The organism is Hydrogenophaga sp. (assembly GCF_035481345.1).
Classification (GTDB): Bacteria; Pseudomonadota; Gammaproteobacteria; order Burkholderiales; family Burkholderiaceae_C; genus Hydrogenophaga.
On the sequence record NZ_DATIGV010000218.1, the window covers coordinates 1 to 56284 of the forward strand.

General features: G+C 70.3%; 48 protein-coding genes (1 of these 48 cut by a window edge). 14 read left to right on the plus strand and 34 right to left on the minus strand.

What is annotated here, in order from left to right; translation table 11 throughout:
* Positions 1–19: 19 nt before the first annotated feature.
* The 3 genes from VLG41_RS22510 to VLG41_RS22520 all read left to right on the plus strand — a co-directional run bounded on the left by VLG41_RS22510 (position 20) and on the right by VLG41_RS22520 (position 3197).
* The gene (locus tag VLG41_RS22510; RefSeq protein WP_325351670.1) at positions 20–811 is read left to right on the plus strand and encodes a 3',5'-cyclic-nucleotide phosphodiesterase; all 792 of its coding nucleotides are present in this window, start codon (positions 20–22) and stop codon (positions 809–811) included.
* A gap of 189 nt (positions 812–1000) precedes the next feature.
* The gene (locus VLG41_RS22515; RefSeq protein ID WP_325351613.1) at positions 1001–1432 is read left to right on the plus strand and encodes a pilin; all 432 of its coding nucleotides are present in this window, start codon (positions 1001–1003) and stop codon (positions 1430–1432) included.
* Positions 1433–1499: 67 nt separating this feature from the next.
* Entirely contained in the window at positions 1500–3197 is a 1698-nt protein-coding gene (locus VLG41_RS22520) for a PglL family O-oligosaccharyltransferase (protein WP_325351614.1), read from the plus strand.
* On the opposite strand, the gene moaC is transcribed toward VLG41_RS22520, so the two are convergent.
* Positions 3178–3708 carry a cyclic pyranopterin monophosphate synthase MoaC gene (gene moaC / locus VLG41_RS22525; protein ID WP_325351615.1) on the minus strand — a complete coding sequence of 177 codons (531 nt, stop codon included), beginning with the start codon at positions 3706–3708 and terminating at the stop codon, positions 3178–3180. The genes VLG41_RS22520 and moaC overlap by 20 nt on opposite strands.
* 86 nt (positions 3709–3794) lie before the next feature.
* Between moaC and VLG41_RS22530 the strand changes: the two genes are divergently transcribed.
* On the plus strand, positions 3795–5417 hold the full coding sequence (locus tag VLG41_RS22530) for a M48 family metalloprotease (protein WP_325351616.1): 1623 nt from the start codon (positions 3795–3797) through the stop codon (positions 5415–5417).
* A gap of 70 nt (positions 5418–5487) precedes the next feature.
* Here the strand turns inward: VLG41_RS22530 and VLG41_RS22535 are convergent, their stop codons facing one another.
* Both VLG41_RS22535 and VLG41_RS22540 read right to left on the minus strand, forming a co-directional pair.
* Complete coding sequence (locus VLG41_RS22535; RefSeq protein WP_325351617.1) at positions 5488–5838, minus strand: phage holin family protein; 351 nt, start codon at positions 5836–5838, stop codon at positions 5488–5490.
* A gap of 7 nt (positions 5839–5845) precedes the next feature.
* Complete coding sequence (locus tag VLG41_RS22540; protein WP_325351618.1) at positions 5846–6556, minus strand: TerC family protein; 711 nt, start codon at positions 6554–6556, stop codon at positions 5846–5848.
* 301 nt (positions 6557–6857) lie between these two features.
* Between VLG41_RS22540 and VLG41_RS22545 the strand changes: the two genes are divergently transcribed.
* Positions 6858–7262, plus strand: coding sequence for a DUF3717 domain-containing protein (locus VLG41_RS22545; protein WP_325351619.1), 405 nt, complete (start codon positions 6858–6860; stop codon positions 7260–7262).
* A 61-nt stretch (positions 7263–7323) separates the two neighbouring features.
* On the opposite strand, the gene purB is transcribed toward VLG41_RS22545, so the two are convergent.
* Positions 7324–8739, minus strand: coding sequence for an adenylosuccinate lyase (gene purB / locus VLG41_RS22550; protein ID WP_325351620.1), 1416 nt, complete (start codon positions 8737–8739; stop codon positions 7324–7326).
* A 112-nt stretch (positions 8740–8851) separates the two neighbouring features.
* On the opposite strand from purB, the gene VLG41_RS22555 reads away from it, so the two are divergent.
* On the plus strand, positions 8852–9469 hold the full coding sequence (locus tag VLG41_RS22555; protein WP_325351621.1) for a glutathione S-transferase N-terminal domain-containing protein: 618 nt from the start codon (positions 8852–8854) through the stop codon (positions 9467–9469).
* Positions 9470–9544: 75 nt separating this feature from the next.
* On the opposite strand, the gene VLG41_RS22560 is transcribed toward VLG41_RS22555, so the two are convergent.
* Positions 9545–10900, minus strand: coding sequence for an NAD(P)/FAD-dependent oxidoreductase (locus VLG41_RS22560; protein WP_325351622.1), 1356 nt, complete (start codon positions 10898–10900; stop codon positions 9545–9547).
* A gap of 329 nt (positions 10901–11229) precedes the next feature.
* Between VLG41_RS22560 and VLG41_RS22565 the strand changes: the two genes are divergently transcribed.
* A complete protein-coding gene (locus VLG41_RS22565; protein ID WP_325351623.1) occupies positions 11230–12069 on the plus strand; it encodes a ferritin-like domain-containing protein in 840 nt (279 codons plus the stop codon).
* An 18-nt stretch (positions 12070–12087) separates the two neighbouring features.
* On the opposite strand, the gene VLG41_RS22570 is transcribed toward VLG41_RS22565, so the two are convergent.
* Both VLG41_RS22570 and glnE read right to left on the minus strand, forming a co-directional pair.
* Positions 12088–12690, minus strand: coding sequence for a rhomboid family intramembrane serine protease (locus VLG41_RS22570; protein ID WP_325351624.1), 603 nt, complete (start codon positions 12688–12690; stop codon positions 12088–12090).
* Positions 12691–12701: 11 nt separating this feature from the next.
* Positions 12702–15500, minus strand: a complete 2799-nt coding sequence (gene glnE, locus VLG41_RS22575; protein WP_325351625.1) for a bifunctional [glutamate--ammonia ligase]-adenylyl-L-tyrosine phosphorylase/[glutamate--ammonia-ligase] adenylyltransferase — start codon at positions 15498–15500, stop codon at positions 12702–12704.
* Positions 15501–15514: 14 nt separating this feature from the next.
* Here glnE and VLG41_RS22580 point away from each other — a divergent pair, with 14 nt between their 5' ends.
* The 4 genes from VLG41_RS22580 to VLG41_RS22595 all read left to right on the plus strand — a co-directional run bounded on the left by VLG41_RS22580 (position 15515) and on the right by VLG41_RS22595 (position 23277).
* Positions 15515–19660, plus strand: a complete 4146-nt coding sequence (locus tag VLG41_RS22580) for a YhdP family protein (RefSeq protein WP_325351626.1) — start codon at positions 15515–15517, stop codon at positions 19658–19660.
* Between the two features lie 87 nt (positions 19661–19747).
* Complete coding sequence (locus tag VLG41_RS22585) at positions 19748–20557, plus strand: carbon-nitrogen hydrolase family protein (RefSeq protein WP_325351627.1); 810 nt, start codon at positions 19748–19750, stop codon at positions 20555–20557.
* A 16-nt stretch (positions 20558–20573) separates the two neighbouring features.
* Entirely contained in the window at positions 20574–22640 is a 2067-nt protein-coding gene (locus VLG41_RS22590) for a two-component system sensor histidine kinase NtrB (protein WP_325351628.1), read from the plus strand.
* Positions 22641–22647: 7 nt separating this feature from the next.
* A complete protein-coding gene (locus VLG41_RS22595; RefSeq protein ID WP_325351629.1) occupies positions 22648–23277 on the plus strand; it encodes a response regulator transcription factor in 630 nt (209 codons plus the stop codon).
* A gap of 17 nt (positions 23278–23294) precedes the next feature.
* On the opposite strand, the gene VLG41_RS22600 is transcribed toward VLG41_RS22595, so the two are convergent.
* Entirely contained in the window at positions 23295–23450 is a 156-nt protein-coding gene (locus VLG41_RS22600; protein ID WP_325351630.1) for a hypothetical protein, read from the minus strand.
* On the opposite strand from VLG41_RS22600, the gene VLG41_RS22605 reads away from it, so the two are divergent.
* Complete coding sequence (locus VLG41_RS22605; RefSeq protein ID WP_325351631.1) at positions 23383–24615, plus strand: murein transglycosylase A; 1233 nt, start codon at positions 23383–23385, stop codon at positions 24613–24615. The genes VLG41_RS22600 and VLG41_RS22605 overlap by 68 nt on opposite strands.
* Positions 24616–24634: 19 nt before the next feature.
* On the opposite strand, the gene VLG41_RS22610 is transcribed toward VLG41_RS22605, so the two are convergent.
* The 19 genes from VLG41_RS22610 to wbaP form a co-directional block, all read right to left on the minus strand.
* A complete protein-coding gene (locus VLG41_RS22610) occupies positions 24635–25435 on the minus strand; it encodes a tyrosine-protein phosphatase (protein WP_325351632.1) in 801 nt (266 codons plus the stop codon).
* Positions 25432–26157, minus strand: a complete 726-nt coding sequence (locus VLG41_RS22615) for a J domain-containing protein (protein ID WP_325351633.1) — start codon at positions 26155–26157, stop codon at positions 25432–25434. The genes VLG41_RS22610 and VLG41_RS22615 overlap by 4 nt, the downstream gene beginning before the upstream one ends.
* Positions 26158–26175: 18 nt before the next feature.
* Positions 26176–28614, minus strand: a complete 2439-nt coding sequence (locus VLG41_RS22620; RefSeq protein ID WP_325351634.1) for a GumC family protein — start codon at positions 28612–28614, stop codon at positions 26176–26178.
* A 15-nt stretch (positions 28615–28629) separates the two neighbouring features.
* Positions 28630–29355, minus strand: a complete 726-nt coding sequence (locus VLG41_RS22625) for a polysaccharide biosynthesis/export family protein (protein ID WP_325351635.1) — start codon at positions 29353–29355, stop codon at positions 28630–28632.
* The gene (locus tag VLG41_RS22630) at positions 29352–30638 is read right to left on the minus strand and encodes a glycosyltransferase WbuB (protein WP_325351636.1); all 1287 of its coding nucleotides are present in this window, start codon (positions 30636–30638) and stop codon (positions 29352–29354) included. Before VLG41_RS22630 ends, VLG41_RS22625 begins: the two co-directional genes overlap by 4 nt.
* Complete coding sequence (locus VLG41_RS22635; RefSeq protein ID WP_325351637.1) at positions 30635–31507, minus strand: hypothetical protein; 873 nt, start codon at positions 31505–31507, stop codon at positions 30635–30637. Before VLG41_RS22635 ends, VLG41_RS22630 begins: the two co-directional genes overlap by 4 nt.
* A gap of 20 nt (positions 31508–31527) precedes the next feature.
* Positions 31528–32499 (minus strand): glycosyltransferase family 2 protein, encoded by a 972-nt coding sequence (locus VLG41_RS22640; protein ID WP_325351638.1) that lies wholly within the window; start codon positions 32497–32499, stop codon positions 31528–31530.
* A gap of 12 nt (positions 32500–32511) precedes the next feature.
* Entirely contained in the window at positions 32512–33468 is a 957-nt protein-coding gene (locus VLG41_RS22645) for a nitroreductase family protein (RefSeq protein WP_325351639.1), read from the minus strand.
* Positions 33465–34046: a putative colanic acid biosynthesis acetyltransferase gene (locus tag VLG41_RS22650; protein WP_325351640.1), complete on the minus strand. Its 582-nt coding sequence runs from the start codon at positions 34044–34046 to the stop codon at positions 33465–33467. The genes VLG41_RS22645 and VLG41_RS22650 overlap by 4 nt, the downstream gene beginning before the upstream one ends.
* Positions 34043–35257: a polysaccharide pyruvyl transferase family protein gene (locus tag VLG41_RS22655; protein ID WP_325351641.1), complete on the minus strand. Its 1215-nt coding sequence runs from the start codon at positions 35255–35257 to the stop codon at positions 34043–34045. The genes VLG41_RS22650 and VLG41_RS22655 overlap by 4 nt, the downstream gene beginning before the upstream one ends.
* Positions 35254–36369, minus strand: a complete 1116-nt coding sequence (locus VLG41_RS22660; protein ID WP_325351642.1) for an acyltransferase — start codon at positions 36367–36369, stop codon at positions 35254–35256. The genes VLG41_RS22655 and VLG41_RS22660 overlap by 4 nt, the downstream gene beginning before the upstream one ends.
* A 127-nt stretch (positions 36370–36496) precedes the next feature.
* Positions 36497–37636 carry a glycosyltransferase gene (locus tag VLG41_RS22665; protein WP_325351643.1) on the minus strand — a complete coding sequence of 380 codons (1140 nt, stop codon included), beginning with the start codon at positions 37634–37636 and terminating at the stop codon, positions 36497–36499.
* The gene (locus VLG41_RS22670; protein WP_325351644.1) at positions 37633–38931 is read right to left on the minus strand and encodes a hypothetical protein; all 1299 of its coding nucleotides are present in this window, start codon (positions 38929–38931) and stop codon (positions 37633–37635) included. The genes VLG41_RS22665 and VLG41_RS22670 overlap by 4 nt, the downstream gene beginning before the upstream one ends.
* Positions 38928–39863 (minus strand): aldo/keto reductase, encoded by a 936-nt coding sequence (locus tag VLG41_RS22675; RefSeq protein ID WP_325351645.1) that lies wholly within the window; start codon positions 39861–39863, stop codon positions 38928–38930. The genes VLG41_RS22670 and VLG41_RS22675 overlap by 4 nt, the downstream gene beginning before the upstream one ends.
* Positions 39836–41446, minus strand: coding sequence for a GMC family oxidoreductase (locus tag VLG41_RS22680; protein ID WP_325351646.1), 1611 nt, complete (start codon positions 41444–41446; stop codon positions 39836–39838). Before VLG41_RS22680 ends, VLG41_RS22675 begins: the two co-directional genes overlap by 28 nt.
* Positions 41443–42759 (minus strand): lipopolysaccharide biosynthesis protein, encoded by a 1317-nt coding sequence (locus tag VLG41_RS22685; RefSeq protein ID WP_325351647.1) that lies wholly within the window; start codon positions 42757–42759, stop codon positions 41443–41445. Before VLG41_RS22685 ends, VLG41_RS22680 begins: the two co-directional genes overlap by 4 nt.
* Before the next feature lie 10 nt (positions 42760–42769).
* Entirely contained in the window at positions 42770–43918 is a 1149-nt protein-coding gene (gene gmd, locus VLG41_RS22690; protein WP_325351648.1) for a GDP-mannose 4,6-dehydratase, read from the minus strand.
* Positions 43915–44916, minus strand: a complete 1002-nt coding sequence (gene fcl / locus VLG41_RS22695) for a GDP-L-fucose synthase (RefSeq protein ID WP_325351649.1) — start codon at positions 44914–44916, stop codon at positions 43915–43917. The genes gmd and fcl overlap by 4 nt, the downstream gene beginning before the upstream one ends.
* The gene (wbaP, locus tag VLG41_RS22700; RefSeq protein WP_325351650.1) at positions 44916–46511 is read right to left on the minus strand and encodes an undecaprenyl-phosphate galactose phosphotransferase WbaP; all 1596 of its coding nucleotides are present in this window, start codon (positions 46509–46511) and stop codon (positions 44916–44918) included. Before wbaP ends, fcl begins: the two co-directional genes overlap by 1 nt.
* A gap of 345 nt (positions 46512–46856) precedes the next feature.
* Between wbaP and VLG41_RS22705 the strand changes: the two genes are divergently transcribed.
* Positions 46857–47846, plus strand: a complete 990-nt coding sequence (locus VLG41_RS22705) for a helix-turn-helix domain-containing protein (protein WP_325351651.1) — start codon at positions 46857–46859, stop codon at positions 47844–47846.
* A gap of 261 nt (positions 47847–48107) precedes the next feature.
* Here the strand turns inward: VLG41_RS22705 and VLG41_RS22710 are convergent, their stop codons facing one another.
* The 7 genes from VLG41_RS22710 to VLG41_RS22740 form a co-directional block, all read right to left on the minus strand.
* The gene (locus VLG41_RS22710) at positions 48108–48578 is read right to left on the minus strand and encodes a hypothetical protein (protein WP_325351652.1); all 471 of its coding nucleotides are present in this window, start codon (positions 48576–48578) and stop codon (positions 48108–48110) included.
* A 99-nt stretch (positions 48579–48677) separates the two neighbouring features.
* The gene (locus VLG41_RS22715) at positions 48678–50621 is read right to left on the minus strand and encodes a hypothetical protein (RefSeq protein WP_325351653.1); all 1944 of its coding nucleotides are present in this window, start codon (positions 50619–50621) and stop codon (positions 48678–48680) included.
* On the minus strand, positions 50618–51427 hold the full coding sequence (locus VLG41_RS22720; protein ID WP_325351654.1) for a hypothetical protein: 810 nt from the start codon (positions 51425–51427) through the stop codon (positions 50618–50620). Before VLG41_RS22720 ends, VLG41_RS22715 begins: the two co-directional genes overlap by 4 nt.
* A complete protein-coding gene (locus VLG41_RS22725) occupies positions 51417–51875 on the minus strand; it encodes a hypothetical protein (RefSeq protein ID WP_325351655.1) in 459 nt (152 codons plus the stop codon). The genes VLG41_RS22720 and VLG41_RS22725 overlap by 11 nt, the downstream gene beginning before the upstream one ends.
* Positions 51872–52501, minus strand: a complete 630-nt coding sequence (locus VLG41_RS22730) for a hypothetical protein (RefSeq protein ID WP_325351656.1) — start codon at positions 52499–52501, stop codon at positions 51872–51874. Before VLG41_RS22730 ends, VLG41_RS22725 begins: the two co-directional genes overlap by 4 nt.
* Before the next feature lie 106 nt (positions 52502–52607).
* Entirely contained in the window at positions 52608–53201 is a 594-nt protein-coding gene (locus VLG41_RS22735; RefSeq protein WP_325351657.1) for a hypothetical protein, read from the minus strand.
* A gap of 194 nt (positions 53202–53395) precedes the next feature.
* Complete coding sequence (locus VLG41_RS22740; protein ID WP_325351658.1) at positions 53396–53899, minus strand: Lrp/AsnC family transcriptional regulator; 504 nt, start codon at positions 53897–53899, stop codon at positions 53396–53398.
* A 182-nt stretch (positions 53900–54081) separates the two neighbouring features.
* Here VLG41_RS22740 and VLG41_RS22745 point away from each other — a divergent pair, with 182 nt between their 5' ends.
* On the plus strand, positions 54082–56284 hold the 5' portion of the coding sequence (locus VLG41_RS22745; RefSeq protein ID WP_325351659.1) for an indolepyruvate ferredoxin oxidoreductase family protein. The gene runs 1397 nt beyond the window's last position; 2203 of the gene's 3600 nt are visible here — the first part of the coding sequence; the start codon lies at positions 54082–54084; its stop codon lies beyond the right edge, outside the window.

Below are 56284 nucleotides of genomic sequence, written 5' to 3' on the forward strand. Positions count from 1 at the left end.
TGTTTTCCCGCCGCTGCCGATGAGGGTTCGCGTACTTGGATGTTCCGGCGCCATTGCCCAAGGCTGCCGGACCACCGCATTCCTGATCGACGACGACACGCTCATCGACGCCGGTACCGGCGTGGGGGATCTGAGCGTCGACGAGATGCAGCGCATCAACCACGTGCTGCTCACGCACGCACACCTCGATCATGTGGCTTCGCTGCCGCTCATGCTTGATGCGGTGGCCTCTCGACGGCTGGCGGATGGTCGACCCGCGCTGGCGGTGCACGCACTTCCCGGCACCATTGCCGCCTTGCGGACGCACATCTTCAATGACGTGATTTGGCCGGATTTTTCACGCATCCCGTCTGAGGCGGAGCCCCTGATGCGCTTCGTGCCGTTCGATGTCGGCGATGTCGTCAAAGTCAACGGCAAGTGTTTTGAGGCCCTGCCGGCCGTGCACACCGTCCCGGCGGTGGGCTTCGCGGTGGCTCGCGAGGGCGGTGGCGCGCACTGGGTGTTCAGCGGAGACACCGGTCGCAACCCGGCCTTTTGGAGCCGCATCAACCAGCTGGATGTGGCGCAACTCGTCATTGAAACGGCCTTTAGCGATCGCGAGGCCGACTTGGCGCACCGCAGCCAGCACCTGGCGCCGATGCTGCTGGCCGAGGAACTGCGCCACATCGCGCCGGGCAACCGCTACCCGATCCACATCACCCACACCAAGCCCGCGGAGACTGACCTGATCGCGGACGAGATCCGGCGAATGGGGCTCGATGCGCCGCACGACATCCGTTGGCTCAGCGCGGGGCAGGTGTTCGAGGTCTGACAAATTCTGTCGGCCTCGACGCGGGCGACAAAATTTGTTCCGTTTCGGATAGGTCAAAAGGCCGCGATTGGTCGTCCACTGGCCGGTCATCCACCCAGTCGGCGCGCTCATCTGTCACAGCCGGCTGGCACGCCATCTGCAGAAGGGGATGCGTCTCAACCCCAACCCCCCTTTCCGGAGGAGTTCTCAATGAAGCGTACGATTCAAAAAGGTTTCACCCTGATCGAACTGATGATCGTGGTAGCCATCATCGGCATTCTGGCGGCGGTGGCGCTGCCAGCGTATCAGGATTACACGACACGTGCCCGCGTGTCGGAGGTGATGCTCGCGGCTTCCGCTGCGCGCACTGCTGTCAGCGAAGCAGCTCAAACCACCGGCAGCATGCCCCCTTCGGCCAGCGCTGGTGACCTGTTCGACAGCCAAACGTCCACGTACGTGAATTCGGTGACGTATGCGCAAACTACCGCCTCCGTTGGTGTGGTCACCGCAACGGCTCAGGGCGACCCGGCCATCAACACCCGTACCATCACGCTGACCGGCACGATGGGTGGCAACGGACAAGTCACGTGGGTGTGCAGCGGCACTATTCTGTCCAAGCACCGTCCGGCCTCCTGCCGCTGATAGCTATCAACACTCAGTGATCGCGAAAAAGGGCCCCGGAGGGGCCTTTTTTTTTGAGACCCCGCAAATGCAAGCTGTAAAGAACCTTCCGATTTGGACGCCTCTAGCGTCGTTGGCGTTGGCTTTGGCTTGGCTATTGCCCAATGCGAGTCCGCCTTGGCTGGCATTCCACAAGGACGCCTGGATCGCCGGGGCAATTGGGGTGGTACTGGTTGTAATGGTTTGGAAAACTCGTCGGCAAGTTGATCTGCCTGCGACCGTCACGCCCCTTGTTTTCGTGTTGTTGATGTTGGCCGGACTCACCTTCGGCCAATGGGTGTTTGGGCAGATATTCTTTGTAGGCCATGCGTTGTTGGGCGCGGCCTATTTTCTGGCTGCTGCGCTCTCCGTGGCCTTGGCTCAACGCTGGGAAGCGGCAGAACCGCACGCGGTGGGTGACTTCTTTTTTGGGGCGATTCTCATTGCGGCGCTGGTCACCACAGGATTCATGCTTGTCCAATGGCTGCAGCTGTCCCAGTGGGAGGTGTGGATTCAGCCGGTGCCTATCGGAAGGAGGCCGTTCGGCAACCTAATTCAGCCCAATCACGCAGCGTCTGTGCTGGTTCTGGCCATGGTTTCTCTGCTTTGGTGGGCCTACAGGGGCAAGCTGGGCACGTCAGTGGGGCTGCTTGGGGCATCCTATCTGTCCGTGTTCGTCGCCATGACCGGTTCGCGAATTGGCCTGCTTTCCCTCTTCTCGGTGGTGGTTGCTACCCTGGTCATGGTCTTGCGATCACGGCAGTGTGGCTCCTGGAAATGGGTGTTGCTGACACAGATGGTGTTGATTCCACTGTGCGCTGTCTTGCTGAGCTGGGACTGGGGCCCGAACGTCTCGATGGGCACGGGGCCATCGGGGGCGCTGCAACGCGAACTCGCCGGCGCACGGCAGCAGGTGTATGTGGGTTACCTCAACGCCGTATTGAATCGGCTTTGGTTGGGTTATGGATTTGCCCAATCGGTGTCGGCACAGGCCTATTTGTGGGAGATCGGAATCGCGTTGCCTGGGCTTTTCACCTGGGCTCATAACGCCTTTCTCGATCTCGCGTTGTGGTTCGGGTTGCCCCTATCCATCCTCGCTGTAGTTGCGGTGGCCTTCACAGTGTGGCGATTGATGTCCGCGCCGCAAAGCACTGCTCGCTGGATTTACATGGCAGGTGTGCTGGTAATCTTTCTGCACGGCATGGTGGAGTTGCCACTGGCTTATGCGTACTTTCTGTTGCCAATTGCTCTGTTAACAGGAGCCGCACAAGCGGGAGCTCGCTTGCCGGGAGTAACGATTCCTCTCCCGGTGGTCATGGGTGCTCTCTTCTCCATGTGCTTGTATCTGGCGGTGCTCTGGTATGACTACCTTCGCGTCGAGCACGCCTTTAACATTTGGCGCTTCAAGCATAGCAATATCGGTACCTATCACCCCAAAGAAATCCCGAGTACGCTGGTCTTGGACCAGTTTGAAGCGTTGCTCACGGGGCTTAGAGCCGAAGGTGCCCTGGATCCAAGGGCTTTGCGTGGCTTTCAGGAGGCGGTGCTGCTGCATCCATCGGCGTCGGCCTTGCAGCAACTCGCGGAAGTGCAAGTCCGCAGTGGCCAAGTGCAGGCAGCCCAGCAAACGGCGGATCTCGCCTGGTTGTTGTCGCTGCCAGACGTTCGAAAAGCGTTGGCACGCCGTTGGCAATACCTCGCCAGCTTGAATCCGGCCTACACAGCAGTCACGTGGAGAGAGGACTGAGCGGGGCGGCGAAGAAATGCCCACTCTTGCCTCCCCTCTTCTCCCTCAACCTCACCCCCTCAACCACCATCCCCCTATCCACCGCCTTGCACATGTCATAAATCGTGAGCAAGGCCACCGCCGCCGCCGTCAGGGCCTCCATCTCCACCCCCGTCTGCGCCGTGCACTCCGCCGTCGCCGTGCACAACACGCTGCAATCGGCGGCTTCCACCGTCAACTCCACCGCCACCCGCGTCAGCGCGATCGGGTGGCACAGCGGAATGAGATCGCTGGTCTTCTTGGCGGCCATGATGCCGGCCAGCCGGGCCACCCCCAGTACGTCGCCCTTCTTTGCCGTGCCCGATTCGATCAACGCCAAGGTCGCCGGCTGCATCGTGATCCGTCCTTCGGCGATCGCGATACGGTGAGTGCTTGCTTTTGAGCCCACGTCCACCATGTGGGCCAGGCCCTGGGCATCGAAATGAGTGAGAGGATTGCCGGACGCCGCCGGAGAAGAAGGGGACTTGGACACGTTCTTGACGCCTGGTAACGCCGCTTCATGGCGGCTTTGCGCGTTCGCGCGGTGAACCGGTAAGGGGTTGGGGGCATCATACGGCCATGTTTTCGACCCCTGCGGGCCCCCGGCGGCCCCCGCGATTGGCGCTCTCGCTGCTGGCGCTCGCACTGGCCTGGCCCGCAAGCCTCGTTCATGCGCAGAACGATGCTGCCGCCCGCGCCGCCGCGCAGCGCCCGGGCGCGAACGCCCAAGGCAACCCGGGCGGCAACCTCGCGCTCCCCAGCCTCGGCGACGGCGAAGGCCTTACCGTGTCCGCGGAGCGCCGCCTCGGCGACCGCATTGCCCGCAGCATCTACCGCGACCCGGACTACCTCGACGACGCCATGCTCGTCGACTACCTGCAGCTCCTGTGGCAGCCTCTGCTGGCCGCCGCCAAGCAGCGCGGGGAGGTGCCGTCCGAGCTGGCCGAGCGCCTGGCCTGGGAACTCATGATTTCGCGCGAGCGCAGCGTCAACGCCTTCGCCTTGCCCGGCGGCTACCTGGGCGTCAACCTCGGCCTGCTCGCGGTGACGGAGCGCCCCGAGGAATTGGCCTCGGTGCTGGCGCACGAGCTGAGCCACGTCTCTCAGCGCCACATCGCGCGGATGATGTCGAACGAGCAGCGCATGGCGCCCTGGATGATCGGGGCCATGATCCTCGGCGCGCTGGCGGCCGGGTCCAACCCGCAAGCGGCGGGTGCCGCCATCGCAGGCGGCTCGGCCGTGGCCGCGCAGCAGTCGCTCAAGTTCTCGCGCGACATGGAGCGCGAGGCCGACCGCGTCGGTTTCGGTGTGCTTACGGGCGCGGGCTTCGACGGACAGGGCTTTGTGAGCATGTTCGACAAGCTGGCGCAGGCCTCGCGATTGAACGACGACGGAGCCTTCCCCTACCTGCGAAGCCACCCGCTCACGGGCGAGCGCATCGCGGACATGCAGTCGCGCCTGCCCTCAGCCACTGCGGGGGTGGGCCCGCGCGCGGACGCCCCCGTGCGCCCCGCCGGCCTGCCTTCGGCCGCGATGCACGCGCTGGCCTCGGCGCGCGCGCGCGTGCTGGCCGAGCGCAACAGCACGCGCTGGTCCGGCTGGGTGCAGATCGCGGCCGGGCCCGCGGCGAAGCCCGGCGACCTTTACGCGGGTGCCTTGGCCGCGCAACGCCTGGGCCAGCACGAGCGCGCGGCCGAGTTGGCCCAGCGCCTGCGCACCGCCGTGACCGGCAGCGACGCGCGCGGCATGGCCGACGCCTTGATGCTGGAGTTGCTGATGTCGCCCGGTGCGCCCGCCAATCCGCCCCTGCTGGCCGAACTGCGCGACGCGGCGATGGCCTCGGGTTCGCGCGGGCCGCTGCTGCTGGGCGCCCAGGCCGCCATCTCCAGCGGGGAAGCCGAGCGTGCCGCTTCGCGCCTGCAGGTCTGGGTGGTGGACCACCCGCGCGACGCACAGGCTTGGCAGATCCTGTCGCGCGCGCACCAGAACCGAGGTCGCACGCTTCGCGCGGTGCGCGCCGAGGCCGAGGCGCGGGCCGCGCATTTCGACTGGGACGGTGCGCTCGAGCGCCTGAAGGCCGCACAGGCCCTTCCGCCCGCTCAGCGCAACGCCGATCCGATCGAGCTGGCCATCGTGGACAGCCGCCGCCGCGACGTGGAAGACCGCCTGCGCGAGGCGATGCGCGAAGAAGACAAGCGCTGAGCGCCGGGCCAGGTTTGGATTGCCGTGACGCTGGCCGGGGGCGCCAGGCGAGCCAGGCTCAGGCTCAGGCTCAGCCCAGGCGAAGGCTGCGCAAGGCGGCGTCCACCACCAGCATGATCACCGAATAGATGATCGAGCCCAGCAGGGCCGCCCAGAAGCCGGCCACGTAGAAGCCGTCGAGCACGCTGGCCGCCGCCCAGAACAGCAGGGCGTTGATCACGAACAGGAACAGCCCGAAGGTCACCAGCGTCACCGGCAGCGTCAGCAGCACCAGCACCGGGCGCAGCAGCATGTAGAACAGGCCGATCACCGCCGCAGCGATGAGCGCCGACGGGAAGCTGCGCACTTCCACGCCGCCATACAGCCAGGCCACCAGCAGCAGCGCGCAGGCCGCCAGCACCCAACGCAGGATCAGCCGCATGCCTGCCTCAAGCCTTCTCGGACGCCGCCGCGCGTTGCGCGACGCGGCGGTTGTGCATGTAACCCAGAGCCAGCACCACCACGATGGTGAGCACCACGAAGCCCCAGTAGGCCGCCAGGTGCGAGGGCTCGCCGCCTTTGAACCAGGGCGCCAGCAGCTTCTCGTTCACCACCATCTTGCCCGCGGTGAAGGCCAGCACGCCCGCGCCGATGTACATGATGGCCGGGTACTTCTCGACCAGCTTGAGAATCAGCGTGCTGCCGAACACCACGATCGGGATGCTGATCAGCAGGCCCAGGACCACGAGGTCGAAGGCGCCTTGCGCCGCGCCGGCCACGCCCAGCACGTTGTCGATGCCCATCACCGCGTCCGCGATGATGATGGTCTTCATGGCGCCCCAGAAGGTGGTGGCGGCCGGGCCGTGTTCGTCGCCATCGCCTTCTTCCTCGGCGATCAGCTTGTAGGCGATCCACATGAGCGCGACGCCGCCGATGGCCATGAGGCCCGGGATGCGCAGCAGCCACACCACCACCAGCGTCATGGCCGAGCGCACGACGATGGCACCGACCGTGCCCCAGACGATGGCCTTGCGCTGGTGCTGCTTGGGCAGGTTGCGGGCGGCCAGGGCGATCACGATCGCGTTGTCGCCGGCGAGCACGAGGTCGATGAGGATGATGGCCAGCAGGGCGGACCACCAGGCAGCGGACATGAATTCCATGATGAAAAGGGGCTCCAGAGGGGAAGAAGTCTGAAGGTCTCGCCCGGCGCCACGTGTCCGTGGGCCCAACGCGCCGGGTGTCGCCGCCGAGCGAGCACCGTATTGACGACGCGTTGACCGGCGCGACAAGGCACCAGAAGGAGCCGCCGCCGCGCCCGGGAGCTACTCCCCTTCCGCGAAACCGTGGATTGTATGCGGCGCGGCCACTGGCCCACCAGTCGGTCCCACCGTGAAACTGCGTACGCAGTATCCCTCACCCACGGCGGCCCACGCCGTGGGGGCGTTTTATCATCGCGCTCCCATGGCCGGCATCCACATCACCGACATCGAAGCGGCCATCAACTGGTGGCGCGAACGTTCCCCTTCGCCCGACGGCGTTTCCCTGCCCGCGCCCACGCGCGCGCTGGCCGAGGTGTACGCGCAGATGGTGTTCTTCCACGAGGCCGAGGCCGACGAGAACAGCATGCCATCCAAGGCCCGCGAGGCCTGGCTGGCCTGGTACGCCACCACGCCCGACACGCCCTGCATCGCCATCTGCTCCACCAGCCAGGGCGACGACGTGTGCAAGGGATGCGGCCGCCTGTTCGAGGAGGTGCAGCGCTGGACCGAGATGTCGCCGGGCGAGAAGCGCGCCACCTGGCGGCGCATCACCATCGAGGGCGATGCCTGGCGTTTCAACCGCTACCGCGAGCGGGCCGCCGCGTAGAGGCGATCCGCCGCGCCCTGCAAGGGGCGGACCCGCGAAGCGGCGGAGCGAGGGGGCCAGCTCAGGCGCGTTTGGCCAGTTCCGCCGCCTTGCCGGTGTAACTGGCCGGCGTCATCGCCAGCAGCCGATCCTTCTCGGCCTGCGGAATCTCCAGGCTTCGGATCAACGCGTGCATGGCCTCGGCCGTGACGGTCTTGCCGCGCGTCACTTCCTTGAGCTTCTCGTAGGCGCCCGACACGCCGAAGCGCCGCATCACCGTCTGGATGGGCTCGGCCAGCACCTCCCACGAGGTGTCGAGGTCGGCGGCCAGCGCCTCCTCGTTCAGTTCGAGCTTGCCCAAGCCCACGCCGAGCGCGTGATAGGCCAGCACCGCGTAGCCCAGGGCCACTCCCATGTTGCGCAGCACGGTGGAGTCGGTCAGGTCGCGCTGCCAGCGGCTCACGGGCAGCTTCTCGCTCAGGTGGCGCAGCAGGGCGTTGGCCAGGCCCAGGTTGCCCTCGGCGTTCTCGAAGTCGATCGGGTTGACCTTGTGCGGCATGGTCGACGAGCCGATCTCGCCCGCCTTGAGCTTTTGCTTGAAGTAGCCCAGGCTCACGTAGCCCCAGATGTCGCGCGCGATGTCGACCAGGATGGTGTTGGTGCGCGCCACCGCGTCGAACAGCTCGGCCATGTAGTCGTGCGGTTCGATCTGGATGCTGTAGGGCTGGAACGTGAGGCCCAGGCCCAGGGGTTCGGGCGTCTCCACCACCTTGCGGCTGAAGGCTTCCCAGTCGAAGTCGGGCCAGGCCGCCAGGTGGGCGTTGTAGTTGCCCACCGCGCCATTCATCTTGCCCAGCAGCTTCACGTTGGCGACGCGCTCGCGCGCGGCGGTCAGGCGCACCACCACGTTGGCGAGCTCCTTGCCCACGGTGGTGGGGCTGGCTGTCTGGCCGTGGGTGCGGCTGAGCATGGGCACGGCCGCGAAGCCGTGCGCCATTTCGCGCAGCTTGTCGATCACCGCGTCCAGGGCGGGCAGCAGCACCTGCTCGCGCGCGCCCTTGAGCTGCAGCGCGTGGCTGGTGTTGTTGATGTCCTCGCTGGTGCAGGCGAAGTGCACGAACTCGGCGGCGCGCTCCAGCTCGGGCCGGGCCTCGAACTTCGACTTGATCCAGTACTCGACGGCCTTGACGTCGTGGTTGGTGGTCTTCTCGATGGCCTTGATGGCGTCGCCATCGGCCTCGCTGAAGTTTTTCACCAGGCCCAGCAAGTAAGTGCGCGCACCGGGCGACAGCGGCTTGAATTCATCGAAGCCCGCGTCGGACAGGGTGATGAACCAGGCGATTTCAACCTGCACGCGCCGGTGCATGTAGCCCAGCTCGCTCATGAAGGGGCGCAGCGGCGCCAGGCGCCCGGCGTAGCGGCCGTCCAGCGGCGACAGGGCGGTGATGGGGGAGAGGTCGGCGCTCGTGGGCGCGGCGGGAGCAGGAGTCTGGCGCATCCCGGAATTGTAGGAGTGCGTCCGTTCCGGGCCACAGGGAGTGCCGGGCGCGTCAGGCGAAAGGCCCTGGTCGCTCGCTAGAATCGCCAACCGTTCCCAAGCCCCACAGACCATGAAACTCATCGGAGCCGTCACCAGCCCCTACGTGCGCAAAGTGCGCATCGTCATGGCCGAGAAGAAGCTGGACTACCAGTTCGTGCTGGAAGACGTGTGGTCGGACGACACCACCATCGGCGCGTCCAACCCGCTGCACAAGGTGCCCTGTCTGGTGATGGAAGGCGGCGAGGCGGTGTTCGACTCGCGCGTGATCGTCGAGTACCTCGACGGCCTGTCGCCGGTGGGCAAGCTCATTCCGCCCTCGGGCCGCGAGCGCGCCGAGGTCAAGACCTGGGAGGCCCTGGCCGACGGCGTGCTCGATGCCGCCGTGCTCGCGCGCCTGGAGTCCACCTGGCCGCACCGCACGGCCGAGCAGCGCAGCCAGGCCTGGATCGACCGCCAGATGGTCAAGATCCACGCGGCGCTCAAGTCCATGAGCCAGGGCCTGGGCGACAAGCCCTTCTGCTCGGGCATCCACTTCAGCCTGTCCGACGTGGCCGTCGGCTGCGCGCTGGGCTACCTGGATTTCCGCTTCCCGGCCATCGACTGGCGCGGCGACTTCCCCAACCTCGCCCGGCTGAACGACAAGCTGGTGCAGCGCCAGAGCTTCATCGACTCCCTGCCCAGCGTCTGAGCGCCGCCCGGCCGCCCGAAGGCGCTCGCACCGCAGACGCGGGCGAAGGTACACCAGTGAGCCCGGTCGGGCCTTTCAGGCCAGCACGCCCGGTAGCGCCTGGCGCAGGGCGCGCCGCTCGCTGATGCGCGGCACCAATTCGAAACGGTCGATCAGCGCGCGCGCCGCGTGCAGCCCGGCCTTCCACCCGTCTTCGTGAAAACCGTCGCCGCACCAGGCGCCGGCGTACCAGGTGTGGTGCCGGCCCTGCAGCGCGGGCAGGCGCCACTGCGCGCGGACGGCCTCGAGGTCGAACACCGGGTGCGCCACGTCGAAGGCGCCGAGCACCCGTTCGGGCGCGATGCTGCGCGAGCCGCCGAACGAGGCCAGCACCGGTTGCGCCACGGGCAGCGGCTGCGTGCGGTTGAGCAGGCAATGCAGGCCGCCGGGCTCGCAGTTCCACGCCGCCCATGCCCCGCGCGCGGCCGGCAGCACGGAGGCGTCGGTGTGCAGCACGGCGCGCCGGCTCGGGAAGCGGATGGCGCCCAGCGTGGCGCGCTCTTCCTCGGTGGCCTCCTCGCCGAGCAGGGCCAGCGACTGATCGGCATGGCAGGCCAGCACCACGGCGTCGAAGCGCTCGACCTGCGCATCGGTGACGAGGCGCACGCCCTGCCCGTCGCGCGCGACATGGCGCACCGGCGTGGACGGGCGCGCGTCGCCGATGCCCGCCACGATGGCCTGCACGAACGCGCGCGCGCCGCCCACCACGGTGAACCACCGGGACCGTCCGCCCAGGCGCAGCACATCGTGCTGGCGCAGGAAGCGGGCCGCGGTCAGCAGGGGCGCGCGCAGCACCTCCTCGACCGGGCATCCCCAGAGGCCGCTCAAGAGGGGCAGCAGGCAGTCGTCGCGAAAGCCGCTGGAGAAGTGGTGCTCGCGCAGGTAACCCTCCAGTGGTTGCCGCAGGGGCGTGTCGGGCCCGGTGTCCGCACTGGGCCGGGCCAGGGCGGCGCACGCGCGCTTGAAGCGCCGGGCGTCGGCCAGCATGCGCCAGAAGCGCGGGCTGGCAACGTGGCGCCGTTGAGAGAACAGGCCGGCCAGGTCCGTGCTGCTCCACGCCAGCCCGGTACCGGGCACCTGCACCGAGAACGACCCGTCCGACGCCGCCAGCGGCACGCCCAGTTGCGTGAACAGGGCCAGCAGATTGGGGCTGGTGCGTTCGTCGAGCACCAGGAAGCCCGCATCCACGCCGACGCTGATCGGCGCGCCGCCGGCATCGGGCAGGGCCATGTCGAGGGTGCGGGTGTGGCCACCGAAACCCTCGGCGGCTTCGAACAGCGTCACCTCGGCCAGGCCCTGCAGCGTGTGCGCGGCCGCCAAGCCGGCGACGCCGGAGCCGACGATGGCCACGCGCGCCTGGGAGCGGTGGGTGGGGGTGACGCCCGGGGTCATGTGCGCCCCAAGGCCGGGGCCGCCGGGCGGGCCCGGCGGCCGGTTGGACAAGAAACTGCGAAGCGCCCCGACGCGAACAAGGGAGGGAGGGAGGAGGAGGAGAAGCGCCTCGGGATTGCATCCGGAGCCCAGGGGCCCGGAAGGCTTCGCAGCAGAAAACGGTGTTCGGGTCGCTCCCTCGCCGACACGGGGGGTTGGAGCGCGTGCCGGCGCGGGAAGTTCCGCGGGAAATGTGTATCGGTTTCGGTGCGGGTCATAGGGCAATCCGGGTGCCCGTTATACCCCCCGCCTACAATATTGCGCGTTTTGCCTGTCGTTGAGAGAAGACCATGCTGTATCCCGAACTGTTCAAACAACTGGAGTCCGTCCGCTGGGACATGGACAAGGACATTCCGTGGGCGCAGTTCGACGCCAGCCAGCTCAGCGATGAACAGGCTCAGACGATCAAGATGAACGCCATCACCGAGTGGGCGGCGCTGCCGGCCACCGAGATGTTCCTGCGCGACAACCGGGACGACTCCGACTTCTCGGCCTTCATGTCCATCTGGTTCTTCGAAGAGCAGAAGCATTCACTGGTGCTGATGGAATACCTGCGCCGCTTCCGCCCCGACCTCGTGCCCAGCGAGCAGGAACTGCACGATATCCGCTTCGAGTTCGACCCCGCGCCCGCGCTTGAAACCCTGATGCTGCATTTCTGCGGCGAGATCCGCCTCAACCACTGGTACCGCCGCGCGTCCGAGTGGCACAGCGAGCCGGTGATCAAGCACATCTACACCACGCTCAGCCAGGACGAAGCACGCCACGGCGGTGCCTACCTGCGCTACATGAAGCGCGCCATCGGCAAGTTCGGCAACGAGGCCCGCGCCGCGTTCGCCAAGGTGGGCGTGCTCATGGCCAGCGCGCGGCGCACCGCCCAGGCCCTGCACCCCACCAACCTGCACGTGAACAAGGCGCTGTTCCCCAACGACACCATCCAGAGCCGCCTGCCCAACCCCGAGTGGCTGGAGCACTGGCTCGACCAGCAGATCAACTTCGACGCCGTGTGGGAAAGCAAGGTGGTCGACCGCATCCTGCACAACCTGAGCCTGCTCATGGACGGCCGCTTCAAGACCGTGCAGGAACTCAACCGCTTCCGCAAGTCGCTCGGCGCCGCGCCGGCGGCGGCCTGACCGCCCGTTCACACCTTCTCAGGCCCCGGCGCGCCGCCGCGCGCGCCAGCGGGTCCACCCCGCGCCCAGCGCTCCGAAGCACGCGCCCCAGGCCGCGCCGGCCAGGTGAGCGGCCTGCACCACCGACATCTGGTTGCCCGGGTCCCACACCACCGGGCGCGCCCAGCCCTGCTCCAGCCACAGCTTGAGCAGCAGGCCGGCCATGAGGAACGTGCCCCAGGGGCGCAGCGCGCGCGGGCCGCCGAGCAGCAGTTGCACCGCGAGCACCGCCACCCCCGCGTGCAGCACCCCTGACAGGCCCACCGCGTAGCCGATCAGCGGCCACAGCACCAGGCTCATCTGCATGAGCGGCCAGCTCAGCGCCCAGGCCAGCGTGGCCGCGCGCGTGGGCCGCAACCACCAGCCGGCGGCGGTGAGCGCGCCCAGCGCGAGCTGGTTGCCCACCAGGTGCGGCGTGTTCAGGTGCACCCAGGCGCTGGTCCACAGCGTCCACGGTTCCTGATGCCATTCGGCGGAACGCCACACGAGCGCCTGCACCGCCGTCTCCTGCGACCACCACAGCACCATGCTCGCCACGCCGTGCAGGGCACACAGCGCGAGCCAGCTGCGCGAGCCTCTCATGGGCGCGGCGCTCAGGCGCGGGGGTTGCCCAGCACCTGCGTCCACAGCGCGCGCACGGCGTCGGACTCGGCCTGCAACTCGGCCGGATCGACCTGCGTGGAGGCCTCATCCAGACGTGCGCGGTGCTGCACCTGGCGCAGCCGGCGGTAGGCCAGCGCGGCGGCCTCGCCCATGCCGGGGGGCAGCAGGCCGGCGGCCTCGGCGCGGCGCAGCAGGTTGATGTTGCCGGTGTTGGCGCGCAGCTCGGGGTGCTGGCGCGAGTGCAGCAGCACCAGGTACTGCACCACGAACTCCACGTCCACCATGCCGCCCGGGCTGTGCTTCACGTCGAAGCGCCCGCTGCGCAGCGTCTGCGCGGAGCGCACCTTCTCGCGCATGGCGACGATCTCGCCGGCCAGCGCGGCGGCGTCGCGCGGCGCGGTGATGACGGCCTCGCGCACGGCGTCGAAGCGCCCGGCCAGGCCGGCGCTGCCGAGCACGAAGCGCGCGCGCGTCATGGCCTGGTGCTCCCAGGTCCAGGCGGTGTTGCTGCCGCGTTGGGTCTGGTACTTCTCGAAGGCCTCGAAGCTGGTCACGAGCAGGCCCGAGTTGCCGTTGGGCCGCAGCGCGGTGTCGATCTCGAACAGGTCGCCCTCGCCGGTCTTCACCTGCAGCCAGTTGATCATCTTGCGCACGAAGCCGGCGTAGATCTCGCCCGCGTTCTCGTGCTCGTCCTCGTAGACGAAGACGATGTCCAGATCGCTGCCGTAGCCGAGCTCCTTGCCGCCCAGCTTGCCGTAGCCGATGATGGCGAAGGCCGGCGTGTCCTGGTGGCGGTTCTTCAGCCGTTCCCAGCACCAGCGCGCGGTCAGGCGCAGCACCGAGTCGGCCAGGGCCGACAGGTCGTCGGCCACCTGCTCCACCGTGAGCACGCCTTCCACGTCGCGCGCCAGCGTGCGGAAGGTCTCGGCGTGGTGGGCGCGGCGCAGCAGGTTGAGCAGGGCCTCCTCGTCGTCCTCGCCCGTGATGCGAAGCGAGGCGCGCCGGGTCTCGCACTCCGCCTCGAAGGCTTCGGCGTCGAAGCGCTCGGCCATCAACTGCTGGCTGGCCAGTTCGTCGATGACGCCCGGGTGCTGGATGAGGTAGCGCGCCGGCCACCTGGCCGCACCCAGCAGGCGCAGCAGGCGCTCGTGCACCGAGGGGCGCTCCTGCAGCAGCGCCAGGTAGCTCTCGCGGCGCAGCAGCGGCTCGATCCAGTCGATCATGCGCAGCGCGGCGGTCTCGCTCACGCGGCCTTCGTCGATCCAGGAGCCGGTGCGCTGCACCAGTCGCACCAGGCGCGCGCGCGTGTCCTCGCGCAGGGCCAGCACGCGCGGGTGCTCGCACCAGCGCTGCACGCGCTCGGCCAGCGTGGCGGGCAGTTGCGGCAGCACCGCGCCCAGGTCGTCGTCGGCGGCGCGCGGCGCGGCGCCGTTGCAGCCCTTGCCCTTGCAGGCGCCCGGGCTGCCGCCGAGCAGGGTGTCGAATTCCTCGGCCACCAGCTCGCGGTGCGCGTCCAGCGCGTGCAGGAACGCGCAGGTGTTGGAAAAGCCCAGGGTGGCGGCCATCCAGGCGAGGTCGTCGTCGCGCTCGGGCAGCACGTGGGTCTGCTGGTCGTCCAGGTACTGGATGCGGTGCTCCACCTGGCGCAGGAAGACGTAGGCCTCGGCCAGCGCCTGGGCCTTCTCGGGGGGCATCAGGCCAGCCTTGGCCACGCGCTGCAGCGCGTCCAGCGTGGGGCGCGTGCGCAGCTCGGGGAACTGGCCGCCGCGCACCACCTGCAGCAGTTGCACGGTGAATTCGATCTCGCGGATGCCGCCGCGCGAGAGCTTGACGTCGTTGGCGCGGCCCGGGTTGCCGGCGGCGCGGCGCGCCGCGTGCTCGCGGATCTGGCGGTGCAGCACGCGCAGCGACTCGAACACGCCGTAGTCGAGGTAGCGGCGGAACACGAAGGGCAGCACCGTGCCGCGCAGCGCGGCCATGCCGTCCTTGTCGGCCAGCGCGCTGGCCGGCGCGATCACGCGGCTCTTGAGCCAGGCGAAACGCTCCCACTCGCGGCCCTGCACGAGGAAGTACTCCTCCAGCGCGCCCAGCGAGACCACGCTGGGGCCGGAATTGCCGTTGGGCCGCAGCGCCAGGTCCACCCGGAACACATTGCCGTGCTCGGTGGTTTCACCCACCGTGTTGTAGAGGTGCTTGACCGCCTTGGCGAAGTACTCGTGGTGGCTGATGCGGTGTCGGCCCTCGGCGTTGCCCGCGGTCTCGCCGTCCTGGTCGTAGACGTAGATCAGATCGATGTCGCTGGACACGTTGAGTTCGCGCGCGCCCAGCTTGCCCATGCCGATGACCCAGAGCTGCGCGCGGGCGCCGTGGGCGCACAGCGGCGCGCCGTGCAGGGCATCGAGCTCGGCGAAGGCCAGGGCACAGGCCTGGTCGAGCGCGAGCTCGGCCAGTTCGGTGACCGCGCCCGTGACGGCCTTGAGCGAGGCGCCGGCCTCGCAGTCGATCACCGCCAGACGCTCGAGCACGAGCTGGCGCAGCACGCGCAGCGCCGCGGGCAGCGGCAGGCCCCGGGCCATGAGCGCGTCCAGGCAGGCGCGCATGGCGGCCTTGTCCGGCGCACCGGGCGGCAGGCAGGCCAGCTCGGCGGCGTAGCGGCGGCGCACGCGCTGCACGAAGCGGGAGTGGTCGGCCTGGCGGGTGGCCGGGATCGGGGCGGCGGTGGTGGTGTTCACAATCGTTGACAAGCCGTGCTCAGCACCACCGGAACCTGTCCGGTGTCCCACCCTCATAATTTGCGGTGGACATGAATCGACCCCTTGACGCCAGCGCCCCGAGCGCCAATGGCGATGCACCGGCCGGCCGAGGGCTGCGGCTGTGGGCACGCGCGCTGCGCGTGCTGTTGTGGCTGCTGGCGGGCCTGTGGGGCGTGTTCATCCTGTCCTGGCTCGTTTTGCAGGCGTGGATTGTGCCAAGGATCGAAACCTGGCGCCCCGACCTGCAACGCTGGGCCACACAAGCGGTCGGGATACCCGTGAGCATCGGCGCCATCCGCGCCATCGAGGGCCCGAAACTGGCCGGCGTGCTGCCGCCGCTGGTGCCCTCCTTCGAACTCATCGACGTGCGCCTGCACGATGCGAACGGCCGCAGCGCCCTGCAACTGCCACTGGTGCGCGGCGCGGTCTCGGTGCAATCGCTCTGGCACGGCGGCTTCGAGCAATTGCTGATCGAAAACCCCAGCCTGGATGTGCGGCGGCGGGCGGACGGCCGCATCGAGATCGCGGGCATCGACGTCTCGGGCGACGGCGGCGGCAACCACGCCGCGGCCGACTGGTTCTTCGACCAGCCCGAGCTCGTGGTGCGCGGCGGCACCGTGCGCTGGATCGACGAGCGCCGCCAGCAGCCACCCGTGCTGCTGCGCGAACTGGACTTCGTTGCGCGCAACGGCGCGCGCACGCACGAGCTGCGCCTGGACGCCACGCCCGAACCCGAGTGGGGCGAGCGCTTCAGCCTGCGCGCGCGCCTGCGCGAACCGCTGCTGCAACTGCCGCTGGACTCGCTGGCCGCGCAAGCACCCTGGGAAGACTGGAGTGGCGAGCTCTACGCCGAGTTTGCGCGCGCCGACGTCTCGCGCCTGCAGGCCCACGTGGACCTGAGCGACTGGGGCGCGAGCCTGCGCAGTGGCGAGGGTGCGCTGCGCGCCTGGGCGCGCGTGCAGCAAGGCCAGGTGCAAGGCCTCACGCTGGACATGGCCCTGCAGGACGTCGACCTGCAGCTCGCGCCCGATCTGCCCGACCTGGCCCTGGCGCAGGCGCGGGGCCGGCTGGAGGCGCAGTGGTCCGACCGCGGCATGAGCCTCGGCTCGAACGACCTCTCCTTCACCACGCGCGAGGGCCTGGATTGGGCGGGCGCCAGCGTGCGCGTGGAGCACACGCTGGCGCGCGAGCGCCAGGGCGCGCGCACCGCGGTGCAGGCGCAGGCCGTGGACCTGCAGACCGTGGCGGCCATCGCCGAGCGGCTGCCCCTGCCCGCGAATGCGCGCGACTGGCTCGCGCGCCTGCAGCCGCGCGGGCGGCTGGAGACCATCGACCTGGTCTGGCAGGCACGTGGCAGCGGGCCGATGGCCGACCACGTGGTGGCGCGAGCCAAGGGCCGCGTGAGCGCACTGGCCCTGGCCGGTGAACCCAGCGGCCAACGCTCCCGCAGTGGCCGCTTTCCCTTGCCGGGGCGACCGGGGGTGGAAGGCGCCAACGTCGATTTCGAACTCGACCAGAACGGCGGCCAGGCCACCGTGGCCGTGCGCCAGGGCGCCGTGCTGCTGCCCGACGTGTTCGAGGACCCGCGCCTCGCCCTCGACCGCCTCGACGCGCGTGTGCGCTGGCAGGTCAAGGGCGAGAGCGTCAACGTCGAACTCGACCAGGCCTCGCTGGCGAACGAACACGCCGAGGGCACGGTTCGCGCGACCTGGCGCACGGGCGACCCCGCCGCCCAGCCCGCCCAGCCCCGCCTGCCGGGTGTGCTGGACCTCACCGCCCAGCTCACGCGCGCCGATGGCACGGCGGTGCACCGCTACCTGCCGCTGGTCGTGCCCGACAGCGCGCGACGCTATGTGCGCGAGGCCGCGCTCGCGGGGGGCTCGCGCCAGACGAACTTTCGCATCCAGGGGGCGGTGGACGACATCCCCTTCGACGAGCCGCACCACGGCCCCGGCACCTTCCGCATCGAGGCCGCGCTGGAGGGCGTGGACTTCGACTACCTGCCCGCCTTCCTGCAGGAGCCGGGCGAGGCGCGCTGGCCGGGCATTCGACGGGCCAGCGCGCGCTTCGTGCTCGACCGGGGGGCCGTCCACATCAGCGAGGTGCGGGGCGGGCTGGACGGCGCGCCCGGAGTGGCGCTCGATCAGGGCAGCGTCGACATCGAGGGCCTGTCGCACGACACGCGCGTGCGGGTGCGCGCCCACGGCAAGGGTCCCGCGGCCGAGCTGCTCGGTTTCGTTCAGCGCTCGCCGGTCAATGCCTTTACCCAGGGCGCGCTGGCCTCGGCCAGCGCCAGCGGACCGGGCGAGACCACGCTGCAGATCGAGCTGCCGCTGAAACACCCGCAGGACGCCCAGGTGAGCGGCAGCGTCAAGCTCGACGGCACCGACCTGCGGCTCGCGCCGGGCGCGCCCCTCCTGGCGCGCACGCGCGGCAGCCTCAGCTTCACGCAGGAGGGCTTTGCCTTCACCGGTGCGCGCAGCCAGATGCTGGGTGGCGAGGCGGTCTTCGACGGCAGCTTGCGCCCGGACGCCCAGGGCCGCTCCGTGGCCCAGTTCCGCGGCGGCGGCACGGCGAGCGCGGCGGGCCTGCGCGAGGCCGCAACCGGGCCGCTGACGGCACTGCTGGCGCAGGCCAGCGGCAGCGCGCGCTACAACGCCAGCCTGGTGTTTCGAGGTGGCGCACCCGAGCTGCGCATCGACAGCACGCTGCAGGGCATGGCCCTCAACCTGCCGGTGCCGCTGGCCAAGCCGGCCGAGGCCGCCTGGCCGCTGCGCGTCGAAACCAGCACGCTCGCGCAGCACAACGACAGGGCCACCAGCGACCGGCTCAGTGTGCAACTCGGCCCGGCGGCCCAACCGCTGGTGGAGGCGGTTGTCGAGCGCGACCTTCGCGGCGACAGCGCGCGCCTGTTGCGAGGCAGCGTCGCCGTGGGCCTGCCGGCGGGTGAGCGCGCCACCCTGCCCGCCCAGGGCCTGCACGCCCAGGTGCGCGTGGGCGAACTCGACCTCGACGCCTGGCAGGCGCTGCTGGGCCCCGCGGGCGCGGACACCGTGACCGCTGCCGTCGGCCAAGGCCTGTTACAGACCGTCTCCTTGCGCGCCGATGCGGTGCTCACCGGCGGGCGGCGCTTCCACCGGGTGGTGGTGGGCGCCTCGCGCGAAGGCGCCGTCTGGCGCGCCAACGTCGACGCCGACGAGCTCAATGGCTACGTCGAATTCCGCCCGGCGGGCACGGGCGGTGCCGGCAGCCTCTACGCGCGGCTGGCGCGCCTGACGCTCTCGCCCGCGGCGCCGCGCGAGGCCGAGGCCCTGCTGCAGCAGCCCAGCAGCGTGCCCGCGCTCGACGTGGCGGTGGAGGACCTGCAGTGGGACGGCCGCTCGCTCGGCCGCGTGGAAATCGACGCCGTCAACCGCGGCGGGCCCACGCGCGTGGGCGAATGGCGGCTCAACACCCTGCGCGCCACCCTGCCCGAGGCCCGGCTCAGTGCCTCGGGCAACTGGGCACCCCTCGGTGGCGGCGAAGGCGGCCAGCGACGCACCGCCTTGCAGTTCCGCCTGGACGTGGACGACAGCGGCGCGCTGCTGAACCGCTTTGGCAAGGAAGGCCTGGTGCGTGGCGGCAAGGGACGGCTCGAGGGCCAGATCGGCTGGATCGGTACGCCCTTCGGCATTCACTACCCGACGCTGGCCGGCAACCTGAAACTGGACGTGGCCCGCGGCCAGTTCCTCAAGGCCGACCCCGGCGCGGGCCGCCTGCTCGGCGTGCTCAGCCTGCAGGCCCTGCCGCGCCGCCTCGCGCTCGATTTCCGCGACGTGTTCTCCGAGGGCTTCGCCTTCGACTTCGTGCGCGGCGACGCGCGCATCGACCAAGGCGTGATCCACAGCAACAACCTGCAGATGAAGGGCGTGAACGCCGCGGTGCTGATGGAGGGCACGGCCGACCTCGCGCGCGAGACCCAGGACCTCAAGGTGGTGGTGGTGCCCGAACTCAATGCCGGCACGGCCTCGCTCATCGCCACCGCCATCAACCCGGCGGTGGGCCTGGGCACCTTCCTCGCGCAGTTCCTGCTGCGCCAGCCGCTGCAGAGCGCGGCCACGCAGGAATTCCGCGTCAGCGGCGGCTGGGCCGACCCGCAGGTGGAGAAGGTGGCGCGCCCGACCCCACCGCCCACGCCGGGCACCACCCTGCAGTAAGCTCGACGGCCTGCCCCCCGGGGTGTCGCTCCGGGTCGATCGCACACCCCTTTCCGCACGCTCCCTTTCCGCCGGAGGAATGACCGCATGAAAGTCGCCGCCATCCAGATGGTCTCGGGCATCAGCCTGGACGCCAACCTCAGCGAAGCCCTGCGCCTGCTGCGCCAGGCCGCCGCCGCCGGGGCCGAACTCGCGGTGCTGCCCGAGTACTTCTGCTTCATGGGCGCCAAGGACGAAGACAAGCTCGTCATCGCCGAGACCGAGGGCCTGGGCCGCGTGCAGGACTTCCTGGCCGACGCCGCGCGCGACCTGAAGATGTGCATCGTGGGCGGCACCCTGCCCATGGCCACCGCCGACCCGTCGCACGCCGCCAACGCCTCGCTCACGTTCGACGCCAAGGGCCACCGCCTCAGCCGCTACGACAAGATCCACCTGTTCCGCTACGACAACGGCCGCGAGCGCTACGACGAAGCCGCCGTGCTGCAGGCGGGCGACACGCCCACCCACTTCGAACTGCGCGACCGAGACGGCCAGAACTGGCGCATCGGCCAGAGCGTGTGCTACGACCTGCGCTTCGCCGAGCTCTACCGCATGCTCGCGGCCGACGTGCTGCTGGTGCCCGCCGCCTTCACCTACACCACCGGCTCGGCGCACTGGGAGGTGCTGCTGCGCGCCCGCGCCATCGAGAACCAGGCCTTCGTCATCGCCAGCGCGCAAGGCGGCGTGCACGAGAACGGCCGCCGCACCTGGGGCCACAGCATGGTCATCGACCCCTGGGGCCAGGTGATGGCCCTGCACGCCGAAGGCCCGGGCGTGGCGTTGGCCGACATCGACATGGCGCGCATTCGCCAGGTGCGCGAGCAACTCCCTTGCCTGGAGCACCGCGTTCTCTGCTGAACGCGCCGCCGTTCCCGTGAGCCGCGCGCCGAAAGCCCCCCGCTGGCCCCTGTGGGGCGCGTTGCTGCTGCTGGTGGGCGCGCTGCTGGCGGTGCTGGTCTTCCTGGCCGCCGAGTACGAGGTGGGGCGCGACCAGGCCGCGCTCGACCAGGACGCCACCACCGTGGTCGGCGAGATCCGCAGCGCCCTGCTGCGCAACGTGCAGACGCTGCAATCCCTCAACGCCTTCTCGCCCACGCCCGCGAGCTGGGACGCGCCCGCGGCCGAGCTGCTCGCGCAGCGGCGCGAGCTCGTGCGGCTCGAATGGCGCGATACCGACATGCGCGTGCTCGCGCAGCGCCTCTCGGCCTACCGGCCCGACGTGTTCGACCTGCTGCCGCGCGGCCAGGCCCTGCCCGAGGTGCGCCAAGCCTGCGACGCCGCGCTGCGCCTGTCGGGCCCGGCGTACTCCGCCAGCTACTTCTGGCCCAAGCGCGACGGCCGCGGCCTGGAGGTGATGGAGTTGTGCCTGCCCCTGAGCGAGGCCGGCGAGTCGCGCGGCTTCCTCATCGCCACCTACTCGCTGCCCGCCATGCTGGCCGAGCTCACCGACGCGGCCTCGCTGCGCGGGCGCGGCCTGAGCTTCGTGGAGAGCGATGGCGCGCGCCTGGCCGTGCACAGCGTGGTGCCCGTGCAGCGGCGCACCCTCAGCGCGCACGCCCTGCTGGACCTGCCCGGCCACACCCTGCTGCTGCAACTGGAGAGCCCGCGGCGCGCGCTGGGCCTGTTCCCCAACGTGCTCACCGGCGTGGTGGGCGCGCTGTCGCTGGCGCTGCTGGCCGTGCTCGTCCTGCTGGCGCGCGACATGCGCCGGCGCCAGCACGCCGAGCAGCGCGCGGCCGACGCGCTGGCCTTTCGCAAGGCCATGGAGGACTCGCTCGTCACCGGCCTGCGCGCGCGCGACATGACCGGGCGCATCACCTACGTCAACCCCGCCTTCTGCCAGATGGTGGGCCTGACGGCCGAGCAGCTCGTGGGCAGCGGCATGCCCGCGCCCTGGTGGCCGCCCGAACTGGTGGACGAGTACCAGCAGCGCCAGGCCGTGCGACTGGCCGGGCAGATCCTGCCGCGCGAGGGCTACGAATCCGTGTTCCAGCGCAGCGACGGCACGCGCTTTCCGGTGCTCATCATCGAGGCCCCGCTGATCGACGCGCAGGGCGTGCAGACGGGCTACATGAGCGCCATCATCGACCTCACCGAGCAGCGCCGCATCGAGGAGCTCAACCGCGCCTCGCAGGACAAGCTGCAGGCCACCGCGCGCCTGGCCACCGTGGGCGAGATGGCCTCGCTCATCAGCCACGAACTCAACCAGCCGCTGGCGGCCATCGCCAGCTACGCCAGCGGCACGCTCAACCTGCTGCAACGCGGTGAAGACCGGGGCGACGACAGCGTGGGCGGCGACATCGAGCGTGCCATCCGCCGCATCGGCGAACAGGCCGAGCGCGCGGGCCGCGTGATCCGTGGCGTGGCCGACTTCGTGCGCCGGCGCGACCAGGTGCGCGAGGCGGTGGAGCCGCGCCTGCTCATCGAGGGCATTTCCACGCTGCTCACGCTGCAGGCCAAGAAGCGCGGCATCCGCTTGCAGGTCGACATCGCGCCTGGCACGCCGCGCGTGTGGTGCGACCGCACCATGGTCGAGCAGGTGCTGCTCAACCTCGCGCGCAACGGCATGCAGGCCATGCCGCTGGGCGACCCGGGCACCGCCAGCGGCCTGCGCGTGCTGCACATCGCCATGGCGCCGGTGATGGGCGAGGCCGGCGAACCGAGCGAAGGGCGCTGCGCGCGCTGGGTGCGCGTGGACGTGACCGACCACGGCCAGGGCCTGCCGCCCGAGGTGGCCGAGCGCCTGTTCACGCCCTTCTTCACCACCAAGGCCGAGGGCATGGGCCTGGGCCTGAGCCTGTGCCGCACGGTGGTGGAGCAGCACGGCGGCGCGCTGGACTTCGAGCCCGCGCAGCCGCGTGGCACGCGCTTCTCGTTCACCCTGCCCGTGGCCGAGGCGCAGGCGGGGCGCCCGCTGGAGGCCCAGGCCGCGCTCCTATGATCCGCGCATGACCGAATTTCCCGACGCGAAGATCTACCTCGTGGACGACGACGTCGGCGTGCGCGAGGCCCTGGCCTGGCTGCTGCGCACGCGCCGCCTGATCAGCGACGGCTTCGACAGCGCCGAGGACTTCCTGGCCGGCGCCGCCATTGCGCGGCAGGAGCCCGACGTGCCCTGCTGCGTGCTGCTGGACGTGCGCATGACCGGCATGAGCGGCCTGGCCCTGTTCGAGAAGCTGCGCCTGCTGCCCTGGCAGGCGGCCATGCCCATCATCTTCCTGTCGGGCCACGCCGACGTGGCCACCGCCGTGGCCGCGGTCAAGCGCGGCGCCTTCGACTTCTGCGAGAAGCCGTTCTCGGACAACGCCCTGGTCGATCGCGTCGAGCAGGCGCTGCGCCAGTCGGCCGCGCAACTGGCCGAGCGCGCCGTGCAGCGTGAACTGCAGCAGCGCCTGGACAGCCTGACCGAGCGCGAACGCGACGTGATGAACCTGGTGGTGGCCGGCCTGCCCAACAAGCTGGTGGCCGACCAGTTGCAGATCAGCGTGCGCACGGTGGAAGTGCACCGCTCGCGCGTGTTCGACAAGATGGGCGTGAAGTCCGCCGTCGAACTGGCGAACCGGCTGCGCGATGCCTGAGCCGGGGGCGGGAACGATCAGCGCGCCGGCGGGTCCTGTTCCGGGGCCTTGTGCTTGTCGCGCTCGGCTTGCTCGGGCAGTTCGCCCTTGCGGCGGCCGGAGAACATGGTCCACCACACGATGAACACCAACAGGAGCAGCGCGCCCAGCGCTTCGAGCAGCAAGAGAGTCATGGCGGACGGAATCGACGGAACTGGCGGATGGAACAGGCTGGCGCGGTGGGCCGTGGCGGCGGGCATTGTAGGCAGCCTGGCGGCCTGCGCGGTGGGCCCACGGGTGGTGCTGGAGCCGGCACCGGAAGTTCCCGCGCCCGAAGCGGCGATGGGCCCGGCGGCCAAGCAGCACAGCAAGAGCCGCTGGGTGCCCGTGGCCTGGAACGCCCTGCCCGGCTGGGGCCAGGACGGCCTGCACGAGGCCTGGAACGCGCTGATCCAGGGCTGCGACCGGCCGGCGCCGGGCTTCGAGGCCGTGTGCGCCGAGGCGCGCCCGCTGGCCTTCGCCGACGCGACGCGCCAGCAGGCCTGGATGCAGGAGCGCCTGCAGCCTTACCGCGTGCTCGAGGCCGACGGGCGTGAGCCCGAGGGCCTGCTCACCGGCTACTACGAGCCCATCATGGACGCCACGCGCGAGCCCACGGCGACCAACCGCGTGCCGCTGCACGCGGTGCCGGCCGGCTTGGCGGCGGGCCAGCGCTGGTACTCGCGCCAGCAGATCGACACCCTGCCCGAGGCGCAGGCCGCGCTGCGCGGGCGCGCCATCGCCTGGCTGGCCGATCCGATCGACGCGCTGATCCTGCAGATCCAGGGCTCGGGGCGCGTGAACATCACCGAGCCCGACGGCCGGGTGCGCCAGGTGCGCCTGGCCTTCGCCGCACACAACGGGCACACCTACCAGAGCGTGGGCCGCTGGCTGATGGACCAGGGCGCGATCCGCGAGGCCTCGTGGGATTCCATCAAGGCCTGGGCGCGGCAGAACCCTGAGCGCCTGAACGAGATGTTGTGGAGCAATCCGCGCACGGTGTTTTTCAAGGAGGAGTCGCTGACGCCGCTGGCCGCAGCCTTCGGCCCGCGCGGCGCGCAGGGCGTGCCGCTCACGCCCGGGCGCTCCATCGCGGTCGATCCGCAGAGCATTCCCTACGGCACGCCGGTGTGGCTGGCCACGCAGGGGCCCGCGCTGGCCACCAACCGCCTGGTGCTGGCGCAGGACACGGGCGGCGCCATCCTGGGTGCGGTGCGCGCCGATCTCTTCACGGGCTGGGGCGGCTGGAACGACGAGGCCTACCGGCAGGCGGCCACGCTCAAGCAACCGCTGCGCTTGTGGGTGTTGTGGCCGCGGTGAGCGGTGTGAGCATGCGCCGTCAACGCGACATCGCCAGCCGCCCTGACCACCACCGGCCCAACAGGGAAGGCCGGGCCGCCGCCGCCTCGGGCGGCTCGCCATCCTGCGGCGCCACATTGTTCAGCACCGCGTTCGGCCGCTCGACCACCAGCCGGCGAGCCTCCACCTCGCCCACCAGGCGCCGCGCCACCGCCAGCCCTTCCGTCAGCCGCGGCAGGCGCCGCCCGGTGGTGTGCGCGTCGGTGGCCAACAGGTGCGTGTGGCCTTCGCCGATGAAGCGCTCGCCCCAGTAACGGGCACGCTTGCCGAAGACACCCGTCAGCGCCCCCGCCGTCACCTGCATCCACGCGCCCTGCTCGATCAGCCGCAGGAACACCGGGTAGTGCCCCTCCACCCAGGACAGCCGCTCCGGGTGCGTCACGATGGGCGTGTAGCCCGCCACGATCAGCTCGAACACCTGGTCCTCCAGCCGGGGCGGCGGCGTGGTGTGCGAGGGCTCCAGCAGAAAGTAGCGCGAGCCGTTCAGCGTCGGCACCCGCCCGCTGCGAAGGCCCTCGATCAGGCCCGGCACCAGGTGCACGTCCGCCCCCACCACCAACTTCAACGGGATGCCCTGGCGGTCGAGTTCCACCTGCAGGGCATCCCGCGCGCGTGCGATGCCCGGGCCGTCGTTCATGTACATGCCCGGGTAGATGTGCGGCGTGCAGGCCAGGGTGTGGATGCCGTCGGCCACGGCGATGCGCGCCATCGCCAGCGAATCCTCCAGCGTCTTCGCCCCGTCGTCGATGCCCGGCAGGATGTGGCAGTGCAGGTCGATCATGGCGGTCGGGCCTCGCGCCCGGCGCTGTCCGGCGCCGAGGCCGCCGGATGCGCGGCGCGCGCGCCCTCGTCGTCCCTCGGGTCCATGAGCAGGTAGGCGCCCGCCAGCAAGGCGGCGCCCATGCCCAGCAACACCAGCCGCGCGCGGGCGGACCACCCCCCCGTGGGCGGCGGCGTGCGCGGCAGCGAAGGCCGGGGAACCAGGGGCGCGGCCAGCAAGGGCCGCGGGCGCGCGGGCGCGCCGACCCGGGCGGCCCAGCGCAGGTGCGCCGGTGCCCTCAGCGCGGCGGCGCATTCGGCCCGCTTCTCGGGCGAAGCCAGCAGGTCCTTGGCCAGGTTGACGCGCATGGCCGCGTCGGCGGGCCAGCTTTCGCCGGCGGCGGCGAAGTCGGGGTGCGTCAGGCGGATCATCAGCCGGTAGTGCTCGCGCAACTGCGCCGGCTCGAATTCCGGGTGCAGGCCCAACAGGGTGAAGGGGTCGGCACCCGGGCGCAGCATCACCGTGCGCACGAAGAAGCGCGCCGCGCGGCGCAGCCCGGGCGCATGCGTGGCGGCGGCGGGCAGGTCCTCCACCGGGCGGTCGCTGGCCAGCAGCATCACGCGGTGAATGTGCTCGAACAGCGGGCGCGGCTCACGCAGCGCCACGGGGTAACGCCCCGGGGACCGCTCGAACTCCAGCAGCGTGAGCAGCAGGCGTCTCCATTCGGGTGGGCTCAGGCTCATCGTGTGGTGATGCCGCTCTCAGGTTGCCGAGTAGGGGTCCAGCGTGGGATCGATGCGCCCGCCGCCGGCCGGCAGCGGCACGGGGCCTGGCGCCGGTTCGGGCCGGGCGGCGGGCGGCGGCGCCGGTCGTTCGCCGGCCGCGTAGCCGTGGCCGTAGTAGGCCGCGTAGGCGTAGTCGCTGGTGTGTTCGTTGAGCGCGTGCGTGAACACCACGCCCATGGGCGCCAGGCCCGCGTTGCGCAGGCGGCGCAGGGCGTCCTTGATGCTCTCCCGGCGCGTGCCGCCGGCCTTGATGGCCAGCACGATGTTCTGGATCTGGTTGCCCAGCACGATCGCGTCGGCGATGCCCAGCAGCGGCGGGCCGTCGATCACGATCTGCTCGTAACCCAGGGCCTGCGCCTTGTCCAGCAACTGGCCCAGGCGGGGGCCCGCCAGCAGTTCCACCGGGTTGGGCGGCACCGGGCCGGCGGTGATCAGGGCCAGCTTGTCGACCGAGGTGTGCCGCACCGAGGCGTCGAGGTCGCGGTCCCCACTCAGCAGGTTGGACAGACCCCGGTCGTTGGTCACGCCCAGCATCTTGTGCAGGCCGCCCTTGCGCATGTCGGCGTCGATCAACAGCACCTGCTGGCCCAACTGGGCGAAGTTGATCGCCAGCGCGAGCGCCGTGGTGCTCTTGCCCTCGCTCTTGCCGCAGCTCGTCACCATGAAACGCTGCGGCGCACCGTCGGCCGTGCTGAACTGCAGCGCCGTGCGCATGGAGCGGTAGGACTCGGCGAAGGTGCTGCGCGGCTCGTGGTGGGCCAGCAGGGCCACGGCCTCCTTGCGGCCCCGCTCGGGCCGGGTGAAGGGAATCAGGCCCAGCAGGGGCAACTGGTAGCGGGCCTCGATGTCGTTGGCGTTCTTCACCGAATCGTCCATCTGCTCGCGCAGCAGGGCGGCCAGCATGCCCAGGAACAGGCCCAGCACCACGCCCAGGCCGAGGTTGAGCTTGATGTTGGGGTTGGCCGGGAACAGCGGCGGCGAGGCCTCGTCGACGATGCTCACGTTGTTGGCGGTGATGCCCGCCATCACGTTCACTTCCTTCAGGCGCTGCAGCAGGCTGTCGTACACCTGCCGGTTGGTGTCGAGCTCGCGGCTCAGCAGGTTCATGTCGACGCTGCGGTCCTGCACGCTGAGCACCTCGCTGCGGCTGCCGGCCACCTTGCTGCGCAACCGGTCCTCGGTCCGCTTGGCGGCGACGTACTGGCCCTCGATGCTGGAGAGGATGTTGTTCACCTCGGTCTTGATGCGCGCGTCCAGCTCGGCGATCTGGGCGCGCGCCGCCACCATGGCGGGGTACTCCGGCTTGAAGGTGGAGCGGTTCTTCGCGTAGTCGGCCTCCAGGCGGGCGCGCTGCTCCTTGTAGGCGCGAATGGCCTCGTTGGTCACCGCCTGCGGCGCGCTCTCGGGGTTGAGCTTCACCTGGTTGTAGAGCGTCTCGGCCCGGATGCGGTCCTGCTCGGCCTTGGCCAGCGCGGTGGAGAAGTCCACGAAGGTCTGGATGGCGGCGCTGCCCTTGTCGCCCAGGTTCAGGATCTCGTTCTTCTTGGCGTAGGCGTTGATGACCCGCTCGCTCTCTTCCAGCTTGGCCTTGGTCTGGCGGATCTGTTCCTCCAGGTACTGGCGCGCGTAGATCGACGAGTGCAGCTTGCGCTCGATGTTGGTGGCGATGAAGGCCCGGGACATCGCGTTGGCGATGGTGGCGGCCATTTGCGGGTCGGGGTTGAGCACCTGGATCTGCACCAGGCGCGAGTTGCGGATGGGCTCCACGCTGAGCGACTCCTGGAAGCGCGCGACCGTGGCCGCGCGGCTGAGCGTGCCGTCCTCGTCGGGCGCCGGGGAGGCGAGCAGGGCGTGCAGCCGGCTCCATGCGTCGCCCAGGAAGGCCATCGTGCGCTCGACCGGTCCGACGCCGCCGGCCCAGGCGGGCGCGTCAACGTCGGCCTGCGCGGCCGGCGCGGCGGCTCGGGCCGGCGCGTCGGGCTTGTACAGGCCCAGTTCGTCGATCACCCGCTCGGCCAGGCTGCGGCTCTTCATCAGTTCGATCTGCGTGCGCAACTGGAGCTGGTCGGCCAGCGGGCCTTCGTCCACCTCGACCTCGGCGTTGAAGCCCACCACCTTCTGCGCCGCGCGGTCGATCTGCAGCAGCGCCGAGCTCTTGTACTGCGGCGTGATCTGCAGCGTGTACACGCCGGCCGCCAGCGTGCACAGGGCGGTGACGGTCGCGATGATCCGCTTGCGCCGCACCAGGGCGCGCCAGATCGTCTTGAGGTCGATGCGTTCTTCCGCCCGCGCCCCGGCCTCGACCTGGGTCGCCATCAGCTCGGACAGGGCGGCCTCGCGGCGCAAGGCGAGTGCGCCGAGGCCGCTGGCGGGCCCGGGGCCGGCGGGCAGCGGGTGTTGGTCATTGGTAGCCATGGCTGGGCACTCCCATCAGTTGAACGGGTTGAGCGTGCTGAGGATGTCGCTGAAGAGCGAATCCCGCAGCGCGGTGCGTCGCGCGTTGCGCTGGACGACGATGACGTCGTCGGCGCGGATGGTCGGGTCCGCCTCCTGGCCCGCGCGCACCTTGTCGAGGTCGTAGGTGAACTGTTCGCGCGTGCCGCCCGCGACGTTGCGGTAGACGACGATCTTGTTGACGTCGGCGTAGGGCGCAAAGCCGCCCGACAGGGCCAGGGCGCGCAAGAGCGTGAGCTCGCCCGTCATGGGATAGACGCCGGGCCGAGTCACCGCGCCCTCGATGGCGATGCGTTGCGTGGTGAACTCCTTGATGAAGAGCGAGACCTGCGGGTCCATCAGGTACTTCTCCTCGTAGCGCGTGGCGATCAGATCGGCCGCGGCCTGCGCCGTGAGCCCCGCCACCCGCACCTGGCCAATGAGCGGCAGCGCAATCTCGCCCGAGGCGTTCACGCGCACGTCGCGCTTCATGTCGGGTACGCCGAACACGTCGAACTCCAGCAGATCGTTGGGCGAAAGGCGGTAGTTCGCGTCCGCCGCGGGGGGTGGGCTCAGCGGGGCGGCGGACGCAGCGCTGGGCGCGGCCACCGTGTTCACCACGGCGGGTGTCTGGGCCTGCAGCGGCAGCGCCGCGGCCAGGGTCAGCAGGCCCAGGGCGCAAGGCGCCCATGGCAGGGCCTTCAGAAGAGGGGTCGTGTTCATGAGGCTTCTCCTTTCTGGCCCGCGGACGGGCCAAAACCAGCGTTCATCGATGGCGCTTGCGCCAGGGCCAGCATCTGCGCTTCGAACCGGCGCAGGATCGCGTCCCGGCTCAGCTCGGCCTCGGCGTACCGGCGCGCGTTCGCGCCCAGTTCGGCGCGGCGGGCGGGGTCGGCCGCCAGCGCGCGCAGGGCGTCGGCCAGGGCGGCCGGGTTCTCGGGTGGGACGACCCGCCCGCAGGCGGCGTCCTGTTCCACCACGCGGCACAGTTCGGTGCCGGGCATGGCGGTGGCCAGCACGGCGCGGCCGCTGGCCAGCATGCCGGTGAGCTTGGACGGCATCACCAGGTCCGCCGCGTCGGCCCGCTGGGGCAGCAGGTGCACGTCGGCCAGGCCCAGCCAGTGGTTCAGGCGCTTCAGCGGCTGCAGATCGAGGAAGCGCACGTTGTCCAGGCCCGCGCAGCGCGCCTGCAGATCGGCCCGGCCCGAGCCCTGGCCACCGAAGACGAAGCGGATGCGCGGCTCGTCCCGCAGCAGGCGGGCTGCGTCGGCGAGCACCTCCAGCCCCTGCTTGTTGCCCATGTTGCCGGAGTACAGGGCCACCACGGCGTCGGGCGCCAGGCCCAGTTCGGCCCGGTAGTCGCTGGGCGCGGCCAGCGGCGTGATGCCGCCGATGTCGACCCAGTTGGGAAAGTGCAGCACCCGCCCGGGCGCCACGCCCTTGTCCAGGGCCCGCTCCACCATGCGCCCGGAGATGGTGGACACGCGGTCGAAGCGGCGCATCAGCCAGCCCTCGGCCCGCTGCACCCAGCGGCGCAGCCCGCGGCCCCGGATCAGGCCCAGGTCGAAGGCCGCGTCCACCTCGTAGTCCTGGATGTGCAGCCAACGGCCGGCGCCGCGCAGCGCGGCGAAGGCCGCCGCGGCGGGCGCGCACATCAGCGGCGGCTCCACCACCCACACCACGTCGGGCTTCCAGCGCCACTGGGCGGCCAGCGCCGGCAGGCTGGCCAGTGCGAAGCTGGCCAGGTGCAGCAGGCGCTTGGCGCCGCCCGGCCGGTGCGGCACCCACAGCGGCGTGCGGATCACCTGCACGCCATGCCAGTGCTCACGGCGGTAGCGGCGCGCGCTGTAACCCTCGCCCACCTTCCAGTCCGGGTAGTAGGGCGGCGCGGTGATGACGCGCACCTCGTGCCCCGCCTCGGCCAGCCAGCGCGCCATCTCGCCCGTGTACTTGCCGATACCCGTGAGCTCGGGGGCGAAGTTGATGCCGTAGATGAGCAGCTTCATCGCGTGCTCCCTGCCCTGGCCTCGCCGACGAAGGCGCGCACGCCCATCAGCTTCATCTGGTACTGGCTGATGTTCTTGTGGCTCTGCGCCGAGACGATGAGGTAGAAGTTCTGCCGACGCGCGATCTCGGGCACGTAGGGGTGGGACGCCTGCAGCACCTGCTGGCCGTTCAGCCACCAGCGCACGGTCAGGTCCTCGGGCGAGTACGACACGCCGAACACGTTGGGCTGCGTGCGGTCCAGCGGCACCTTCGAGGTCGGGGTCGGGTTCTGGATCTTCTGGTAGTTGGGGTGGATGCCGGTCCACGAGATGGCGGTGTGGTGCCCGCCGGGCCCGAAGCCGCCTTCGTCGATGTCCAGCTCGAACCAGCGCTCGAAGCTCTTGGGATCGCCTTCGTACACGTCTTCCATCCGCAGGTTGTGCTCGATCGGCATGAGCCACACCGCGGGGAAGTTGTCGCGGTCGTTGGACGAGAGCGCCACCTGCGCCTCGATGTAGAACGGCCGGTTGCCGCTCAGGAGCGGGAATTGGCCGGGGTAGGAGTTCATCTTCACGGTGGCGAGCGCGCCACCGCGCTGCATGACGATGCCGTCCGTGGCCTGCTCGTAGAGGCCGCGGTCCTTGAGCTTCGTGAAGTACAGCCCGGGGTAGTACTTGCGCCCGTCGGCCCGCCCGGTGGTGAAGTCCACGTCGTCGAGCCGGGGGCAGTCGCGAAACAGCGGCTGCACGGCGCCCACCTGCGTGGCGCCTTCGGGTGTCGAGGCGTCCAGGCAGATCAGGGCGTCGTTGGCGCGCGCCGCGCCCGCCCAGCTCAGGCAGGCGGCCGCCAGCAACCAGGGCGTCAGGGGAGAAAGGGTGTCGGTGCGCATGCGGGTCCTTGGTTCTGGGGTCAATGCCGGGGGGCCAGGCGCTGGTCGTCCACGTCCGGGGGGGTGGGGGCCTCGCTCTGCGCCACCAGCTTGTGTCCCGTCAGCCGGCTCAGCTCGGCGCAGATGGCCGCCTTGTCGCGCAGGTGGGCCACGGCCTGCTCCAGCTCCATCACCTGCGCGCCCACCAGGAAGCGGTACCAGTAGCCCTGCAGGAAGTGGTAGACGAGGCCGCTGCGGCCGTCCAGGAAGCCCAGCTGGAAGACGTAGCGCCACACGAAGTACAGGGCCGCACTGACGGTGAACGGGATGCGGTTGTAGATCCGCTCCTTGACCCAGCGCTTGGACGAGGCCTGGAACGAGGCGCTGTGCGCGTTGAGCGCTTCGTCGCGCGCGAACAGGCCCAGCCGCTGGTTGAGCACTTCGATCGCCTCGCGCGTGGCGTACCGGTTGTGCTTGTCGATGAAGTAGGCCAGGTCGTTGAGGTTGTGGTCGGCGAAGCCGCCGTCGAAGGTGACGGTGCGCCCGCCCCAGACCACCATGTGCTCGTCCATCCAGCGGTTCTCCATGCGGCCGTGCCCGTGGCGCCACAGGCGCAGCATCACCAGCGGGTAGCGCCCGCCGTGGCGCACCCAGCGGTCCATGAAGATGTGCTTGCGCTTGAGGTTCACGCCCACCACGTCGGCCGGCAGCGCAGGCAGCTTCTCCGTGATCTCCTGCGCCAGGTCCGGCTCGATGATTTCGTCGGCGTCCAGGCGCAGCACCCACTCGCCGCGGATGTCCAGCGTGTCCAGGGCCCACTGGAATTGCCGGGCCTGGTTGACGAAAGGATGGGTGCTGACCTCGGCGCCCAGGCGCTGCGCGATGTCGGTGGTGCCGTCCGTGGAGCCGGAGTCCACCACGCAGATCTGGTCCACGAACGGCTGGATGGAGCGGATCGCGCGCGCGATGTGGAGGGCTTCGTTGTAGGTCAGGATGATGGCGGTGATGCTCATGGCGAATCGTCCTCAGGCATGAAGGGTGGCGATCTCGGCCGGCGGGCGCCGGGGCGAGAAGGCCACCTTGGTGTCCGGCGCGCTGGGCTCGCCGAAGGCGATCATCAGAATCAGGCGTTCGCCGTCGGGAATGCCGCCCGCGCGGCGGATCGCGGACTCGGTCCTGTGGTCGATGGCGAGGTTCAGCGGGCAGGCGCCCCAGCCCATCGATCGGCAGGCCAGCAGCAGGCACATGGCAAACAGCGCGCCATCCACGTAGGCCTGGTTGCGCTGGCCGGGGCCGCCCCAGGCGCAGATCTCGGAACTCACCACGAACAGGTTGCCCACGCTGTCGGCAAAGCCGCGCGAGCCGCCCTGCAGCGCGAGCAGTTCGCGGATGCGCGCCGGGTCCTGGTAGGTGTGCACCCGCGTGGCCTGGCGGTTGCATTGCGAGGGTGCCTGCTGCGCCAGCGCGATCACCTCCAGGATGCGGTCGGGTTCGATGGGCGCGTTGCTCAGCGTGCGCACGCTCGAGCGGCTGGCGATCAGGTGCTGCAGGTCGCCGGCGGCCTGGCCGTTGAAGGAGTAGTCGCGCGTGCCGCCCTTCCAGGGCTTGGGCAGGCGCGCCTCCCATTGCTTCAGGTAAGCGCTGATCTCGTCGAGCAGGGGGTCGGACGCGCCGGCCTGGGCGTGGAAGTTCAGGTAGGCCTCCAGCGCGCCCAGCGACATGTGGGCCGGCACCGGCGAGTGGCCGATGTCGTAGCGCGAGAGCGCGTTCATCACGAAGCGGACCTTGTCCTTGCCGAACAGCAGCCGCGGCTGCTGCAGGGACAGGCCCTTCTCGATCGTGTGGGCCTCGATGATGATCTTGTAGAACGCGCGCTTGGACTTGTCCGCGAAGGGCGAGTACGAGTTGAAGCGCAGGAACAGCGCGGCGTCGCGCAGGGCCTCGCTGAAGATGCCCGCGACCTTGGCGAGCTTGCCGATCATGGGCCTTCTCCTCGCCGTTCGGCCAGCACGCGGTCCTTGATCTTGTGGCACGGATGCCCCACGCAGACGGACCAGGCCGGCATGTCCTGCGTCACCACCGAGCGCGCGCCGATGACGGCGCCTTCGCCGATGTGCACGTTCGGGTGCACGAAGCTCTCGGCCGCGACCCAGGCGTGGTCCTCGATCACGATGGGCCCGGTGGTCAGGGGGCGCGAGAGGGAGCGGATGTCGTGCGAGCCCGCGCACAGGAAGCTGCGCTGGCTGACGGCGACCTTGGAGCCGATGGTGATGCGGCCCATGCTGTAGCAGTCCACGCCATCGCCGAGCGCCGACAGCTCGCCCATGACGAGGTTCCAGGGCGCCCAGACGCGGCACGAGGGCGCGATGCGGCAGCCGGCGCCGATGCGGGCCCCGAAGGCGCGCAGCAGGAAGCGCCGCCAGCCGTGCAGCGCCCAGCGGGGCGTGGGCCGGAAGGCCAGCAGCCAGACCGTCTCCCACGCCAGGCGGCGCAGCTTCTGCGACGGGCTGAAGCCGTTGCGGTAGCGCAGGGCACCGAAATCGCTCAGGGAATCGCTCATGCGACGACCCTCCGTGCTTCGCGCGGCGCAGCGGAGCGCCTGGGGAGCGGCCCGGCAGCGCTCCTCGGGACCACGGCCCTCAGTTGCGTGCTCAGGAAATCGCTGCCGGCCTGGCGCAAGTGGCCCAGGCGCTGGTCCACGCTGTCCCAGTCGATCGCGCTGTGCATCAAGGCCTGGGTGTTGCCCTCCGAGAAGGCGGGCGCGAAGCGGTGCTCCAGGCGCACGGCGCGCAGCAGGTTGATGGCGCGGGCGTTGGCGGCGGCCTTGTCGCCGGTGAGCCCGGCGACGATGAAGGGCTTGCGGAACAGCAGTGCGAACACGGTGCCGTGGAAGGAGTTGGTCACCACGAAGCGCGCGTTCTTGACCAGGGCGACCCACTCGCCGGGATCGGGGTACACGGTGGTGCCGATTTCCGCCCAGCGCCGGTGCGGGTTGTGCGGGGACAGGATGCGGCAAGCCAGTTGCCGCGACACCCGCTCGGCGGTCTGGCGGATGTTGTCGGGCGAGCGCAGGCCGTAGCAGAACACGTACGGCTCGTCCGGCACGATGGACGAGCGCCCGGTGAGTTCGGCGTAGTCGTCGTGCAGCAGGGTCGGGTCGGGCACGTTGGCCGGCCGTTGCCCGGTGGCCTGCTCCACCAGCGTGACGCCGGAGGCTTCGCGCACCGAGATCGCGTCGAAGTGGTGCAGCAGGCGCGGCAGTTGCTCGGCCTCGGAGGAGGACACGCGGTCGCGGCCGAAGCTGGCGGCGTACGAGATCTTGCGGGCGGGGAAGGACTCGGCGAAGGCCAGGAAGTAGTTCGGGTCGAAACCGAAATGCTGCGACGGGCTCCAGATCTGGTCGCTGCCCGCCACGATCAGGTCGAAGTCCTGCGCGGCGGCGAGGGACGCGCCGTTGTCCGCCGGCGCGGCGCCGCTGGCGATGTCCAGGAAGCGCTCGCGAAAGCGCACGAACTTCTCGCGCTGCTGGCGGTTGCCGAAGTGCCGGTTGACGAACGAGGACAGGGCCAGGTACGTGACCTTCAGGTTGGCCTTGAGCCGCTCGGGCGAGGTGGGCAGGCTGAGCCGCCCGCCGTGTTCGATGTGCGCGGGCCGGTAGTCGATGAAGTGCGCGCGGTGGCCGTGCTCGATGAGCCAGCGGCGCAGGGCATAGGCCTGCAGCGCGGCGCCGTAGTTGTCGCTGAAGTGGAAGGTGAGGATGCCGACGTTCATGGGGTCAAGCCGCGGGGGCGCGCCAGCGGCGCGGGTCTCAGGGGGCGGGTCATGCGGGCCATCTGCTGGCGGCTCGGGGAGCGCCCGCCCATGAGGACCGACAAGGCCCGGGGGGCGAGCCGGCGCAGGGCCCAGACCGCGGGGACGCACACCAGCAGCGCCAACAGGGGCGAGAGGGCGAAGTGGCCGAGAAAGACCGGCGGGGCGTCGGCGTGGCCGGTGCGCTCGATGGCCATCCACCAGAGGCCGGTGGCCATGCCGTGGGTGCAGAAAATGAAGAAGGCGATGGGCTCGAACCGCAGGAGGACATCGCCGGTGCGGCTGCCCAGCAGCGTCGAAGCGGCGGCCCAGAAGACCACGCAGCCCGCCGCGCGAAGCGCGATGTCCAGCGCGGCGTAGGACACGCTGTGCGGATCGGACGCGCCCCAGGCCGGTGGCAGGACGAAGGGCGCGGCCGCCAGCAGGGCCATGGCCAGCCCGGCGGCCAGCACGGGGCCGCGCGGCATGGCGCGGGTCGGGATCGGTGCCTGTCGAACCCACCAGACGCAGCCCGCGAAGTAGAAGAGCGGGATGGCGCCGTTGAGGAACAGCACGCCGTCCAGGCCCAGCAAGGCGTTGAGCAGCAGGGCCGCCGCGGCGGTGCGTGGCCACCGGCGCGCCAGGTACATGAGGGCGGGCGAGATCAGGGCGCAGACGAAGGCATCGCGCAGGAAGTAGAGCGGCGCCATGGCCGGCTGGGCCGTGAGGGCCAGCACCGCGTTCGGCCACGCGACGGCAGCGGGCAGGGCCGTGAGGCCCGACTCGGCCACTTCCTTGGTGAGGTAGATCAGGTTCCACAGCACCAGGGGCACGACGAGGGAGAAGAACCGGTGGCCAAGCGCTTTCCGGTAGGAACCGCTGCTCAGCAGTCGGGCCAGCAGGTAGCCCGAGATCAGGCTCAGCAGGGGCACGCTGGTGTGGCCCAGCAACTGCCGGGCGTAGTGGATCAGGCCCCTGGGCGAGAACAGGGACTCGGGCAGCCCCGGCTGGTACGGCTGGGCGTGCGCATACACCAGCAGCAGGATGCAGAGCACCCGCGCCAGGCGAATGGTGTCCGAGACCGTCGGGTTCATTGAACGACCCTCCGTGCTTCGCACTGCGGGGCTGAGCGCCTTGGGAGCGGCCCGGCGGTGTTCATACGACGACCCTCCGTGCTTCGCACTGCGGGGGCTGAGCGCCTTGGGAGCGGCCCGGCGGCGCTCATGGCTGCTGCTCCCCTTGATGGACCGCGCGCTCCAATGGGACGGCGGTCTGGCGGGCCGTGCGCCGGGCCAGCAGGCGCAGGGCGTGGTGCTGGAAGCGGGCCGCCGCCACCGGCCCGCCCAGCCGGACGGATTCGGTGTTCGCCAAGGCGGCGCGGTCCCAGCGAAAGTCCCGGCAGACGCTGCGCAGGCGCTCCAGCAGGGCGTCCGCGCGGCCGGCCTCGAACACGTAGCCGTTGCGCCCGGGGTCGATCACGTCGCTGGCCCCGCAGCGGTTGCTGCAGATCACCGGCGTGCCCACCATCAGGGCCTCGTTGACCACGGCGCCCCAGCCGTCGAAGCGGCTGGGCAGCACCAGCGCGTCGGCGGTGGCCATGGCCTCGGCGATGCCGGCATTCGGCATGCCCGGCACGAACGTCACCCGATCGGCGATGCCGAGCTGGCGGGCGAGCGCCTGCAGGTCCTGCTCCAGTGGGCCCTTGCCGATGAGGCGCAGGCGGGCGTTGGGCTCGTCGAGGCGGCTGAAGGCCTGCAGCAGCAGGTCGACCCGCTTGCGCGGAATCAACTGGCCCACGTACAGGATCTCCTTGTGGTCGCTCGGCGGCCGGGGCGCGGGTGGGACGGGCGCGCCATCCACCACGTGCAGGAAGGGCACGATGCGGTCGCGCGGGTAGCCGCAGGCCGAGAAGAAGCGCGTGCCGCCGTAGCGGCCGGAATGGCCGATGCAGAACACGCCGCGCAGGTGGCGGCGGTAGCGCAGCGCGTCCCAGGTGTAGAGCAGCCAGCGCGGCAGCAGGCGCGCGCCGGGCTCGTAGCGGTTCTCCGTCATCAGGAAGCGGTGCACCGGCGCGCCCAGGCTGGCCTTGAACGCGGCCAGCGGCAGCGCGAAACCGCGCAGGCCGAAGAACACCTGCACCGAGCCGGGCAGCCGGGCGAGGTCGGCGATCTGCCCGGGCGTGGGGGCGATGTGCGCGCGCACCTGGCCGGTGTCGGGCAGCGGGTAGCCGCGCCCGCGGTAGTAAGCGGGCACGTCCTCGGTCACGCACCAGTGCACCGTGTTGCCGGGCACTTCCGCCAAGGCGCGGATGTACGGGGCCTGGTGGAACATCAGATAGGAATGCCAGAAGACGTAGGTCATGGTTGCGGGGCCGCGTGGGGGCCCACGGCGGCGCTGGAGTGGGGCCGCTCCCGCGGGGCCGGCCGGGGGAAGGACGCCGACCGGGGTCGGGACGGGCTCAGGTTCAGGCTCAGGTTCAGGCGCAGCAGCAGCAGCAGGACCAGCAGCGAGAAGGGGTTGCCGACCGCCACCAGGTAGCGGTTGAAGATCGACTGGAACAGCACGAACACCAGCATCAGGCCGCTGAGGAAGAGGGCCGGGTTCATCGCACCGGTGTCGAAGCTGCGGCCCAGGGCGCGCCAGGCGGTGACCACGAAGCACAGGGCGATCAGCAGGCCGAAGACCACGCCGTGTTCGAGCGCGAGGTTGATGTAGGAGCTTTCCACCGGGAAACCGATCACCTCGGGCCCGGCGGCGCGCACGCCCCGGCCGACGAAGAACAGCAGCGGATCGGAGAGCACGAGGTGGATGCCCTCGCGCCAGATGACCTCCCGGCCGGTGGCGCCCGACTCCGTGCCGCGGGTGGGCGAGTCCAGGTCCAGGATGACGGTGAGGTAGTCGGCGATGGCCCCCGCCTTGATGATGGCGACGGCCAGCAGCGCGATGGCCGCCAGCACCAGCGCCATGCGGGCCCGGCGCGAGCCTCGCCAGCCGATGAGAAGCACCGCGATGGCCCCGGTCAGCCCCAGGGCGAGCAGGCTGGCGCGCGCGGACGCGGCCAGCACGATGCTCAGGCACAGCGCCGACATCATCAGCGCGAACAGCTTCTGGTGCACGCGCGGCGTGGCCAGGCAGTGCTGGAAGAACAGCAGGGCGCCGCCGCCGTACACCAGGCCGCTGAGGTTGGGGTGCATGCCCAGCGGCGTGAAGCGCACCAGGCCGACGCTGTACTCGACGGTGCCGGCCACCGAGGCCAGGAACTCGTCGGGCTGGGTTGCCAGCACGGAGGCGATGAGGGCGATGTAGGCGCGGCGGAACACCGCGTCCAGGCTGGCCGCCGCGTCCTGCCGCGCCAGCACGGCGGCCGAGGCCAGCACCACCAGGAACATGGCGCCGAAGGCGGTGGACATGGGGTTGCCGCGAATGAAGGCCACCAGCATGGCGAACAGGAAGGCGCCGCCGACGATGGTTTCGGCGGCGCTCAATTCGACGCGGCGCGTGCCGCCCGCCATCAGGGCGAGGACGCCGGCGGCGGCGAACAGCCCGACCGCCCCCATCTGCACGGCCTGGAACGCCGGGCCTTCGATGTACCAGCCACCGACGTAGATGGCCAGGCCGAGCAGCCACAGCGAGATGAAGCGCAGCAAGGCGTTCATGAGGCGGGCGCCCGCTTGAAGGCGGCGTGAAGCTGGGACATGGCGGCGGGCCAGGCGGCCGAGGCCGTGATGCACCGGACTTGCTCGACGGTGGTGATCAGGCGCTGTGGCTGGTGGGTCGAGATCAGCAGGCGGCTGTCGAAGCGGGCCAGCGCGTAGGCCAGCGCCAGCGCGCCGGTGGCGTCGTCCGGATCGGTGCCGGCGGGCAGCAGGCTGGCGAGCTGGTCCCGCAGCTGGCGGTCGCGTGCCATCGCCGGCCCGATGGCGGGCGCGATGAAGCGCAAGGCGCCGTGCAGCACGTCGGCGGGGTCGACAGTGGTCCAGTCGGCGCCCGGTGCGGGGCAGCGGTACTGAAGCACCGAGCCGAAGCGCACCAGATGGCTCGCCGGCTCGCCGGTGGAGCTGCCGTAGGCGCCCAGTTGGCCGGTGGCCACGTAGCGCTCCAGCAAGGACTGCACAGGGCCGAGCGGGTCGTGCGGCTGCGCTTCGTGCATCAGCAGGAAGTCCACCCGGCCGCGCTGCAGTTGCTGCAGGCTGGTCTCGAACGAGCGGGCGATGAAATCGAAATCGAAGTTGGCGGCCGGCGCGCGCCGCGCCATGCCTTTGAGCACCGCCTGGCGCAGGCCGGGGATCCAGCGGGCGAGCGGCTTGACCACGGCCCGGGCCTTCTGCTTCAGGCCCGCCGAGGCGGGGCGGGCCAGGCCGGCCTTGGTGGCCACGGTCACCGCTTCCTGCCGGCCCTTGAGCGCCTCGCCCAGCACGGACTCGGACGCGCCCAGGCCATACGGGGGCGCGGTGTCGAAGTAGCGGATGCCGAGGTCGAGCGCGGTGTGCACGAGGCGCAGGGACGTGGCCTTGTCGCCGCCCCCGTTGAGGCGGCCGCAGCCGAAGCCCAGGCGCTGGGTCAGCAGGTCGTGGCCGCGGGTGTCCATGCGGGGGTCTCCGTGCGCAGGCGCTCGGCCAGGCGGGCCGTGAGGGCCAGCGCGGTGAAGGTGGGGTTGGCGTAGCTGGAGGTGCGAAAGACGGCGGCACCGGCCACGTACAGGTTGCTCGTGCCGAACACGCGCAGCTCGCGGTCGACCACGCCGTCGCGCGGGTGGTGGCCCATGCGCGCGCCGCCGCACTGGTGGTAGGTGTCGGTGGCCTGGTCCAGCACGCGCGGGTCCTCGCCGTCGAGCAGCGGATCGATCTCCACGCGGGCCAGGCCGGCGGCGCGCAGGCTGTCGCCGGCCTGGCGCACGAAGGCGGCCATGGCGCGCACCTCGGGCTGGCCGCCGATGCGCCAGTCCAGCGCGGCCAGTGGCACGCCGAAGCGGTCCTGGCGCTGGGGGTCGAGCGTGATGCGGCTGTCCTCGCGAGGCAGTTGCTCGGCGTGCATCACGAGCCAGACGCCGCGGTCGGCGGGGTTGTAGATGCGGTGGTGCCGCAGGTACTGCACCACCATCGGCACCCAGGCGCTGCCCATGCCGCGCACGTGGCGCAGCACGTCGCCCAGGCCCTGGCGCGGCAGGCCGCCGCGCATCAGCGAGCGGGCCATCACCTTCAGGTGCTGCAGGTGCTCGGCGACGCTGGACTCGAAAGCGAAATAGCCCGTGACGTTGAGCGCGGGCTCCGCGCTGAGGCCGCCGGTGTTCAGCCGCAGCTTGGGCTGGTACTTGTGGCCGCCCAGCACGATGTTCTGGAAGGTGCGCAGGAAGCGCGGCTTGTCCAGCGGGTGCACGCGGCCGCCGCGCACCTCCAGGTGGTCCTGGAAGCCGGCGCCGACCCAGGGATTGCCCGCCCAGGGGGCTTGGGGCTGTTGCGATGCGCAGGCCAGCAGCAGGCGGGCGATCTCGATGGTGCCGTTGGCCAGCACGATGCGCTCGCCGCGCACGGCGGTGACGCTGCCGTCGGGCCGCGCCACGCGCACCGCGGCGATGCGCTCGCCATCGGGCGCCAGTTCCAGGCCCGTGGCGTGGGCGTGCAGCAGCACGGTGAGCCGGGGCGAGTGGCGCAGGCGCTCGCCGAAGAAGCGCGCCAGGGCCGGTTCCTTGAGCCAGCGCGTGAGGAACAGGGTGAAGCCCGGGATGTCCGGGTAGCCATTGCCGAAGAGCTTGCGCGCCTGGGGCGTGTGCTCGTCGAGCGCGTCGGCCAGGCGCAGCTCCTGGGCCACCGCCTCGTACCAGGGCAGCAGATCCTCGTAGCGAATGGGCCAGGGTGCATCGGACACGCCCGCGCGGGCCTCGAAGTCGGACGGCACGAAGCCCGTGAGCTGCCCGCCCCAGAGGTTGGAGGTGCCGCCCAGCGCGCGCCCGCGCGCCATGGCGATGCCCTTGTGGGCGCGGCCGACGACGGTCGCGTCGTTGAGCGCCTGCGACGGTGTTTCGAAGCCGCCGCCGCCCGATTCGAGCACCAGCACGCGCTGCCCCTGGCGCTCCAGCAGCACCGCCAGCAACAGGGCCACGGTGCCGCCACCGACGATGACCACGTCGTGCGGGGTGTCCGGCGGCGGGGCGTGGTTCAGGTCGAGGATCATGTGGAGGTCCCCGTCGTGTGCAGGCGGTGCACGGCGCGCGTGGCGGTGAGCCAGACCAGCGCCTCGCCCAGCACCATGGCGCCCACCACGCCCGTCATGCCGGCGCTGGGCCAGACCAGCCAGGCCACCACCAGGGAGACCACGGCGGCCAGCAGGCTCTGCGCGGCCAGGCCGGCGTGGCGGTTGATGGACATGAGCACCACGCGCGGCACCTGCGTGGCCGAACACGTGGCCGCATAGAGCAGGAACAGCGCCATGCTGGTGGCGGTGAAGGGGATCTGGCCGTGGGTCCAGACCTCCAGCAGCCAGGGCGCGGCCAGGTAGATCAGCAGCGCGCCCGCGGCCGCGATCAGCAGGCCCAGGCGCTTGGCGCGGCGGTAGAGCCGCCAGAACGGGGCATCGTCCTGCTGGCCCTTGAGGGCCGTGAGTTCCGGCCACAGCGGGTTGCTCAGGGCGTTGGTGACCTGAACCACCACGCGCGCGATGGTGCGGTAGGTGTTGAACACGGCGGTGGCGGCCGGGCCGAGGGTGGCCGCCACCAGCAGGGTGAAGCCCTGCAGGCTCAGCGCATTGGTGAGCGAGAGCGAGAAGAACAGCGCGCCCGGTTTCGCGGTGTCGCGGATGTCGCTCCAACGGGCCTGCCGCACGCCCCAGCGCAGGAAGTCGGTGCGCCGCTGGCTCAGCCACAGGCTCAGCAGCGTGTAGCCCACGCGGGCCAGCAGCATCGCCGCGGCGACGCCGATGAAGCTGCGCGTGAGCGCCAGGCCGATGAGGCCGCCCGTCCAGTCGCACAGCCGGCCGGTGGTGACGAGGTAGGTGCCGGCCGCGTAGCCGCCCGTGGCCTTGTAGACCACCTCGGCCAGGCTGCAGAAGAGCGCCAGCACCACGCCGACGGAGAGCAGCATGAGCACGGCCTTCCATTGCGGCGCGTGCAGCGTGCTGGACGGCAGCAGCCACAGCGTGCCGCCGACGACCAGCAGCGCGAGCAGCGACACCGCCAGCAGAAAGGCCACCGCGCTCTGGAACACCTCGGCCGCGCGTGCCTTCTGGCCCTGCGTGATCAGGCCGATCATGCGGTTGCAGGCGGCGTGCGAAATGCCGGCGTCGGCCATCGACAGGTAGAAGGGCAGCGCGGTGAGCGCCAGCCAGTAGCCGTAGGTGGCCATGTCCCAGTAATGCAGGAACAGCGGCAGCGACACCAGCTGCGTGCCGATGCTGACCGCCTGCGCGTAGCCGTAAGCGCCCGCGCCGGAGGCCATGCGCCGGGCGATGGGCGACTCGCGGAAGGCGGCGGCGCGCACAGAGACCGACATGGCGTGGTCCTCAGTGTTCGCTGGACACGGCGACGGCGTAGCCGTGGTTCTTCAGCAGGGCGTGGCGCCGCGCCTCTTCCAGGTCGGCCACCACCATCTCCGTCACCATTTCCCGCAGGGCGATCTGCGGCACCCAGCCCAGCGCGGCCTTGGCCTTGGCGGGGTCGCCCAGCAGGGTTTCCACCTCGGTGGGGCGGAAGTAGCGCGGGTCGACCCTCACCACCACCTGGCCGGGCCGCAGCGCGGGGGCGCGGTCGCCCTCGACGGCCTGCACGATGGCCCGCTCGTTCACGCCCTCGCCCTCGAAGCGCAGCGTGATGCCCAGCTCGCGCGCACTCATGTCGATGAACTGGCGCACGCTGTACTGCACGCCGGTGGCGATGACGAAGTCCTCGGGCTGTTCCTGCTGCAGCATCATCCACTGCATGCGCACGTAGTCCTTGGCGTGGCCCCAGTCGCGCAGCGAATCGAGGTTGCCCATGTAGAGGCAGTCCTCCAGGCCCTGGGCGATGTTGGCCAGGCCGCGCGTGATCTTGCGGGTGACGAAGGTCTCGCCGCGGCGCGGGGACTCGTGGTTGAACAGGATGCCGTTGCAGGCGTACATGCCATAGGCCTCGCGGTAGTTCACGACGATCCAGTACGCGTAGAGCTTGGCCACCGCGTAGGGGCTGCGCGGGTAGAAGGGCGTGCTCTCTTTCTGTGGGATCTCCTGCACCAGGCCATAGAGCTCGGAGGTGCTGGCCTGGTAGAAGCGCGTCTTCCTCTCCAGCCCCAGGATGCGGATGGCCTCGAGCAGTCGCAGCGTGCCCATGCCGTCCACGTCGGCGGTGTACTCGGGGCTCTCGAAGCTCACCGCCACGTGGCTTTGCGCGCCCAGGTTGTAGATCTCGTCGGGCTGGGTCTCCTGCACGATGCGGATCAGGTTGCTGGTGTCGCTCAGGTCGCCGTAGTGCAGCTTGAAGCGCGCGTTCTCGATGTGCGGATCCTGGTAGATGTGGTCCACGCGCTGGGTGTTGAACTGGCTGCTGCGGCGCTTGATGCCGTGCACGACGTAGCCCTTGTCGAGCAGCAGCTCGGCGAGGTAGGAGCCGTCCTGCCCGGTGACACCGGTGATGAGGGCGACCTTGGGCCGGGCGTTGGGGGTGGGGTTGGTGGTCATAGCGCGGCGACGGGTGAGGGGTGGGGGGCGGTGTGCTTCAGGAAGTCCTGGTAGGTCAGGGCCAGTCCGCGGGGCAGATCGACCTTGGCCTGCCAGCCCAGGCTGCGCAGGCGGCTGCTGTCCATGAGCTTGCGGGGCGCGCCGTCGGGCTTGCTGGCATCGAAGCCGATGCGGCCGGTGAAGCCGGTGACGCGGGCGATGCTGTGCGCGAGCTCGGCGATGGTCATGTCCGAACCCGAGCCCACGTTGATGTGGCTGAGCATGGGCTGGGTGTGCTTGTCGTAGCTTGCCTTGGGCAGGTTCATCACGTGCACGCAGGCCGCGGCCATGTCGTCGACGTAGAGGAACTCGCGCAGGGGCGCGCCGCTGCCCCAGATGGCGACCTCGGGCGCGTCGTTCTCCTTCGCTTCGTGGAAGCGGCGGATCAGCGCCGGGATGACGTGGCTGTTTTCGGGGTGGTAGTTGTCGCCCGGGCCGTAGAGGTTGGTGGGCATGACGCAGCGGTAGTCCACGCCGTGGCTGGCACCGAACTGGCGGTTGTAGCTCTCGCACAGCTTGATGCCGGCGATCTTGGCCACCGCGTAGGGCTCGTTGGTGGCCTCCAGCGGTCCGGTGAGCAGGGCCCGCTCGCTCATGGGCTGCTCGGCCAGGCGCGGGTAGATGCAACTGGAGCCGAGGAACAGCAGCTTCTGCACGCCGTTGCAGAAGGCCGCCTCGATCACGTTGGCCGCGATCATGAGGTTGTGATAGATGAAGTCAGCGGGGAAGGTGTTGTTGGCGTGGATGCCGCCGACCTTGGCCGCGGCCAGGTACACCTGCTGCGGTTTGTGGCGCGCGAAGAAGGCGCGAACCGCGGCCTGGTCGACCAGGTTGAGTTCGGCGTGCGTGCGGGTGAGGATGCGGCTGGCGGGGTGGCCGGCCGCGAGCAGTTGGCGCTCGATGGCCGAGCCGACCATGCCCTTGTGGCCGGCGACATAGATGGTTTCCGGGGTGTTCATCAGCAGGCTCCCTCCTGTTTGAGGACCACCCGGACGGTGCGCAGCATGATCACGAGGTCGTACCAGAGCGACCAGTTGCGCACGTACCAGAGGTCCATGTTGATGCGGTGTTGAAAAGTGCTTGAGCTGCGGCCGCTGATCTGCCACAGGCCGGTGATGCCAGGGCGCGCCTTGCCGTAGGCGGCGATGCTCTTGCCGTAGTCGTCCAGTTCGCGCGGCAGCAGCGGGCGCGGGCCGACCAGGCTCATGTCGCCGCGCAGCACGTTGATGAGCTGGGGCAGCTCGTCGATGCTGGTGCGGCGGATCAGGCGCCCGATGTTGGTGACGCGCGGGTCCTTGGCGAGCTTGAAGTTGCTGGCCAGGTACTGCACGTAGAGCTTCTCGTTCTCGGTCTTCCAGCGCTCCAGCGCGGCGTCGGCGTCCATCACCATGCTGCGGAACTTGATGAAGTCGAACAGTTGCCCGTCCACGCCCACGCGCTTCTGCACGAAGAACACGGGGCCGGCGTCGTCGCGCTTGATGCGCCACGCGACCCAGGCCAGCAGTGGCGACAGCAGCACCAGCAGCAGGGCGGCGCCCACCACGTCGAGCGCGCGCTTGAGCAACTGCGGGCCGCGGCGGTTGAGGTTGTTGCGGGCGCGCAGCAGCAGCACGTCGTGGCTGAAGAAGTGCGAGACCTCCATGCCGTAGATGGGCAGCCCGCCCAGGGCAGGAACCATGACGAGGTCGTCGCGCGTGAGCATGAGTTCCTCCGCCAGCTCGCGCAGCCAGTTGTTGTCGCGAATGCCGAGCACACCCACCAGCTGGTGCGGGCCGGGCCGCGCCAGGAAGTCGCGCACGCCCGGCGTGAGCGCCGTGGGCGCGACCACGTGCCCACCACCGAGCTGCACCAGCCGCGCGCCGGGGTCGGGGCAGACCACGGCCACGGGCTTGTAGCCCAGCAAGGGGTCGCTGGCGAGTGCGGCGGCGGCCTTCTCCACGTCGTCCGGGTGCCCGATGAGCACGTAGGGCTGGGTGAGCAGGCCGGCGCGCAACAGGAGCGTGCGCACGGCCAGGCGGGCCAGCGGCAGGCACACGAGCACGAGGGCCCAGGTGGCACCCGTCCACAGGCGCGAGAGCGGCCACTTGGCGAGGTAGATGACCATGGCGTCCAGCAGCGCCGCGAGCGCGACCACCTGGATCAACTGGCGGGTCTCGTCCCACCAGGGCTTGCGCCGGTGGGTGCTGTAGTGGCTCTGCACGGCCCACATCCAGCTCACCATGGCAAGGGCGATGCCCGCGAACAGCGTGAGGCGCAGGTGGCCATTGGCGGCCCACCAGACGTTCATGGCCTGCGAGAAGCTCACCTCGTCGCGCAGCCACGCGGGCAGGCGCCCGGCGACGAAGCAGGCGGCGAGCACGCACAGATCGGTGAGCACCAGCCAGGCCTTGGCCTGTTGCTCGCGTTGGGCGAGGTTGGCCCAGGGCGCCAGGCTGTGCGCGAGGTCGTGCTCGTTGTAGAGCGGGACGACGGTGCCTGGGTGGTCTTCCGCGGAGGAGGGCCGCTCGATGCGCGGCTCGACTCTCTTGAGCGTGGGGGCGCTGGCGTGGGCCATGTCAGGGCCCTCCGCGAATGGCGATGCACGGTGCGTGGGCCCCATGCGGGTGCATGGTTTGCACCCGCATGGCGCGCGCGGCTGTCTGACGGCTGATGCACGACATACATGTACTCCCGACGGTTGTTGGAGACGGAAACGGCAACGCGGGCATGCAGCCCGCGCTGGTGAAATCATTCTTGGCATGCGGGCCAGGGCCACATGTAACGAAGCTTGAGTTAAGCCACGCGATGCACACGATGGGCGCGTGCCTGGCGGTGAGGTCGGCGCGACGCTGCGCGGGTGCGCCTTAATTGAATGAACTTATAAAATCACTCGATTCCGGTCCGACAGGAGGTGCAAGCGATGCGGGTGGCCGAACCGATCGAGACGGACGCGCAGACCGAGCGCGAGCTGCGTGCGCTGGCCAAGGGGCGGCGGGTGGAGGCCCGCGTGCAGCAACGCGCCAGCGTCATCCTGCTGGCGGCGCAAGGCTGGCAGAACAAGGACATCGCCGAGGAGGTGAAGCTCGACCGGCGCCAGGTGGCGCTGTGGCGCAGGCGTTTCCTGGAAGGCGGCGTGCCGGCGCTGATGCAGGACGCCTCACGTTCGGGGCGCGCGCCCAGCGTGACCGCCGCGCACGAGTGGTACATCCTGCGCACGACACTGGACGAGCAGCCGGCCGAGGGCGGCAACTGGAGCACGCGCAGCCTGGCCGCGCACCTGGGGCTCAGCGCCACGACCGTGCGCCGGGTCTGGCAGCGCAACGGCATCCAGCCGCACGCGCAGGGCGGTTTCGCGGCCTCGCGCGAGCTGCTGCGCTTCGAGGGCCATCGGGTCGATGTGCTGGGGCTCTACATGAGCCCGCCCGAGCGCGCGCTGGTGCTGGGCTGCCTGGGCGGACGGCCGGCGCGCGCCGGCGCGGCGGTCCACGACGGCATCGGCGCGGCGCGGCTGGCCGCCGCGCTCGGCACGCTGGAGCGGGCCATGCCCCGGGCGTCCCGGGAGCCGGATCGGCACAAGGCCTGGCTCGGATTCCTGCGCGTGATCGAGCGCCAGACGCCCGAGCCTGTGCAGTTGCACCTGATCGTGGACGGCTTTGCCACGCACCGCCACCCCGAGGTGCAGGCCTGGCTGGCCCGGCACCCGCGCGTGGTGGCGCACGCGCTGTTCGCCGAGACGCCCTGGCTGAAGCGGGTCCAGCGCGTGCTGCGCGACATCGCCGGGCAAGGTCTGCGGCGCCAGAGCTTCGCCCAGGTGCCCGAACTCCTGCAGGTCTTCGCGCAGCGCACCGATCCCGGTGCCGATCGGCGTCAGGCCTTCGTCTGGACGGCTCGGCCGCGCCCCTGGCTGTGAGCGGCTCCCCGGGCCGGGGTGCCCGGGCGCATAAGTGCAGAACAAAATGGCGCAGTGCAGCAAAAAAGTCCCGCGTGGCGGTCAGCGGGGCGGGTGCGGGCCTTACATCCCGAAACGGCGTTTCGTGGACCGGCGGCCACGAAGTGGGCGCCGAACGGTCGCCCTGGCGGGCATTGGCCGGTGGGCGAGGGGTCTGGAGCCGCCTTCGCCCAGGTGCCGGCGCTGCCGCGGCGGGCTGGGGCCCATGCCCCATGCCGGTGCTCAGAGCGCGCTGAGCTCGGTCTGCACGGGCCAGGGTAGCGGGGCGCCGCCCTCGGCGCTCGCGCGCAGTGCGAACCGGTGGTGCAGCGCCAGCGTGTGGCGGCCATGGCGTGGTGCGCAGACGCGGTAGCCCTCGCCCGTGCGTTGCACGCTCACGCCGGGCGCGCGGGTGTGCAGCGTCCAGTCGCTCACGTCGCTGGAGGTCAGGCGCAGTCGGGCGCAGAAGCCCTGGGGCATGGTGGTCTGCACCACCAGGTCCTGTTGCGCACCGGAGGCCTCGGCGGCGGTGGCCAGACTGGCGGGGTGGCGGTTGTCGAGCACGCGGGTCATGGGCGGCACCACGATGCGAAAGCGCAGCGAGGCGCTGGCCGAGGCATTCGCGCCGGTGGCGAGGCGCGACTCGGGCCGGGCGCTCAGGGGCGCGGCCAGCACGAGCAGGGCACAGGCGACACGGGCGGCGGTCGGGCTCATGCCTTCTTATCGACCGTTTGGTCGACGACTTGAACCGAGGCCGCCCCGCCAGCAGGGTCTTGCTGGCGCTGCTGGGCGCCGGCGGCATACCCTGTAGGGTTACTCGGCGCGCTGCACCGGCAGGCTCAGGCGCGTGGTCTGGCGCAACTGCACCTCGGTGGACTGGGCGCCGTCGCCGACGACGTTCCAGGGCAGGGGCAGGCTGTCGGCGCGCAGGGTCACGCTGCGCGTGCCGCTGGCGACCAGGGGAAATTCGAAGCGGCCCTGGCTGTCGGTGCGGACGGCGTAGCGGTTGTCCAGGTAGACGGTGGCGTTGGGCACGCCGAGTTCGTTGGCCTCCTGCTCGCCGTTACGGTTGCCATCGAAGAACACCACGCCCTCCAGCCGGCCACCGCCCTGCCCGGCCAGGCCGCCCAGGGGGAAGTCGCGGCTGCCGGCCTGGAAGTCGTAGCGCAGCATCAGATAGAAGGACCGGCCGGAGAGCGTGCGGTCGACCACCACGGGTGGCGCCAGCGGGTCCAGTGAGGCCACCACCGGGAGCTCGCCGCGGTTCCAGACCCAGGTGCCCTCCAGCGTCCAGCGGTTGTTCAGGCGCCAGTTGGCGTTGAGGTTGACGGAGCTGCGGTGGGCGCTGCCCGGGCCCTGCTCGGTGCCGATGCTGCCGCGCAGGCCGGCGCGCTGGCCCACGGGCACGCTGACATTGAGCGCGGCCGTCCACTGATGGCCGCCCTCGCGTTCAGCGGCGCTTTCGGCCAGGCGCGCGATGCCCAGGCTGCTGGACAAGGCCCAGCCCGTGCTCACAGGCCATTCCTGGTCGTGCACCAGGCGCGTGAGGCGGGGGCGGCTGTCGCCTCCCTCCGCTTCCAGGCGCAGGCCGCTGGCGCCCAGCTCATTCACCCAGCGCCAGTCGCCGTAGGCGCTCCAGTCGCGCCCGTCGAGATCGCGCACGGCCAGCCCCACGCCGGCCTGGCTCTCGCGGCCCACGCGCCAGCGCAGGTTGCCGGTGGTGTAGAAGCCGCGACTGTCGCGGCGGCTGATGCTGCGCAGCCAGTCGAACGAGCCATCGGCCGACCAGCGCCGTTGCACGTAGCGCGTGCGCAGGTACAGGCCTTCGAGGTCGCTGGCCATGGGCTGGCCGGCCCAGCTCAGACCCGTGTCGAGCCGGTAGGCGCCCAGGCCGTGCGACCAGGCGCCGCTGTCGCTGTCCCACTCGACATCGGCCCAGCCGCCCTGGCGCGCGCCAGCGAGCGCACGGGAGCGGTCGCTGAGCCACTGGGCCTGCCAGCGCAGCGCGCCGGCGTCGCGGCGCAGCGCCAGGCGCGTGGCCTGAGCGTCCAGCGGGGGCGCGCTGTCGGGCAGGTCGAAGGGGCGCACGCCATCGGCCCGCTCGTGCTGCAGGGCCGCGCCCCAGCCGTCGGCGCTGGTCGAGCGCCACTGCGCGCCCAGCGTGTGCCGTCGGCCCGGCGTGGTGATGAAGCGCGTATCGGGCAGGATGCCCAGGCGGCCCGGCTGCCCGCTGCTGAGCTGCCACTGCCAGCCCGACTCGGGCTTTTCCCATTCGCCGCTGAGGCCGCGCAGGTAGCTGGACGGCACGTACACGCGCGAGGGCAGGCGCGTGAGACCGGGCGCCAGCGAGTTGATGAGGCCCACCTCGTGGTTGCCGACCCAGCCCCCGCCCAGCGGCACACCGCGCTGGCGCAGCGTGAGCGTGCCGCCGCCGCTGCGCGGGCTGTACTGGCCGTCGAAGGACAGCGCGCCGTGGTTGGGGGTTTCCAGCAGGCCGTAGCCGCCGTAGCCCAGGTGCTTGCCGCCGCGCTGATCGAAAGGGTCGCTGGCGAGCCGGGCCTCCAGGCGCAGGTAGCGGGGCCAGCCGCTGGCGTCGTAGTCGGCCGTTGGCGCGTCGTCGACTTCCTGGGGCGGCAGTCCTTCGATTTCGCGGTCCACATAGGGCGCGGGTGTTTGCGCCAGCGCCAGCCCCTGCCAGAGCGGAAGCAGCGCCGACAGCAGCGCGTGGCGCCATGGGCGCGCCCGCGCAGGGGTCATGGGGCGAAGCGCGCGTCCAGCGCCAGCGTGTTGCGCCCCCATTCGAGCTTGCCCTGGATGCGCACCGGAAACCGCACCGTGGGCGCGGCCTGTTTGCCCTCGCCCAGGGCCACGAGCGGCACGCGCCGCGTCTCGCCGGGCAGGATGGGCAGGTCGGCCGGACCGAACTCGATGCGCTGGCCGGCCTCGTCGGTGCCCACCACGAAGCCTTCCAGCCGGCCATGGGCGTTGCCGGTGTTGCGCACCAGCAGCACGGGCGTGGCCTGGCCGTTCACGGTCTCCACGCGGGTGTCGGCCAGTTCCAGGCGCGGCGCGGCGTCGCCCACGGCCGCGTAGACGACGACGCCGATGCGGCCGGCGGCCTGCACGTGGCCGCCGACGGTGGGGTCGCGCCCTTCCACCATGATCGCGAAGCGGCATTCGCGCGGCGGCGTGTCGGCCGGGGGCGTGATCTCGAAGCGGTAGCGGTAGCGGGCGCCCGGCTCCACGGTGAATTCGCGCCGTTCGATGGCCACCCAGGGCCGGCAGCTGTCGGGCGCCAGCGCGTCGGCGAATTCCACCGACTGGTCGGGGTGGAAGACCCAGTCGTTCGTGTAAACGCGGTATTGGCCGCGCGCGTTGCCCACCTGCTGCAGCTCGAACACCTGGCGCAGGGTCTTGCCGGGCTGCACGCGCAACTCGAAGCGGGGCGGCGTGATGTAGGCCGAGAAACCCTGCGCGTGCGCAGCAGGCACGGTGGCACCCAAGGCCAGGGCCCAGAGCGTGGCGATGAGGACGCGCGAGCGTCGGAGTGGCTCAGTCTGCATCGAATTGGAAGTGGAAGTTCAGTCGGCGTTGGGTGCTATGCCAGTCGGTCTGCGCACGCAGGCGCATGTTGAGTTGGTCGTCCAGCGTGGCGCCCGGGATCACGCCCGCGAACACCAGCGTGCGCTCGCCGCTGACCACGCGGCCCGCCTGCAGGCGGCCCTGCGAGGACCACACCGCCTCCACGGGCGAGGACTGGTCGCGCTCCAGCGCCAGGTACACGCGCCCGCTGCGCTGCACGAAAGCGCGGGTGTCGAGGCGCACGTTGACCTGTACCCAGGCCTCGACCGCGCCCGAGCCGTCGGCCGCGGCCTGCAGGGGTCGCCACTGCATCTGCACGTTGGGCGGCACGGTGTGGGTGAGCGAATCGTCCAGACGGTGCGTCTCGGCATGGACCGCTTCGGCGGCGAAGGCCATCAGCATGGCCAGGAGGCAGGCGGCGCGTCTCATGGGCTGGTGACCGTGTAGGTGACGCGCGCGGTGTACGTGCCGGCCGCCCGCACCGCGCTGTTGGCGAAGCGGAAGCTGTGGCAGTTCTCGATGTAGGTGTTGGCCGGGATGGTGGCCAGGAACTGGGAGCCGCCATTGAAGGTGCCGGCCGGGATCACGTTGGGCTGGCCGCTGCCCGGGGCGGAAACGGTCCAGCTGATCTCGCCGATGGGGATGGTGTCGCCGTTGGCGTTGGTGAGCGTGGCCGGCGAACTCACGCGCAGCGCGGCGCTGGCCGGCGCGCCGCTGTTGTTGCGCTGATAGGACGCGCCGATGAGCAACTGGCTCGATGGCGTCGGGCAGGTCAGGTAGTTGTCGCCCTGCAGGCTGTTGGACTGCGTGCTGTTGCTGGTCATGGCCTGGGCCACGCCATTGCCCAGCTGGTTGGCGGGCACGCTCACCGAGACGAGGTTGATGGGGCCGCTGGTGGCGCTGCTGTTGCCGGCCGGCGCGCCATTGCCCACGTGCAGATAGACCCGGCGGCTGGCCTGGCTGATGGAGAGCGACCAGCCGAAGGCGCACGGCGAGCCCAGCGCAATGAGCATCAAGGCGGCGATCGAACGGGGCGGAAGCAGCCAGCGGAGCATGTTCGACAAGGCGCTGAGACAAGGGACGAAGGGCAGCGGGTGTGGCAGACCCTTCGTGGGCGGCGGGCGGGTGTTGGCCGCGCCCGCCAGGGCGATCACGGCGTGATCAGAGCATGGAGGCGGTGTAGGTCACCGTGCCGGTGTAGGTACCGGCCGCCGGAGCCGTGGAGTTGCCGTAGCTGTACGTCCATAAGGCGCTCTGGTTGGTCACGCGGCCGGCCAGGAGGGGTTGGCTGGTGTTGGTGCCGCTGAAGCCGGGCGCCGGCAGGTTGGTGTTGTTGGAGACCACCGACATCTCGGTGAAGGGAATGGTGTCGGCGCCGTTGACCAGGTTGGGCGGGTTGTCGGCGCGGATGGTCACCTGGCCGTTGTTGCCGAACACGCGCACCGGTATCTGACCGTTGCCGGGGAAGCCGCCGTTGGTGTCGCGGATGTCCGCCGCCGGGCTGCCCGGAATGCCCACCTGATCGGCGTTGGTCGTGTAGTCGAAGGTGAGGGTGTCGGCGTTGCTGTTGGACGTGTTCGTCAGGTCCGAGCCGGTGCCCACACCGAGGAACAGCACGCTCGGGATGATCACTTCGAGGTTGAGGCGGGCCACGGCGGAGCCGCCGCCGGTGGTGAGTTGGGATTCGGCCGATGCCATCAGCGGGGAAGCGATGGCCAGCGCCAGGGTGGTCTTCAGAAGGAGGTTGCGTTTCACGTCGAGATCCTCAAAGGTAGGTGAACACTTTTGTTGCGGCACCTTGGGGGAAAGGTGGCGCGATTCCGAGGACCGTTACGGGTACTCACAATCGCAGCAGGGCAGAAAGTGCCTGTTTTTCAACTACTTAAGGGAAGTTTCTGAGCCGGCGGTCGAAAATTTTCACCAAATGGTGGGCAGACCCCTCAAGAAAATCATTTGTTTGCCGAGTGACTACCATGGTTTTCCATCAGGTGAGTCAAAGGTATGGCTCCGCCGGCTTTCACCTCGCCCAGTGAAAAACTGGTGTGCAGGTCCTTCACGTTGGGCAGGTTCAGCAGCACCTCGCGCGCGAAAGCGCTGAAGTGGTGCAGGTCGCGGCTCACCACCTGCAGCTCGAAGGTGCCCGAGCCGCTGATGTAGTGGCAGGCCACGACCTCGGGGATGGCGCGGATGGCCTGCTCGAGCTGGCGCGTGACGTCCCCGTTGTTGCGGTCCGCGTCCAGGCGCACGAAGGCCAGCACCCCCAGGCCCAGCTTGTCGCGATCGAGCACGGCGCGGTAGCCCTGGATGAAGCCCCGCTCTTCCAGCGCTCGCACGCGCCGCCAGCAGGGCGCGGGAGACAGGCCCACGCGCTGCGCCAGCTCGGCGTTGGTGAGGCGGCCGTCGGCTTGCAGTTCTTGCAGGATGGCGAGGTCGAACTTGTCCAATGTTTCCATGATGGGCAAAAGAAAGAAAGCTTCTTTCTCCATCATGCAAATTCCGGGCATGAAACGCAAACACCTATCGCAAGCTCGGGCATACACTGCGCGGCAGACTGGGGGCCGGTCCCTACCCGGGGCCAGCCCCCAGTCGCACGCGCGTCCACAAGACGCCCCCGCCCACGAAGGAGACACACAAGATGAACGCGCCGCTGCCCGAGCACATCCGCCTGGCCCTCGAAACCGTCACCCTGGACGACAAATACACGCTGGACCATGGCCGCGCCTTCATGAGCGGCGTGCAGGCCCTGGTGAAGCTGCCCATGCTGCAGCGCCAGCGCGACGCGCTGATCGGCAAGAACACCGCGGGTTTCATCAGCGGTTACCGCGGCTCCCCGCTGGGCGGTTATGACCAGTCCCTGCAGAAGGCGGCGCCGCACCTCAAGAAGCAGAACATCGTCTTCCAGCCCGGTGTGAACGAGGAGCTGGCGGCCACCGCGCTGTGGGGCACGCAGCAACTGGGCTTCGCCCCGCCCGGCACCAACCGCTTCGACGGCGTGTTCGGCATCTGGTACGGCAAGGGCCCGGGCGTGGACCGCTGCTCCGACGTTTTCAAGCACGCCAACATGGCCGGCACCAGCCCCTGGGGCGGCGTGATCGCGGTGGCTGGCGACGACCACGTGGCCAAGAGCTCCACCGCCGCGCACCAGAGCGACCACATCTTCAAGGCCTGCGGCCTGCCGGTGTTTTTCCCGGCCAGCGTGCAGGACATTCTCGACCTGGGCCTGCACGCCTTCGCCATGAGCCGCTTCTCGGGCGTGTGGACGGGCATGAAGACCATTCAGGAGATCGTCGAGTCGAGTTCGACCGCGCTGATCGACCCCGAGCGCGTGCAGATCGTGATCCCCGAGTTCGAGATGCCGCCCGGCGGCCTGCACATCCGCTGGCCCGACGCCGCGCTGGAGCAGGAGGCCCGCCTGTTCGACCACAAGTGGTACGCGGCCCTGGCCTACGTGCGCGCCAACAAGCTCAACCACAACGTCGTCGCCGGCCCGAACGACCGCTTCGGCGTGATCGCCAGCGGCAAGGCCTACAACGACACCCGCCAGGCCCTGGTAGACCTGGGCCTGGACGACGACACCTGCCGCCGCATCGGCCTGCGCCTGCACAAGGTGGCGGTGGTGTGGCCGCTGGAGGCGCAGACCACGCGCGAGTTCGCCACCGGCCTGCGCGAGATCCTGGTGGTGGAGGAGAAGCGCCAGGTCATCGAGTACCAGCTCAAGGAAGAGCTCTACAACTGGCGCCCCGACGTGCGCCCCAACGTGCTCGGCAAGTTCGAGGAGGACGAGGGCGATTACAGCGGCGGCGAGTGGTCGCGCCCCAACCCCAGCGCCAACACCCTGCTGCGCGCCAAAGCCGACCTCAATCCCGCGCTGATCGCGCGCGCCATCGCCAGGCGCCTGAAGAAGCTGGGCAACATCCCTGAGGACGTGATGGCGCGCATCGACGCGCAGCTCGCCATCCTGGATGCGCAGGAGCGTTCGTTGCAGACCCTGCTGACGCAGGGCGTGCCCGGCGCCGAACGCCAGCCCTGGTTCTGCTCGGGCTGCCCGCACAACACCAGCACCAAGGTGCCCGAGGGCTCGCGCGCCATGGCCGGTATCGGCTGCCACTTCATGAGCATCTGGATGGACCGCGCCACCGTGGGCTTCACCCAGATGGGCGGTGAGGGCGTGCCCTGGGTGGGCCAGCAGCCCTTCAGCACCGACCGGCACATGTTCGCCAACCTCGGCGACGGCACCTACTTCCACTCGGGCATCCTGGCGATCCGCCAGAGCATCGCCTCGGGCGTGAACATCACCTACAAGATCCTCTACAACGACGCGGTGGCCATGACCGGTGGCCAGCAGGTAGGCGAGCGCCCCGAGGGCCACAGCGTGGTGCAGATCGCGCAGAGCATGCGCGCCGAGGGGGTCAAGAAGATCACCATCGTCACCGACGAGCCCGAGAAGTACGAGGGTGTGACGGGCATTCCCGAGGGCATCGCCATCCAGCACCGCGACACGCTGGACGCCGTGCAGCGCGAGTTCCGCGAGATCGAAGGCACCACGGTCATCATCTACGACCAGACCTGCGCCACCGAGAAGCGCCGCCGCCGCAAGCGCGGCACCATGGTCGAACCGGCCAAGCGCGTCGTCATCAACGAGCTGGTGTGCGAGGGCTGCGGCGATTGCGGCGAGAAATCCAACTGCCTGTCGGTGGAGCCGCTGGAGACGCCCTTCGGCCGCAAGCGCCAGATCAACCAGAGCACCTGCAACAAGGACTATTCCTGCGTGAACGGCTTCTGCCCGAGCTTCGTCACGGTGGAGGGTGGCCAGCTGCGCAAGAAGAAGGGCGCGGCCA

Excerpts from the sequence above, each read along its gene's own strand:
- VLG41_RS22620 (WP_325351634.1), bottom strand. The coding sequence starts at position 28,614 with ATGGCTACCAATGACCAACACCCGCTGCCCGCCGGCCCCGGGCCCGCC.
- VLG41_RS22715 (WP_325351653.1), bottom strand. The coding sequence starts at position 50,621 with ATGACCCCTGCGCGGGCGCGCCCATGGCGCCACGCGCTGCTGTCGGCG.
- VLG41_RS22705 (WP_325351651.1), top strand. The coding sequence starts at position 46,857 with ATGCGGGTGGCCGAACCGATCGAGACGGACGCGCAGACCGAGCGCGAG.
- VLG41_RS22585 (WP_325351627.1), top strand. The coding sequence starts at position 19,748 with ATGAAAGTCGCCGCCATCCAGATGGTCTCGGGCATCAGCCTGGACGCC.
- VLG41_RS22720 (WP_325351654.1), bottom strand. The coding sequence starts at position 51,427 with ATGCAGACTGAGCCACTCCGACGCTCGCGCGTCCTCATCGCCACGCTC.
- glnE (WP_325351625.1), bottom strand. The coding sequence starts at position 15,500 with ATGAGGGTGGGACACCGGACAGGTTCCGGTGGTGCTGAGCACGGCTTG.
- VLG41_RS22645 (WP_325351639.1), bottom strand. The coding sequence starts at position 33,468 with ATGATCGGCAAGCTCGCCAAGGTCGCGGGCATCTTCAGCGAGGCCCTG.
- VLG41_RS22625 (WP_325351635.1), bottom strand. The coding sequence starts at position 29,355 with ATGAACACGACCCCTCTTCTGAAGGCCCTGCCATGGGCGCCTTGCGCC.
- VLG41_RS22725 (WP_325351655.1), bottom strand. The coding sequence starts at position 51,875 with ATGAGACGCGCCGCCTGCCTCCTGGCCATGCTGATGGCCTTCGCCGCC.
- VLG41_RS22555 (WP_325351621.1), top strand. The coding sequence starts at position 8,852 with ATGAAACTCATCGGAGCCGTCACCAGCCCCTACGTGCGCAAAGTGCGC.
- VLG41_RS22655 (WP_325351641.1), bottom strand. The coding sequence starts at position 35,257 with ATGAACGTCGGCATCCTCACCTTCCACTTCAGCGACAACTACGGCGCC.
- VLG41_RS22560 (WP_325351622.1), bottom strand. The coding sequence starts at position 10,900 with ATGACCCCGGGCGTCACCCCCACCCACCGCTCCCAGGCGCGCGTGGCC.
- VLG41_RS22665 (WP_325351643.1), bottom strand. The coding sequence starts at position 37,636 with ATGACCTACGTCTTCTGGCATTCCTATCTGATGTTCCACCAGGCCCCG.
- VLG41_RS22630 (WP_325351636.1), bottom strand. The coding sequence starts at position 30,638 with ATGAAGCTGCTCATCTACGGCATCAACTTCGCCCCCGAGCTCACGGGT.
- VLG41_RS22640 (WP_325351638.1), bottom strand. The coding sequence starts at position 32,499 with ATGAGCATCACCGCCATCATCCTGACCTACAACGAAGCCCTCCACATC.
- VLG41_RS22565 (WP_325351623.1), top strand. The coding sequence starts at position 11,230 with ATGCTGTATCCCGAACTGTTCAAACAACTGGAGTCCGTCCGCTGGGAC.
- VLG41_RS22610 (WP_325351632.1), bottom strand. The coding sequence starts at position 25,435 with ATGATCGACCTGCACTGCCACATCCTGCCGGGCATCGACGACGGGGCG.
- fcl (WP_325351649.1), bottom strand. The coding sequence starts at position 44,916 with ATGAACACCCCGGAAACCATCTATGTCGCCGGCCACAAGGGCATGGTC.
- VLG41_RS22510 (WP_325351670.1), top strand. The coding sequence starts at position 20 with ATGAGGGTTCGCGTACTTGGATGTTCCGGCGCCATTGCCCAAGGCTGC.
- VLG41_RS22545 (WP_325351619.1), top strand. The coding sequence starts at position 6,858 with ATGGCCGGCATCCACATCACCGACATCGAAGCGGCCATCAACTGGTGG.
- wbaP (WP_325351650.1), bottom strand. The coding sequence starts at position 46,511 with ATGGCCCACGCCAGCGCCCCCACGCTCAAGAGAGTCGAGCCGCGCATC.
- VLG41_RS22515 (WP_325351613.1), top strand. The coding sequence starts at position 1,001 with ATGAAGCGTACGATTCAAAAAGGTTTCACCCTGATCGAACTGATGATC.
- VLG41_RS22540 (WP_325351618.1), bottom strand. The coding sequence starts at position 6,556 with ATGGAATTCATGTCCGCTGCCTGGTGGTCCGCCCTGCTGGCCATCATC.
- VLG41_RS22680 (WP_325351646.1), bottom strand. The coding sequence starts at position 41,446 with ATGATCCTCGACCTGAACCACGCCCCGCCGCCGGACACCCCGCACGAC.
- VLG41_RS22600 (WP_325351630.1), bottom strand. The coding sequence starts at position 23,450 with ATGACTCTCTTGCTGCTCGAAGCGCTGGGCGCGCTGCTCCTGTTGGTG.
- VLG41_RS22595 (WP_325351629.1), top strand. The coding sequence starts at position 22,648 with ATGACCGAATTTCCCGACGCGAAGATCTACCTCGTGGACGACGACGTC.
- gmd (WP_325351648.1), bottom strand. The coding sequence starts at position 43,918 with ATGACCACCAACCCCACCCCCAACGCCCGGCCCAAGGTCGCCCTCATC.
- VLG41_RS22615 (WP_325351633.1), bottom strand. The coding sequence starts at position 26,157 with ATGAGCCTGAGCCCACCCGAATGGAGACGCCTGCTGCTCACGCTGCTG.
- VLG41_RS22650 (WP_325351640.1), bottom strand. The coding sequence starts at position 34,046 with ATGAGCGATTCCCTGAGCGATTTCGGTGCCCTGCGCTACCGCAACGGC.
- VLG41_RS22710 (WP_325351652.1), bottom strand. The coding sequence starts at position 48,578 with ATGAGCCCGACCGCCGCCCGTGTCGCCTGTGCCCTGCTCGTGCTGGCC.
- VLG41_RS22530 (WP_325351616.1), top strand. The coding sequence starts at position 3,795 with ATGTTTTCGACCCCTGCGGGCCCCCGGCGGCCCCCGCGATTGGCGCTC.
- purB (WP_325351620.1), bottom strand. The coding sequence starts at position 8,739 with ATGCGCCAGACTCCTGCTCCCGCCGCGCCCACGAGCGCCGACCTCTCC.
- VLG41_RS22535 (WP_325351617.1), bottom strand. The coding sequence starts at position 5,838 with ATGCGGCTGATCCTGCGTTGGGTGCTGGCGGCCTGCGCGCTGCTGCTG.
- VLG41_RS22675 (WP_325351645.1), bottom strand. The coding sequence starts at position 39,863 with ATGGACACCCGCGGCCACGACCTGCTGACCCAGCGCCTGGGCTTCGGC.
- VLG41_RS22670 (WP_325351644.1), bottom strand. The coding sequence starts at position 38,931 with ATGAACGCCTTGCTGCGCTTCATCTCGCTGTGGCTGCTCGGCCTGGCC.
- VLG41_RS22635 (WP_325351637.1), bottom strand. The coding sequence starts at position 31,507 with ATGCGCACCGACACCCTTTCTCCCCTGACGCCCTGGTTGCTGGCGGCC.
- VLG41_RS22605 (WP_325351631.1), top strand. The coding sequence starts at position 23,383 with ATGGTCCACCACACGATGAACACCAACAGGAGCAGCGCGCCCAGCGCT.
- VLG41_RS22660 (WP_325351642.1), bottom strand. The coding sequence starts at position 36,369 with ATGAACCCGACGGTCTCGGACACCATTCGCCTGGCGCGGGTGCTCTGC.
- VLG41_RS22740 (WP_325351658.1), bottom strand. The coding sequence starts at position 53,899 with ATGGAAACATTGGACAAGTTCGACCTCGCCATCCTGCAAGAACTGCAA.
- VLG41_RS22520 (WP_325351614.1), top strand. The coding sequence starts at position 1,500 with ATGCAAGCTGTAAAGAACCTTCCGATTTGGACGCCTCTAGCGTCGTTG.
- VLG41_RS22685 (WP_325351647.1), bottom strand. The coding sequence starts at position 42,759 with ATGTCGGTCTCTGTGCGCGCCGCCGCCTTCCGCGAGTCGCCCATCGCC.
- VLG41_RS22730 (WP_325351656.1), bottom strand. The coding sequence starts at position 52,501 with ATGCTCCGCTGGCTGCTTCCGCCCCGTTCGATCGCCGCCTTGATGCTC.
- VLG41_RS22570 (WP_325351624.1), bottom strand. The coding sequence starts at position 12,690 with ATGAGAGGCTCGCGCAGCTGGCTCGCGCTGTGTGCCCTGCACGGCGTG.
- VLG41_RS22580 (WP_325351626.1), top strand. The coding sequence starts at position 15,515 with ATGAATCGACCCCTTGACGCCAGCGCCCCGAGCGCCAATGGCGATGCA.